We start from the raw sequence: 57671 nt of genomic DNA, 5'->3' as shown, positions 1-57671 counted from the left end.
TCAAGTCCTTTCTCCGGCACCATTTTCCGAGCCATTAGCTCAGTTGGTAGAGCATCTGACTTTTAATCAGAGGGTCGAAGGTTCGAGTCCTTCATGGCTCATTCACTTTTGTGAAATAAATATGCGGGTGTGGCGGAACTGGCAGACGCACTAGACTTAGGATCTAGCGCCGCAAGGCGTGGGGGTTCGACTCCCTTCACCCGCACCATTTAACTTAATAACCGAGCGGAAGTAGTTCAGTGGTAGAACACCACCTTGCCAAGGTGGGGGTCGCGAGTTCGAACCTCGTCTTCCGCTCCAAATTAAGGCGGCATAGCCAAGTGGTAAGGCACAGGTCTGCAACACCTTTATCACCGGTTCAAATCCGGTTGCCGCCTCCAATTTTAAAAAAGTATTTACTGCCTTCAATATGCCGGTGTGGCGGAATTGGCAGACGCGCGGGACTCAAAATCCCGTATCTTCGGATGTGTCGGTTCGACCCCGACCACCGGTATCATATTCGTGACTTAACGTCATACATATCAAGATCTCTAACAACTATGTTAGAGGTCTTTTTTGTTGTTTCCTAAAAGGGCGTAATCCCATGTATAAGAGTAATGAATGTCTAGATAAAGTAATTGTTAATCACCAAAAGAGTTCAGGCTGTTATTAACGAAAATAATCATTGCATTAGAAGGCTCTTAAGAATCGTTTCCATGTCTTTTTGTCCTTTAGTAATAAATACGTACATTCCCATGCATACTACGTCTTAATTGATGAAATAAAAGGGTATCTATATTTTCGTTTTCATATTAGTTACTTTGTATATTTTTAAACTGGATGGACACGAGAGACAGAGAGGAAAAGACGCATGTTTTCTACGATACTAATGGGATTGACGATCTTATTTTTGGTAACAACCTTATACTATTTCTTTTCAGGTCATAAATATAAGAAAAGCTATTTTCAGTCAACTTTATTCCAAAAGCTATTTTTCGCTATGCTTGGCATTACTTTTGGATTTGCTGTTCTTTATTACTTATTGTCTATGGAAGGAGATGTAGTAAGAGTCAGCACTGAAGAGGGGAAAAATGGAGGAGAAAATTTTTTAGATTATCTCTATTTCAGTGGAGTCACCATTTTATCAGTAGGCTATGGTGACTTGGTGCCTGTAGGAAAGGCGCGGTTCTTTGCGCTTATACAATCAGCGATCGGTCTTCTGCTGCCAACCGCATTTTTTGTTAGTGCTTTGAGTGAAAAGGGAGGTAGCAGTGGAGAAGATGCAAAAAACGAAAATGAAAGTGAGCAAAGCAGTGACAATGATGGGCAAACAGGTAGTTGATGTGTCTTTCCTATAAAGTAAAACAACTGGTGAAGATGTCATCTGAAAAGAATATCTTTTATCATTAAATAAGCATGTATTCATTTGGAAATCACCATACTAACACTATGAATGGAAGATAGGTGACTATAAGTGAAGAAAACAGTACTGATCATATTAGTTATAATGCTTGTTGTATGTGGAGGACTTATATTAGCTATTTCAATATCTCCAACTAAAAAGTTTAATGAAGTAAAGATCGAAGCTACTAAAAAGCCGGTAGTTCTTATTGTAGTCGATTCATTAATGGCAGAACCATTGCAGCAGACGATAAAAGAGGGAAAGGCACCTGCATTTTCCTTTTTAATAAATAATGGGGATTTTTATCCAGAATTTATTAGCTCTTACCCAACTATGTCCGTGACAATAGATAGTACCTTGTTGACTGGAACATATGCAAATCAGCATAAAATTCCAGGCTTGATTTGGTTTAAAAAAGATGAGGAACGCATGGTCAGTTATGGAAGTGGAATCAGGGAGATATGGGACAATGGAGTTAAAAATGTAGTGGCTGATAGTGTTATCCATCTGAATGAAACACATTTAAGTAAGGAAGTTCTAACGATTCACGAAGAATTGGCAAATGCTCAAATTCAGACTGCTTCTGTTAATGGATTATTATACCGGGGTAGCTTTAAGCAGGATTTACATGTACCTAAGCTACTTTCTATTACAGATCTCTTGCCAAAAGAGATAAAAGTGAAAGGGCCAATGCTTTTTTCGCTCGGTGGCTTATCTCAATATAATCCAGAGAACGACAGATATAAATACGTCTGGAAGCGGATGGGGGTAAATAATGAGTTTACTTCTAATGAACTGACTTATCTAATTGGACAAGGGAAGCTTCCCGCCTTTACTCTAGCCTATTTCCCAGATGCGGATGCTTCCATACATAAAAATGGTCCTGGTGATAGATCTGGGATTGAGAAGGCTGACCAAGCACTGCAAGAGCTGTTGAATAGTTTTGGCTCTTGGGAAGATGCAGTAGAGGAGGTAACATGGGTAGTCCTGGGTGATAGTGGTCAATCTGCAGTTAAGGAAGAAAAGGAAACGGCTTTGATTGATTTAAATGAATTGTTAAAGGGTTACACCTTCTTAGAAAGAGGAAAAGAAAATGCACAGCTAGCCATCGCAGTGAATGAACGAATGGCCTACATCTATTTAAATGATAAAAAAATCTCTTTTTCTGATGTAGTAGAAAGCTTAAAAAAGGATGAACGAATTGGTTTTATTGCATGGAGCGATGAACAAACGAATCATGTTATAAGCACAAACGACAAAGAACTCACCTTCTCACCAAATGGATCTTATATAGATGAATACAAGCAGTCATGGCAATTAGAGGGAGATTTGGCTACTCTAGATATAAAAGATGAGCAAGGAACTTTACGCTATCACACATATCCTGATGCGCTAGCTCGGCTCTACGGCGCACTCCACTCCCAAACCGGAAAAGTTATCATAGTAGATGCAAAGCCTTCTTACGAATTTATTGAAAAACATAGTCATGATCATGCTGGTGGCGGTGCACATGGCTCCCTCCATCGGGTAGATTCCGTTGTTCCCCTAATCGTTTCGGGTGAGACAGAAAGACCACCATCCAACCGACTTGTGGATGTGAAGGAGTGGGTAATAGGGTTGTTGGGTGGCTCATAAAGGAGAGCCACTTTTTTTATGTAAGCACAGTAATTATAGACTTTTTATTGTTCCAATAAATATTTGTAATTTCCATTATTAAGAAGTTTTATTTTTCTACAATAGGGAATAACATAATTAGAATCAAAAAAAGAAAGGCGAGGAATTAAAATGATTAAAACATATAACTTTATTATCGAAGGAAAAATTATTGAGGTACACGCAACTTCTAAAACAGAAGCGCAAAGCAAGGCAAACCATATATATGAAGAACTTAAAAGTGAACAGTATCAGCAACAGCAATAAAAGACTCTCAACGAGACGTTAAGAGTCTTTTATTTTATTTCATTTCTTCATTTAAATTCAAAAATAATTGTTCTAGTTGTTCTTTTGGAATTTCTAGATAAGAATCTCCAATACTAATTTCAATTTGACATTTATCCCCATCCTGCTCACTTAAATAGCTAGATATCCCTATGCGGTTATCAAGCTGGGCTTTGCTAAGAATAGCTGCCATTTCCTCTGGGGAACGATTAAAATGGACATGAAACATATTAGAAACGGGTATTTCTGGTACAGTGTAAATATCCTTACAATCATTAAATAGCTGTGCTAGCTCTACAGAATTTTGGTAGTATTGCTCCATTTTGTGTGCTCGCTTATCAAAATAATAATCTGCTGATAGAATATAAGGGTACAAGCTTATAAGTGTTCCACCATAACGCTTTCTCCAAACTTTAGATTTCTCTATGAAATCCTCGTCACCGGCTAGAATAGCTCCCGCAATACCGCCAATTCCTTTATAAAAAGATATATAAACACTATCAAATAGGTCGCAAACCTCAGTGGCTGTTTTATTATAGTATGGTAATACTTCTAAAAGTCGTGCTCCGTCTAAATGAAGCTTTATACCTTTTTCACGACAATAGGCTGAAATCTGTTCTAACGTTTCAAAGCTAGGAAGCCGACCACCAATTTCTCTTTGGGGTAGCTCCAATAGAAGACATGCTATGTCCTCTTTAAGGTTTTTTACGTCTTCTAGCTCAATTACTCGATCCTTGTCTGCAAGCAGGATCGTTTTAATCTGGTGTATTTCCTTTAATCCATCCATTTCGTGTATTTCTAGATGGCTTAAAGGGTGATAGGCAACCTGGTTGAGCTGCTTCTCATCGCACCAAATACGTAATGCAATTTGCTGAGCCATTGTTCCACTAGGGAAAAATGCAGAAGTTCCCTTACCTAAAAGTTTAGCCATCTTCTTCTGAAAATCTTCTATAATAGGCCCGTTTCCATAGATATCGCTAAATTGGTCCTCAGAAACATCCTTCAATGCATCCTTTAAGACGGAGATATCTCGATTTCTATGACCGGATAAATAATATGTACATTCGTTAAAGGAACTTTTTAAATCATTCATGTAATCTTCCCCTATCTTGTTTTGTCTTTACCATAATATAAGTATAATGTATTTTTATTCTGATTGTTTAAATTAATTGGTATGAAAGAAGTACGTTGTATTAATACGTTCCTTTTGGTATATTATTAGTAATATACAATCTACGATGTGATCAAGTAAATAAGAATTGTGAAACAGAAAATATAGCGTTTGCTGAGAGCTATATCACCCCTTCTTGTTGAAACCTACCACGGAGATGTTATGCAAACATAACCGATTCGTTATCGTTATCAAACGTTTAGAGGGCTTAAAACTTATTTTAAGCTAAACTAAGGTGGTACCACGTCTATTCAAGCACAAGGACGTCCTTTTCGAAGGACAGCTTTGTGCTTTTTTATATTTTAAGGAGGAAAAGTAATGACTAACCAACAACAAAACGATTTTACTAAATGGTATATCGACACAATCCAAAAAGCTGATTTAATGGATTATACACCAGTACGTGGATGTATTGCATTTAAACCGGACGGCTACGAAATCTGGGAGCATATCCAAGCAGAGATGAACCAACGCTTTAAAGAGACAGGACACCGTAACGCTTATTTTCCAATGCTAATTCCTGAATCATTTTTCCAAAAGGAAAAGGATCATATTGAAGGCTTCTCACCAGAGCTTCCATGGGTTACAGAGGCTGCAGGTGAAAAACTAGAGGAGCGTTTAGCGCTTCGTCCAACCTCTGAAACGATGATTGGTCATCTGTATTCTGATTGGATTAAAAGCTATCGTGACCTACCTGTACTGATCAACCAATGGGCTAACGTATTCCGTTGGGAAAAGAAAACACTTCCTTTCATTCGTACCTCTGAGTTTTTATGGCAAGAGGGTCATACAGCTCATGTGGATGAAGAGGAAGCTCGTCAAGAAACAATGCAAATGCTAAATATTTATAAAGAGGTAGTAGAGGGACTTTTAGCTATTCCTGTATATGACGGTCAAAAAACTCCATCTGAACGCTTTGCAGGGGCAGTAGATACTTATTCCATCGAAGCTATGATGAAGGATGGAAAAGCGGTTCAGGCTGGAACTTCTCATTACCTTGGAACTAAATTCGCTGAAGCATTCGATATCAAATATTTGAATAAAGAAAACAAGCACCAGCATGTGCATACGACTTCTTGGGGAACTTCTACTCGATTAATCGGATCTGTGATCATGGTTCATGGTGATGAGCAAGGTCTTGTGCTGCCACCACGTATTGCACCGACACAAGTTGTTTTAATACCAGTCGGGCCATGGAAAAAGAACCCAGCAATAATGGAAAAACTAGATGAAATCTTTGCTGCATTAAAAGCAAAAGGTATCCGAGTTCGTTTAGACGATTCTGATCAATCACCTGGCTATAAATTTAATGAGTGGGAGCTTAAAGGTGTGCCAGTTCGCGTTGAATTAGGACCACGTGATTTAGAAAACAATCAAGTGCTTATGAAGGCTCGCGATTTAGATGAGAAAGAATCAGTTGATATAAATGTTATTGTGGAGCGTGTGGAAGAAGAGCTAAACACAATGCAAACTCGTCTATTAGAAAAAGCGCGTGCATTCCGTGATGCAAACTCTCATACCCATGTCGATTCCATGGATCAGCTGAAACAGCATTTAGAGGACTCTTCGGAAAAAGGAGAAATCCCTGGATGGATCCTTGCTGGATGGTGTGGAGACGATGCTTGTGAGGAGCATGTTAAAGAAGAAACAAAATTCACAACACGTAATATTCCATTCAATCCACCAGCTGAAAAATCAACTTGTATTAATTGTGGAAAAGAATCGAAACACACGGTATGGTTTGCAAGATCATACTAATTAAATATGGAACACATAAATCAGTCATTGTTTCTACAATGGCTGATTTTTTTATTTTCAAAAGTCTTGTAAGATTAAGGAAAGTAAAACGTCTAATGAAGTAGTAGGGAGATAGGGGGGATCACTTGGAAAGGGATTTAATCGAGGAGTGGTTTGAGTTATATGAGCGGGATGTGACCAGCTTCCTCATTTACTATACGGGCTCTATGGATGTTCAGGACCTGGTGCAGGAAACTTTTCTTCGTGGATTGAAGAAGATTGCCTACTTTAAGGAAGGGGCACATCCAAAAACATGGTTAATAACCATCGCAAAGAATATAGTGGTTGATCGCGCTAGAAAGAATAATATTTGGAATCGAATAAAATACGTTTTGCGAGATGAAAAACAGATAGAGGGATTAGATCATACTGTTTTACTTGGTGAGATGAATCAAGAATTATATCTAGCTATAAATAAATTGCCAGCTAAAAACAAAGAGGTAATTATTTTAAAGGCAATATTAGAAATGACTTCTAAACAAGTAGCCGAGATTCTAGAATCCAATGAAAACCACGTGAATGTTCTTTATCACCGTTCGCTAAAGAAGCTGAAGAGCATTTTGGAAAAGGAGGGATTTGAGTATGAAGCGAGAACACGATGATTTGGAGGAACGGTTGCGCAATCTTCCGAAGCATTCTCTTGATAAAGAAGAAAAGAGAAAAGTGATTTACAGCATTCGAAATGCTCCAAAATCAAACAGATTAAGGTTTCTAAACCCTCTATCTGTTTTTGTTGCAGCGGCCTGCCTTTTAATGGTTGCTTATTTAGCAAGCCCCATGTACAACCCAGATTTAACGAAAGAAACAGAAGTAGGCATGGGCTCGTTGACGGAGCAGGAATTTATAAAAAGCCTCGATCTTCAAATAGATGATATTAAAAGCACGGAGATTTCAATGAATGCATCAGGGGAGAAGCTCCATGCAGTTAGGACGGAGTTATCTTTAACGTCTAAAGAGCTTATACCAATAGATGTTTGGCATTCTATGGAGTTTCGAGCGGAAAATAAATACCTTTTCTTAAAGGACAGTTACGGTATTGGAAATAGGGCAAGCTATAATTCAAATCCGAATAAGGGTAGATATGATTACACAATTACATTTGAATCTTTATATGCAAATTATTCCGAAGCAGAACTACAAAAATTATTAGAGGCAAGCAAAGATATCAAGTTTTCGGTGGCTTATAAGGGAAAAACGTATGATTTAAATAATGAGTTACCACAAACCGTTACACTAGACGCTCCATTTGCAGCATCCTTTCCTTTACCAGATTCGCCTCAAAGTGTAACAGGATTGGAAGGGAAAATTGGTATATTAGGGCCTGAGAATTTTGTGGCAGAGGATACTCGTCGAGGTGCAAAACTTATGCTCTACTATTGGAGTGATCCTGAATCTTTAGTTGGAAAGGAATATAAGGTAGAGGCGATAAACAGTTATGGAGAGAAGCTTTTATTGTCAGAGGGAGTATTAGCCGCCGGTTTATATAGTGAGGACGCTCATATTTTAACAAGCTTTCCAGCCTTTACTACAGAGGGAGAGTGGCAGCTTTCCTTTTATGTGGAAGAAGAATTGTTTGAGGCATTTAGGATAGAGGTTCTTCCACCTTTTCCAAAGTCCGAACATTACGTGCTGCTAGATTCACCTAAGGAGGTTCAAATTGGTGAAACTACTAATGTACTTATAGAAAGCTCTATTGGGGAAAAGGAAAGTATAGAGGTTCATTTAGTAAATTCAAATGGAGATGAAATTGTACAGAGGAGTAACTTCCAAAAAGACAAAAATCATGTAATTGATGCAACTACTTATGAGAAATTATACCATTACGAGGGGGAAATTAATTTCCCTAAAGAAGGTTCCTGGAAACTTGTCATTGACGGAGAACAAACACAGGTCTTTGAAAATTAACTAAGCAAAAACGCTCCTTCCCTAAAATGGAAAGGAGCGTTTTTCATAGTAGGAAGTCCGGTCGTACACTAATTGGAGGTCGATTGCAGTTGCAATGGTTAGTCATTAGTTATTAGTCACAAAGTAAATGGTAAATGGTCATTGGTTTGCCACCAGTTAAATTGTAATGACCTCCTACTATGCCTTGGCAAGGAGTCTCACCTTACCAAGGATACATATTAAGCATATTTTTCATCATCAAAGGCAATAGTAACGGCATAGTTTTTCGCGTTAATCAGCCCAGATAGCTTATTGGCATCCTTTTCAAAGTCTAATGCTTTTTTTCGGTATTCCTCTGGCTCATATAAGGCAACTTCTACATAAGTGGTTCCTTCGCCGTAGCCGCTGAACTGGATTCTTTGCTTTTCATGGCTTCCTAGCTGTTTATATACTCTTGCCTGGGCCCGTAGCTGAGTAGCTAGTTCAATTGCTTCCACAATGGTGAGGTCAGCTTCTTTATATGTAACTGTATTGTTTAAGTTAGCCTCGTATATAAGTCGATCAAGCTTTCTAATATCCGAGCGAATATCATTCATTTCTAAATCGATTGCGCTCACAGTTCGTATAGGGGGAGCAGGAGTAGTCCCCTTCTCGATAACAGTGAAACCGACACGCATCATTTCTATCTCCAACTCTTGAACTCTCTTCAATAAAATACTCTTAAGCTTTACTGCCTCTGCAAGAAGTATTGGTGCCATAATTTATATCCTCCATTCTATTTGGTTACTGTCTAATACAACACTTGCGGCTTCTCCGCCGTGTACTTGCGTGAACATTTGTCCCATGGATTCTAATAATTTTACCGCTTCTTCCTGACTCATAGAAGGTCGTAGATATACTACTTGTATAGCACTCGTTGTGCTTTCAGTAACTGCAGTTCGTTTAGAATCGACAAATGGACTTCCGAATGCACCTATTTCATCTTGAAGTGTTAAAATCCCGTGTAAATTATTTTCTCTACCATTCAATCCAAGATAGTTTGCTTCTACATTGCCTACAGTGATAAAGATATCCTCTTTAATCTCATCCAAATCATAAATTCCAAGAGGAATCTCATAGCGCATAGAGAAGAAGTTATTTAAATCTACAGCAGAATGCATAGGTGTGATATAATTTTGTTTTGCAATCCTTCTGTACATTGCTTCCATAGAAGGACGATAACGGTTAGGGTCTGCTCCAAGCTTTTTCCAAAGACCTCGCCATTCCTTTATCCCATCAAAATCATTAACTGCTTTTTCCTCTAATTCGAAAAAAAGCTGTTCTTGAAATAATTGGAGGCGTCCCTTAAGCATTTGAGGGGAAGATGATACAATAATTTTGTTATAATAAATAAGGCCAATTTTAAAAGTAGGCTCTATTTGTAATAGAGAAGTATCTAATTTTACAAACATTTTAAACCATCCTTGTATATATTTTCTTCATTGTACCATACAGAAAGGAGAACTCTAGTGAATATAAACCAGTTTCAACAGAACCTCATAGAATACGCTGCATCCATTGGAATTGATAAAATTGGTTTTACCACTGTTTCTCCATTTCATGAATTGAAAAATCATCTGATTCGCCAGCAGGAGCTAGGATATGCTTCCGGCTTCGAGGAGCCGGACATTGATAAAAGGACCAATCCTCAGCTTTTAATGGAGGAGGCACAGAGCATTATATCTATAGCTATTGCGTATCCGTCTAAAATGAAGGATGCACCACAAAGTGTAAAGGGAGCGAGACGTGGAATATTTGCTCGAGCCTCATGGGGGATGGATTACCATACCGTTTTAAGAGAAAAGCTCGCTCAGTTAGAATTATATATTTTAACGCACATACCAGAAGCTAGGCTGCGCTCAATGGTCGATACTGGTGAACTGTCAGACCGTGCTGTTGCCGAACGTTCTGGGATTGGGTGGAGCGCCAAAAATTGTTCTATCATCACCCCTGAATTTGGATCTTATGTTTACTTGGGAGAAATGATCACCTCTATTCCTTTTGCTCCAAGTGAACAGATGGAAGATCAGTGTGGAGACTGCAGGCTTTGCTTAGACGTCTGCCCTACTGGTGCTTTAATAGAAGGTGGTCAGCTGAATGCACAACGATGTATCGCCTTTATCACACAAACAAAAACGATGGTGCCAGATGAGTTCCGAGCGAAGATAGGGAATCGGATATATGGCTGTGATACATGCCAAACCGTCTGTCCAAAAAATAAAGGCAAGGCTAATCTTCATCAGGAATCATTCAAGCCTGACCCAGAGCTAGTGAAGCCTTTATTGTTACCGTTACTAGGCATGACGAATCGGACCTTTAAGGAAACGTATGGTCATATGTCTGGTTCATGGAGAGGGAAAAATCCAATTCAAAGGAATGCAATCATTGCATTGGCACATTTTAAAGAAGAGGGAGCCGTTCCCACGCTGATCGAACTAATGCTAAATGATGCAAGACCTGTAATAAGAGGGACAGCAGCATGGGCATTAGGCAAAATTAATACAGAGGAAGGCTTGCTTGCATTAAAGGAAGCAGAAACAACAGAACAAGAAGAGCAGGTTTTAGAAGAGATTCGCAAGGGTCTTGCGTTTTATACTATTGAAAATTAGGAAGTGGAATCATTGAGTATTAATGTCGTTTTATATCAACCAGAAATTCCTGCAAACACAGGAAATATTGCTAGAACGTGTGCAGGTACAGGCGCAAAGCTTCATCTTATCCGGCCATTAGGCTTTTCTACAGACGATAAAATGCTAAAGCGTGCAGGATTAGATTATTGGGAGCATGTGGACATCACCTATTATGATGGGTTAGATGAGTTTTTCGCTGCTCACCCTGAAGCTGAATATTACCTCATCACTAAATTTGGCGCGAAGCCACATACTACTTTTGATTTTAGTGATTCAGAGAAGGATCATTTCTTTATATTTGGACGTGAGACGAAGGGACTTCCACGTGAGTTTATCGATGCACATCCAGACCGTGCGCTTAGAATACCGATGAATGACAATATTCGTTCATTGAATCTCTCGAATACTGCAGCAATTCTTATTTATGAGGCTTTGCGTCAACAGGATTATCCAAACTTACATTAATAAAAAAACGGACGATGTCTTATGCAGACTCGTCCGTTTTTATGTTGAATAATTATTATTTCTCAGATGCACCTGGTTTGTCGTCGTATCCTGCAGTGAAAATTGCAGTAAGAAACGCAACACAAACGCCAAGAATAAGGATTAGTTTCATACTTAAGCGCCTCCTCTATATATTCTAAATCTTAGTATAACCTAATTTGTAAAAAAATGAAACGATACAATAAAACGAAATTATGTCTGAAATAGAAAGTGTCAAAGTTGCATGTAACGTGTGATTCTACTAGGATAGATAAAAAGGAGTGATTTTTTAAATGGATAATTTGAAAAATGGTCCAGAGAACGGCTCAATGGCAACAAATATGGACGAGGTAAAAACATTAGGCAAGCAAATGGAGCGCATGAGAGATAACCAAGAGCTAGAAGAAGATAACCGTGTATCAGACCCTGCTCAATCAGATAGTGCTACAATTATGAAGAAGAGGAAAGACGACTGATTCTTCAGTCGTTTTTTTCTTGAGTTTGCCCCTTATAAGTTCAAATGGATAAAAGCAGTGGTGGCTGAGGAACTGCCTCCTCGTATTTCCCCATTTGCCTGTCGGGGCAGAACCAGGCGATTACGCTTTTATAAATATATGGGAAGGATGAGATTGATGGAATTACTTGAGGATTCAACAAAGAGATTGGCTAATGGAGTTGAGATGCCGCGTCTTGGGTTAGGGGTATATAAGATGACCGAGCCTGAGGTTGCTCTAGAGGCAATTACATATGCTTTGGAATCTGGCTACCGCCATATCGATACAGCGTCATTATATGCAAATGAAAGAGAAGTTGGTGAAGCAATACGAACTTCTGGAATCTCACGCAAAGAGATTTTTGTAACTACTAAGGTTTGGAATACCGATCAAGGCTACGATCAGACGTTAAGAGCCTTTGAAAAGTCTTTAGAGCTATTAGGTATGGATTATGTAGATCTATACTTAACTCATTGGCCAGTTGCTGAGAGTTATATAGATACATATCGTGCAATTGAACGTCTTTACGAGGAGAAGCTTATTCGAGCGACAGGCGTATCTAATCATAATCAGCACCATTTAGAGGCAATAGCCGCTAAAGCTAATATAAAGCCTATGGTCAATCAGATAGAGTGCCATCCTAGACTGACGCAGTATGATCTTAGAGAGTACTGTGCCTCCGAGGACATTGCAGTTACGTCTTGGTCACCGCTAGCTAGAGGTAGATTATTAGAGGAGCCTACGTTGGCTCGTATCAGTGCTAAGTATGGGAAATCTACCGCACAGGTGATTATCCGCTGGCATTTACAGCATGATTTAATTGTTATTCCAAAGTCTATTACTCCGGAAAGAATCCATGAAAATTTTGATGTATTTGACTTTGAATTATCATTTGAAGATGTAAAAAATATTGATGCACTCAATTTAAATGAGCGAACTGGAGCAGATCCAGATAATTTTAGCTTTTAATAAATGAAAAAAAATGGTCGTTACTGAGGGGATTTCAGTAACGACCATTTTTTATTCGCTGTTATAACATGTATGAACTTTTCCCTGTGAAAGAATAGGAAGTAAAAGGGATACAGCGTCAATAAAGGGGGTTTATTCTAATATTACCCATTAGTGAACAATTTATTCATATGAACTGAAGGATGTTTAGTTAAAACAATTTTATTTTTGGATTATTAATTGGGATTAAGTTAAACGGGATAAAACCATTCCAAATAGAGCTACTAGAACTCTAACAGCGTGTTAGCTACCATCATTCAATTGTCCTGCTGTCTCATAGTAGAATGGATATGTCCAGAAGGAGAATGAGAAGCTATTATCGAAGTTAGGTTACAGGGTATTAATCACTTAAAGTAACATTTTAGAAAAGAGGTATTTTAATGGCAAAAGAGAGAATTTTACCGAAACCAGATAGGTATGCTGTTTGTTCCCCTGAGGGTATACCTATTAAGAAATTTTATGAGGGAGTATTTGAAGAAGTATATATCTTTTTTCATCCTTTTATTAAACCAAAAACAATTAAATATGAACTCTTTGAGCCAGACACATATACAAGTAGAGATGACATTATAAAACATTGTGAGATGCTTACTTGGAATCAGTTTTTAGAAATCTCTGGAATTGATAACTATCAACAATTAGATATTGGACTAAGAACTTCTATTTCTGGGCTAAACCAAACCTATAAAAATGAAAAATTAGCAAAGGTTATTTTAGATGTATGTGAGCAAGAAGAAATTATTGCTCCAACAGAAGGATGTTTTCCAGAGACTTTAATAACAGGTATATTGGAGAATATAAAAAAACAGGGACATGATTGGATTTGGTATGGAGATGAATTTGGTACAGAACGAAAATTAGAGTATGTTGACGATTTAGTTACCAATTGCGACACTTTTCCTATCCATCCTATAAACCTCTTTACTCACGATCATAGTATATTGTTGACCACCCATTGGGATAGTCATTTCTCTATGCTATGTTCAGATAAAAATACAATAAATGAAATAGTCAAATCCTGTAATCTAGAAGGTTTTTATTGCGAAGAAAGCACCATGATCTATTGGAGTATAAGGTGATTTTATAATGTACAGAGTTACATTAAGTACACATATTTTGATAAAAGAAAGCTCTCGAAATTGTAATTTCGAGAGCAGCTTGTTATTAGTTTCTTTATTCAAATCTAGAATATTATCGCTTATCCTCAGCGATAATTACTTCTCCAGTAATCGGATGCTTGAATTGAACTTTAAAGGCATGTAATTCATATGTTTTAGTAGGTGATCTTTTTGCTCCATACAAATCATCTCCAACAATTGGGTGACCTAAATGTGCTAAATGTACTCGAATTTGATGCGTACGACCCGTTTCTAAAATAGCATGCACCTTTGTAAATTGGTCATGTCGGCCGACTACCTCATAATGGGTAATTGCCAGCTGTCCAGAAGGAGATACACGTCTTCTAGTAGGATGGTGTCGGTCGCTTCCAATAGCTGCACGAACGGTACCATGATTACTCTTCATTTGACCTTCTACAATCGCTTCATACGTACGGACAATTTCTTTTTGTTCAATCATTCGGTCTAGCATGCCTTTTACGATTGGATTCTTCGCTACTACTACTAGCCCTTTTGTGCCTTCGTCGATGCGATGGATATGCTCGCCGTAGGAATGTCCCTTGCTCTGCAAGTAATGGGTAACTGTATTCATCAATGTATGGTTTTGACCTTGCTCGTTAGGGTGAGTCGCTACTCCGCGTGGCTTAGAGGCGATGAGTAAATACTCGTCCTCATAGGCAATATATAAAGGGATTCGGTCAGATGGTAAATAGCTGGAGGATTCTCCTTCCCATTTGAAAGTCAAAACGTTGCCCTTCTGCTGTGGTAATTTCCATTGTAATAGTTCCCCGTCTTGATCGGTCACAGCTTTTTGCATTCGGAGCTCATGTATAAGTTTCTTGCCGAGCTTCCATTTAGTTTGGAGCAGCTGGTCGATTGTCAGATCATCCTCTTGAATCGTATAAGTAAGTATATGTTGCATAATCTCTCTCCTTTAAAAAAAGTCATGTCAATGAGACATGACCTTTTTCTTTATTTTAATACAACTTGATCAAAAAATGCTTGAATATTTTCATTTGGCTGTGCATTAGGCATACGAGCCACTTCTTTACCATTTTCAAAATGGATTAAGGTAGGTGTACCTTCGATTTGAAAATCATCCCATCCTTGTTCATACTCTAAAACATTATATTTTAAAATCTCTACATTGTTTTCCTCGGCAAGTGGCGTCAATCTTGGTGTCATTTCCTTACAATGTGAGCATTCAGGACTGAAGAAATAAACTGTAAAGGTTTCCCCTTTTTTAATTTTATTATCTAGATCCTTTGGTAAAATAATATTTTGGTAATTTGGATCATCAAGTAAGTCAATAGTGGATTGCTTTAGATTATCTGTATCATAAGGATTATTCTCTAAAGCATTTTTATTTTTTTGACTGTTTAATACAAAAATTAATACAAAAACTAATATTATTACTCCGCCGATTATGGCAACTTTCTTCATGTTACTTGTCCTCCTTGAGACTCTTCAAAATAACTAAGCTACTAATTGCGATTAAAAGAAACGCTATTAAAGCTAAGAATGGGATAGTGATAAATCCGAATACATTTATATATTCACCAGTACAAGGAACTCTACCGCAAGCAGGGGCTACGTCCTGTAAAAAAGCCAGCTTTTGTAGACTATAATGATAAATAGAGAAGCATAGTCCTATTGTAGAAAATATAAGGGTAGTAACAGCTATCTTTGCATTTTTTTGTGCTATAGCTATCCCAAGTATGATCACAAGAGGATACATGAGAATGCGCTGATACCAGCATAACTCGCATGGCTCGTATTGCCGTATCTCAGAGAAATACAAGGAACCCAGAGTCGCTACAAATGCAACGGACCACATGAATAACATAATATTTTCGATTTTCTTAGTCATAGTTATGCTCCTTTAAAATGCTTTGAACTCAAATAGAATTATAAGCGTTAAAAGAGGGCATGTAAAATATTTTATATGTGAACAAAAGAGTTATATAATGAAAGTTAGTACTAAAAAGAGGAGCGGTATAATGTCAGAAGAATTTGATTTATCACAGTTTGAAAAAAGTATGATTATTAGAGAAATGACTTTCTCAGATATAGATTCGATTTTAGAAATTTCACGTTTATGTTTCCCAGGTATGGACCCTTGGAAGGTTGAACAATTAAAAAGTCACTTGACCATATTTCCAGAGGGACAATTGGTTGCCGAATTAGACGGCAAGGTAATTGGCTCCTGTTCAAGTCTTATTATTAACTTTGATGAGTACGATGATCGCCATTCTTGGTCTGACGTAACTGATAAAGGGTATATCACCAATCATAATCCTGATGGATATAATCTATACGGGATTGAAGTTATGGTACATCCTAAATATCGACGAATGAAAGTTGGACAAAGACTTTACGAAGGTAGAAAGGACATTGCACGCCAATTCAATTTAAAATCAATTATTATTGGTGGACGTGTACCTAATTATCACAAACATGCCGATGAAATGTCACCACGTGAATACGTAACTGCAGTATCTCGACATAAAATATATGATCCAGTTCTAACATTCCAGCTTATGAATGGCTTTACGCTAATGCGTATTAATCCAAATTATTTACCAGATGACGTTGCCTCTGCAAAATATGCAACATTAATGGAATGGAATAACGTCGATTATATTCCATTGTCTAAGCGACACTTTAAAACAAGCTACCCGGTACGAATTTGTGCAGTTCAATATATGATGCGAAAGATTAATTCTTTTGAGGAATTTGCTAACCAATGTGAGTACTTTGTAGACGTTGCTTCAGACGCGCAATCAGACTTTGTGGTATTCCCAGAAATTTTTACAACACAGCTTATGTCATTTTTAGATGAACAATCTCCAAGCCAGGCTGTACGTAAGCTAACAGAGTACACTCCTCAATATATGGAGCTATTCTCTGATCTAGCCGTACGATATAACATTAACATTATTGCGGGTTCCCATTTCGTAGAGGAAGAAAATGAGGAAATATATAATATCGCTTACTTGTTCCATCGTGATGGATCTATTGATAAGCAATATAAAATTCATATAACTCCTAATGAAAGAAAATGGTGGGGGATTAGCGCAGGAGACTCCGTTAAAGTTTTTGATACAGACTGTGGGAAAATTGCCATCCAAATATGCTATGACATCGAATTTCCAGAGCTTGCAAGAATTGCAACAGATATGGGAGCAAATATTATTTTCACTCCATTTTGTACAGAAGATCGCCAAGGCTATTTAAGAGTTCGATATTGTGCCCAAGCTCGCGCTGTCGAAAATCAAATCTATACGGTAATATCTGGGACTGTAGGGAATTTACCTCAAACTGAGAATATGGATATCCAGTATGCTCAATCAGCAATCTTTGCCCCTTCTGATTTTGAATTTGCTCGTGACGGAATCGTTGGAGAAACAGAGCCTAACGTGGAAATGGTATTAATCGGAGATGTGGATTTAGAAATTTTAAGAAGACAGCGTCAAGATGGTACAGTTAAGCATTTAAAAGACCGTCGACATGATGTATACAGTATAGATTATAAAAAATGATGGATGGAGTAGAGATATATGTCCTATAAAAAACTCTTCGAACAATGGAATAGCGTAAATGATATGGAAGCTGTATGGAAAGACGACCTTAAGCTTTTAGCCGCCGATGAAAAAAGACAAGAGGATGCCTTTTACAGAGATTTGGAATTTGGAACTGGTGGTATGCGAGGAGAAATAGGAGCTGGCACGAACCGTATAAACAATTATACGGTTCGCAAAGCAACGACGGGTCTAGCAGAATATATCAAGGCTGCTGGTAAGGACGCGATGCATCGTGGTGTAGTTATTGCTTATGATAGTCGAAGGTTTTCTCCAGAGTTTGCACAGGAGGCAGCGAACACGCTAGCTGCTGCTGGTATTAAAGCTTATATTTACCGTGAGCCTAGAACAACTCCACAGCTTTCTTTTTCAGTGAGAAGGCTTAATGCATATATGGGGATTGTTATTACAGCCAGTCATAACCCACCTGAATACAATGGTTATAAAGTATACGGGCAAGACGGCGCCCAGTTAAATTTACAGGATGCAGATACTGTTATTGAATATGTTAAAAAAGCGGGAGACGCACTATCTATTAAAAATAATGAAATTAATGAGGATCTAATCGTTTATTTAGATGAGAGCATGGATTCCTCATATATAGATGCGTTAAAAACAGTTCAAGAAAATCCCGAACTAGCATTAAAAACAGATTTAAAAGTAGTATTTACCCCATTACACGGAGCTTCAGGTAAAACTACAAAGCGTATTTTGACCGAAGCAGGCTATCAGCATATCTTTTACGTGGACGAGCAAATGGAGCCAAATGGAGAGTTTCCAACGGTTGCGTCTCCTAACCCAGAAGAGGAAAGTGCCTTTGAATATGCTATCCGATATGGTGAGCAGTATGAAGCTGATATTTTAATAGCTGTAGATCCAGATGGTGACCGTGTAGGAGCAGCAGTTAAGACAAAAAATGGCTATAAACTCCTGACTGGCAATCAAACCGGGGCTATTTTAATAGAGTACTTATTAATGATGCGTAAGGAAAAAGGGACGATGCCAGCAAAAGGCCGAGTGTTTAAAACAATTGTCACGTCTGATTTAGGCAGAGTAATAGCAGAATACCACGGCGCAAGTACGGAGGACGTGCTAACAGGTTTTAAATTTATCGGTGAGAAAATTAAACACTACGAGGAAACAAATGAATATGAGTTTCTTTTTGGTTATGAGGAAAGCTATGGCTATTTAGTAAAGGACTTTGCAAGAGATAAGGATGCAATTCAAAGTGTTTTGGCATTAGTCGAAGCAGCTGCCTACTATAAACAGAAGGGGCTGACATTAGTAGATGTCTTGAACAGTCTATATGAAAGACATGGCTATTATCTAGAAGGCTTAGTGTCCGTTACGAAAAAAGGCGTTAGTGGAGCAAAGGCGATTGCTAACCTGCTGGAGCAAATCAGAGTGAATCCTATAACAGAAGTTGCAGGTATCGAAGTGCTTTCACAGGAAGATTATTTATCATCTGTACGAACATTTACGGATGGCAGAGAGCAAGAGAAGATATTGTTGCCTTCTTCCAATGTATTAAAATACTTCTTGGCAGATGGTTCTTGGGTATGTGTACGACCTAGTGGAACAGAGCCAAAAATCAAATATTATTTTGGAGTAACAAGTGATTCAGCAGAAGAAAGCCAGAAAAAGCTGGAAGCGATCAAAGAATCCTTTACGGGCAATTTAAATCAATATTTAGAATAGAGAAGAGGCGCTGAAATTTTTTCAGCGTCTTTCATAATATAAAGAAGGATTTAAAAAGAGCATGGTCTATGGATTATTTTAGTTGTATTTAAGGTAATATTATAATCAGTAATTTAAAGTAATAATTGTATATTATTGGTATAATATAAGTGCAAAGACGGTTTAGCTGAAATTTTGTTTTGGCTTATTATGTATAATGTCAAATTTGGCTATAGGAGTGTTGTTCAAATGTTAATTTCTTTGTTCGTGTTGGCGCTAGTTATTGGGATACTAACTTTCATTCTTACTTTTAAACGATCTTGGACATTTAACTTAATAATATGGGGCATTTATTTAGCGGTTATATTTGCACCAATATTTACTGTTGTTTATGCATTTATGTATGAGAACATATTCGAAAGTGGATTGGCAGGAAGAGCATTCGTCCTGTTCGAAATGATTGCAATTCTAATGCTCATAGTTGGTTGTATAGGAATTATTAGAAAGAAAAAGATGAAATCTGATGTTCAATTATAAATCGACTTTTCACTAGAGTGTAGAATAGAATTTTCTATATGAATGTTAAATATGATAAAAGTTTAATCGTATTCAAGGAAATTCTTGACTTTTTTTATTAAGGCTATGTTAAAGGTTAAGGTTGATTTTAGATACACATAAAAAAGAGCTAGGATATTTCTCCCGGCCCATGTTAATTTAATATTTGCTAAAGCACCTCGTGAGCATAACCGGGGATTTTTTAATCTTCACTATTATGTTCTTTATAGTAGTCACTTTCCGTAAATTTATCATAATTTCCATCATGTTCTCTTTTGACTAGAACAACTTTACTATCTTCGTTCGAGGAGTATATTTTTTCTCCAACCTCTAGAAAATTGGATGATAGATTGTCCTTTGGCATTACTTCTTTATCAACTTTTTTATTAACTTCTCCAATTTTATCCGCGACTGTGAATTCATTATTTTCAATATCACCTTGCCAAGTGTACTCTTTCCCATCAATTATCAAATATGCACCATAAGAACTTTCCGAACTTCCACTATTACAACCAGACAACACAACTAAAACAAAAAGATGTATTAGTAATGATAGAATGCTTTTTCTAAGCATATTAACTCCCCCTTCACAGAAAATAGACAAGTGAGTTCTACAATGGTTTCAAAAATAAAGCACATGTTCAACTAAATTGCTGCTTTAGTTTAATAAGAAAAAGACTTTACTCCTTTTTGAAGTAAAGCACCCGTTAGTTGAAGAAGAAAGAGCAGTTTATTCCCTCATCGTGCCCGATTGGTGAACAATGACTATGACTTTAATTCTTATTTGAATACATCAAAAACTTTGTTTTCGCTATCTTCATACTGGCAAATAACGATTTGTAGGTTTTTCATATTCCAGTCTTTAGAGCGTAGATAGATAAACGTATTATCCAATTCTACAATTTTGTCAGCCGTAAGATAATTTAAATCGAAATATTTATCGTACTCCTCGTTGTAACCAGGTGTCTCGATAGTTATAGGACTAAATAAGCTTGAAGGCTGTTGTATTGTTTTTTTGATTACTCTCGAACTAATATTGTATTGATAGGTATAAATAAATTCATTGTACATATCATCATTCCCAATAAAGATGGTTGTACCATCTTGTGATACAGATGCCAACATCATTGGAAGGTCATATGACTTAATTTGTTCATATGAAATTCGATTTGTAACTATAGAGTCTTGCATATTATATACGACTACTCCAAATGTACCTTGCATAATCGCAATGTTGTTATCGGCATATAAAAGTTTGGGCATTTCGGAACCTATATTCATTTGTTCAATGTCAGACGTGTCTACAGCTAATTCTTCACCCTCGGGTAAGGTGTTATCAGAACCGAGTATAGGATGTTCGTTGTCTTGACCCACCAGTGTAATTGCATCGGAATCATTTGCTTGGCAAGCCGCTAATAATAGGAACAGTGATATAAAAGTGAAAAGTAATTTCTTCAAAAAGTCGCCTCCTTAAATTGTTAGACGTGAAGATAGTGGATATGTTTCAAATCATTTCTTGTTCATACAGATAGGTAAGCTTTTGAAGTTATCGCCAGCTTTTCCCCCTGTTCACACCGTACGTGCGACTTTCACCGCATACGGCGTTCCAACTAATCCGATTTATTCTTTCTATGTATAAGCAGACGAGTGCTAATTTTCCGAAGTTAGATTATTTCATTGTTACATTTCAGTCGTAAATTATTTACTTTTTCTATTTGTTTTTTTGAAAGCTTTACAGCTTTTAAGAACTTTTCAATTTTTACTTTGTCTTTCAAATGTATAAGTTGATGTATAGCTTTGTTCAAAATTATTAAGTTCGAGTAGCTATCATCTTTTGAAATGTGAAAAGGATTAATATGATGACAATGACAATCATTAGTTCCTAAATCTTCTCCTAAAATGGCACATTTACCATATTGGGCGATAAACTTACTGATTCTGTTGTCGTTATATTCAATAGATCTGTTTGGAATGTAGTTTTTCATGAGAGACGTGAGCGTATTATTATCGATAGCCTTTAGGCTATTATGAATTTTTGCTCTACCTTCGGTAGTAAAGTTACATATCACTTGGGAGAAACCAAGTGTCTTTCTCCAACGTTGTGCATGGATGGGGACAAAGACCATATTTTGTATCTTAAAAAATTTGGACTTGTAACCCTTGTACCTCTTCTGTAAAGTCTTCGTCATCTCATCGAAACTTGCCTCTGTTCGGATATTCTTTAGTTGATTGTATAACGTCTTGCGTAGATGTAGATTTAACTCATTCAAATTAATGGTGATTTGAGTTGCAGCTGAGTAATAGTTTTGGATTCCCATTACAACGGTATTAAAGTTCCAAACAGTCTGAATGCAAGGCTTTCTCTTGATTACTTTAATCGCTTCTTTAATTTTTTGAAAAGCATTTGCTTTAGCCTTTTTTGACATACCTGACTTTGCTACGAAACCAAATCTAGTTTTTCCTTTTCTTATGGCTTTTATGGAAAACCCTAGAAACTCGGAAGAGTTTTTCTTTAAGTTCACAACCTTAGATTTTTCTTCACTCGTTTCCAAGTGTAATCTCTTATTCAAGAAGTCTTTTAATGCATAATTCATTTTTATAGCTTGTGACCTTGTTCGGCACATCACCTTAAAATCGTCCGCATAACGGACGATAAAACACTCTTTCAAACTCGATTTCTTTAATTGCTGATACTTGCTACCATTGGTCGAATACGTGTAGTTACTTTCTAATGTTTCCCATTGGTCACTAACCCACCAATCCAATTCATTTAACACAATGTTAGATAATAAAGGTGAAAGAATACCACCTTGCGGTGTTCCTTTTATAGGAATACCTTCTCCTACAATTTCTGCTTTTAATAACCTAGATATAATAGAAAGAAGGGACTTATCCCTAATGCCCAGCGACCACATTTGTTTTAACAGTTTGCTATGATTTACATTATCAAAGAAACCTTTAATATCTACGTCAACACAATGATGTAGACCAGATTGGTTAATCAGAAATTCGAGTCTAGCTTTTGCATGATGAGTGTTTCGATTCGGTCTAAAACCATAACTATGTTTATGGAATTTAGCTTCACAAATTGGCTCTAAAATTTGCAGTACGCATTGTTGAAAAATTCTATCCCAAATAGTTGGTATCCCTAGAGGTCTAGTTTTGTCTATTCCTTTTGGAATTAAAACTCGCCTAATAGGCTGTGGTTGATACCATTTGAACATGGCTTGAACTTTTGTTATTACGTCTTCTACCGTTAAATGAAGTATATCCTTGATTGTTAAATTATCTGTTCCCGCAGTTTTGCTACCTGTATTTCTTTTGATATTTCGGTAGGCAAGACGTATATTGTCTTCAGAACTCATTAAGTCTGTTAAGTCATAGAAGTGATGACCACTAACACTTTGAGCATACAGTGTATCGAAACATTCTTGCATACTATAATACTCATTGTGTCTCAGTTTCTTCCGTTTCAATAAGTCGGTGACTCCTTTCGGAGTTAAACCTCTATTAGTCTCACAAGAACCTTATTAATCGATAAAGAACTGCCTTACTTGGTTGAATAAATCTTTATTAGTCTAGTGGCTATCCCTCCATGTGGATTAGACATTTCATTGGTACTATGCCACCACTTTCACTGATATAAAGGCAAGTTATACAGTAACTAATATCATTATTGCTTTCCCTGCCAACGTTTCTTAGGGAGTAAGCCCTCCACGTTATCAGCTTACAACGTTGAATTATATCTATTAATAGAATGAACTTAGGTGCATCCTCTAAGCCTGTTAGCGTTCATACGCCTGTAACGTATCATGGATTTTCATATTAGCTAGTCTTACTAATCCACATCTAACCTCACAATTTGGTGATATACACATTTCTATGTATCGCAGTTCTAGACCAGTACATTCAGATATTCGTCAGCTTAACCTTTTGTTGTAGGTTTATTCGCATTCTCACCATATTCATTCAACTCAAGCATCATGAACTACACCACTCCATCGAGTAGGCTTTCGTCAGCCGAACTGGTACGGTAGATTCTCATGCCTTTTCACCGAGCTTATAACACGGTCATTCTTACTAAATCCAGTGCTACTCGACTAAGAGAGAACCCTTCAGAGCGTTACTTCATCATTTGATTCTTCGATATAATCCTTCAGTTCCGAAAGGAACTGCCTAGCCTTTACCAGAGAGATGTAACCATCCTCTATTTGAACTAGGAACATTTCGCACAACTAAACTGCCCCGTTAATTTAAGTGTAACATTTCACAATGCAAAACCAATCCTACTCTTTAACATACCCTAAATTTATTACAAGTAGGGTTCGAATTCTATACTGTCAGTCAAAAGTATGATGCTTCTGATATTTATATGTAGACCTTATACATGATAAGATGAATATAACAGGTAGGTTAGATGGAGGAGTTATAATGCAATCGAAGGAACTTTCCAATATAGAGCTATTGAAAGAAATAGCAGAGCTAATCAACGAGGAAACAGATATGGAACAAATGCTACAGGGAGCGCTTCGTAAGCTTTTAGAAGGGACTATTTTTGAGACGGGATGGATTTTTTTCATTAATGAAAAAGGGAAGCAGGAGCTAATTGCGCATGAAAACCTTCCCAAGTCACTTGAAAAAAATGATTGCCGACACCTTCAAAAGGGTGGTTGTTGGTGCGTGTCTCGATATAGAAATGGAGAATTACAAAAGGCTTCTAACATAATAGAATGTCAGCGAATAGAAAATGCTCATAAAAAAGATGTAAATGATGAGGGAATCACACATCATGCAACAGTACCTTTACAGTCTGGGCAGGAACGCTTTGGTTTGTTAAATGTCGCTACAGCGAATACTGTCCGTTTTGAGGAAGGTGAGTTAGCCTTATTAGAATCTGTAGCATTTCAAATTGGATCAGCGATTAAACGAATATTATTGACTAAGCAAGAGCAACAGGTGGCGCTTGTTCAAGAAAGAAATAGACTTGCTCGAGATTTGCATGATTCTGTAAATCAGTTGCTTTTTTCAGTTACCTTGACTGCTCGAGGCGGCGTTGAAATGACAGACCAAGTCGAAGTAAAGAATACCTTTAAAGAGATTCAATATTTAACTCAGGAAGCACTAACCGAGATGAGAGCACTTATTTGGCAACTGCGCCCTAAGGGTCTAGAAACTGGAATTATAGAAGGGTTAAAGGGATACGGAGATATTCTCGGATTATCCCTAAGCATAAAGGTAAAAGGAGTAATCCAACTTCCGGCAAAGGTAGAAGAGACTTTGTTCCGCATAACGCAAGAGGCACTAAACAATATACGCAAACATTCTGGAGTGCTTAAGGCAGAAATTTATATGACAGTCACAACAACCGATGTGCTTTTAGTTGTAAAAGATGAGGGCTGTGGTTTTCACATGAAGGATTTAAAATCACTTCCTTCAATAGGTCTGCAAAGCATGAAGGATCGAGCAAACTCGATTGGTGGTACAGTGGACTGGGTGACAGAAGTCAACAAAGGGACAGAGATATTAGTAAGATTACCTTACTAGGGGGGATTGAAATGATAAGAGTATTAATAGCTGATGATCACCATGTTGTTCGCAGAGGTTTAATGTTTTTTTTGAAAACACAGAAGGATATGGATATCGTCGGAGAAGCAACTAATGGAAAAGAAGCTGTAGAACTGACCGAGGCTTTAAAGCCAGACATTATTTTAATGGATTTAGTTATGCCAGAGATGGATGGAATACAAGCAACCAAAAGGATAAAAGCAGAATATCCTGATATTCAAATTCTGATGCTAACAAGCTTCTCAGATCGGGATCATGTAATCCCAGCTTTAAAGGCGGGAGCAGCAGGGTATCAGCTAAAGGATATCGAACCAGACGACTTAGCGGACTGTATAAGAAAAATTATGCGTGGAGAAAACACTATCCATCCTGAGGCAACTAGTCAGATGGAAAAAGAAAATGAACCGAAAGAAATTCTTCCTCATGAGGAATATCCATTAACCCCTAGGGAGCAGGATGTACTGGCAGAGCTTACAAAAGGCAAAAGTAACAGAGAGATAGCATCCTCATTATTTGTCACAGAAAAGACCGTAAAAACTCATATTTCGAATATATTTGGTAAGCTACACGTCCAGGATCGAACTCAAGCTGCACTATACGCAGTAAAGCATGGTTTAACGGAATCGAGTGGGCAATAATCGTCCACTAATTTTTGGGAGAAAATAGAAGGAGGAGTACTGCCATTTAGGTACTCCTCTTTTAAGCAGCATTAGATTAAAAAAACAAAAGAACATTTTCAAAAGGCTACAAAATGTTCTTTTGTTTTATGTGTGTTTCCTAAGAGTCAATTTGACCAAGGGTCAGTATTTTATTTCTTTTAATTATAGCCTCAATTACTCCATCCGAAATTTCCTTCTGTGTTAACCACCTTGAATGGTTACCTTCTATGAAAAATCCCAATTGAACTTGATGATAGGAACAATTTTTAGGCAGTATAGCTTCTCGTTTAACTTTTTTTAAATCCGAGCTACTCCCTAAAATATGAATTAAATCCCACCTACTTTTACTAATGGAAACCTCCGCTGCAATTATTTTAAGTGCCTCTGGAGCAGTCGAGTGTATCCAAGCTACCACAATATCAATCCCACCGTTTTCACTAATTGTTGTATGCACCTTCTTTTGTAATTCAGCATTATTGTTATAGTTAAGAAGAAGTGGGGTTATATGATTATTTAAGTCTGTTTGTTCTATTAAATCTTTCATGCGTTTGGGATTCCTAGCGATAATCGAAACATGATACCCCTGATCTAATAACCAGAGGGAGACTCTGGATAGCATCCCAGTTCCACCGACTACTAAAGCATGTTTCATGATATTTTCTCCTCCTTACTATACAATTGTTCGATAGAAAAACGTTTCTGCCCGATGCAAAAACGTCTCATTTCAGTTGCACTATGAATTAAATAAGGTTCCATGTAGTGCTTCCATATAACGGGTGGCAGATCTTAGTACATTTTGCTTGGCCTCTTCTTTAATGACACGATGAAAGGCATCATATAAACGCGCAAACTTCAATTCTTTTATCCTAGTGGAAATCCTTTCTACAGTCGTTTCTGGAAGGGGGATAAAGTTTGGATAACTGTACATAAAGCTTACCCATGAAAGGTCAGCTACGACACGAATGATATCCCCAGTCATTAAAATCCCGCTTTGGTTATCTCCATTTTTCCATTCTAAAACTGTTCCACCTTTAAAATGGCCACCAATTCTATGAAGGATGATTCCTTCTTTTAATTCAAGTGACTCACCAGACCAAAAAACTATTCGCTCACTTGGTCTCATAACCCATTCTTGGTCATCTTCATGAATGTAAATTGGAGCGTTAAAGGCTTCAGCCCATTCTACTTGGCTAGAGTAGTAATGTGGATGAGATAAAGCTATTGCATCAATTCCACCTAAGTCTTCTATTTTGCTAATCGTTTTTTCATCAATATAAGAAATACAATCCCACAATAAATTAAAATTTTTGTCTTGTATCAAATAGGCTGTTTGACCAATTCCAAAACTGGGACAAGTGTTTATGCTGTATAGTCCTTCTTCTTCAATATTAATAGTATTTTTGTATTGGCCTTCTTTAATCATAGATTCTAATGTAGTCCAATTTTGTCCCTTAGAACTAATAAATTGTCTTTCTTCACTGCAAATTATACATTCATTTGGTTTCTCTAAAGAATTTTCATACTGAACTCCGCATGCCTTACAAACATATTTATCCAAAATAATCCCTCTTCTCTTAAAAAATATTATTTATTTTGCTTGTTCTGATATATCTTGTAATTGAATTGTATCACTATAAATAATGTGCTACTCTCATGCTTTTGATTGAAAATTCAACCATTGTCGACAGATTTAAGAGAAGATCGGGAGTATATTGTTTCAGAGAAATTTAACTAATTGCAAAAAAACGACCCTCTAAAAAGAGAGTCGTTTTCTATATCGATTATATTTAAGTATGATGTATTAATTATTCATCTATGGATTCTTCTAGTTCCTCATCCTCTTGATCTTCCGGAACTTTGACAACTTCTAGATATTGAATGTGATGACCGTCGATTTCTTTGACAGTAAATTCGTAACCTTGTTCTAGGAGCTTTTCACCACTGACCACATCGTAGCTTTTTGTCATAAACCACCCACCAATAGTATCGATATCTTCTTCATCAATATTAATATTTAGTAAGTCATTTAAGCTTTCGATTAACATCTTAGCGTCAATAATATAATGGTTTTCAGCAACCTTTTGAACCTCAGGCAGCTCATCTGTGTCAAACTCGTCGCGGATATCGCCTACGATTTCCTCGATGATATCTTCAATCGTGACAAGACCAGAAGTTCCTCCGTATTCATCCATTAAGATGGCCATGTGAATACGTTCACGTTGAATTTTAAGTAATAAATCAGCGATAGGCATGTTTTCAATTACTCGAATAATTGGCTGCATGTAGTCAGCTACCGGAGTAGTGGCGTTTGCAGGATCTCGTATAAAGGCTGTTAAAAGGTTTTTCATATTAACAAGTCCGATAATATGGTCTTTATCTCCATCAGTTACAGGATATCTTGTAAACTGTTCGACACCTACGACTTCAAAAACCTCACTAAGGGTTAAATCCTTATCGATGGAAGTAATTTCAGTTCTAGGAACCATAATTTCTTTTGCGATACGATCATCAAATTCGAAAATTTTGTTTACATACTTATACTCTGCTTGATTGATTTCTCCACCCTTAAAACTGTCCGAAAGAATCATTCGTAATTCTTCCTCGGAATGGGCTACTTCTGATTCTGAAACAGGCTCTAATCCAAACACCTTGGTCGCTAAGAAACGTGCCGATCCATTCATACCATGGATTACCGGATACATAATTTTGTCAAATATGACTAGTGGCTTAGCAACTGCCAATGTAATCTGTTCAGATCGTTGAATAGCAAATGTTTTAGGGGTTAATTCTCCAACTACTACATGTATATATGTTACTAATGAGAACGCAATGATAAATGAAAGTAAAGAAGAAACACTTTCTGGAAGCTCAAAATACTCAAATGCTGGATGTAAGATTCTTTCTATAGTTGGTTCTCCCAACCACCCTAATCCTAAAGCGGTGATTGTAATACCTAACTGACAGGCAGATAGATATTCGTCCAAATTGGAAACAACCTTCTTAGCATTAATAGCTTTTTTGTTTCCTTCAGCTAAAAGCTGATCGATTCTTGTTGTTCTTACTTTTACTATTGCAAATTCACTTGCAACAAAAAATGCAGTGAAAGCGATTAAGACAGCAAAAGCTGTCAACCGTATGGCTATGTCCAAATAATTACTTTGTCCCTAACCCAAATGGGGGGTAGAACAAAGTGTACACCTCCTGTTTTCTAAAAAAATAGTTTCTAGGTTTAATAATAAAATATATAAAAAGAAATTACAAATCTTTATTCTTTAGGTTGCGACTTCATATTTCCCCCTGTAATCTTGAGATATAGTTTTCCTATTTGTTAGATAATTTTAATGAACTAGGGGGTATGGAAAAATAGTGAAAAAATATATTGAAATAGCAAGTGCTTCAACGAAATTAGGGTTAACTTCTTTTGGTGGACCCGCTGCTCATTTGGCTTATTTCCGAGAAGAGTATGTGCAGAAAAGAAAATGGCTAGACGAAAAGTTATATGCTGACATAGTGGCTATTTGTCAATTCCTCCCGGGGCCAGCCTCATCTCAAGTGGGCATTGCCATCGGCATACTAAGAGGAGGAATAATTGGAGGGGTCATATCATTTTTAGGGTTTACCCTTCCTTCCATTATACTGCTTGTATTGTTTTCAGCATTTTTGATATCTACCAACTCATTTGACAGTGGGTGGCTACAGGGATTGAAAATCGTTGCAGTTGCCATTGTTGCTCATGCTTTATTGGGAATGCAAAAGACACTTGCACCAGATCGTATACGTATTTCTGTTGCAATAGCTTGTGCCATTTTAACATTGCTTATTCCATCAATTGCTGGTCAATTTAGCATATTGATTGCAGCTGGATTGTTTGGATTTATATATTTTCGTTCCGATGAAAATGAACCTGCTCCAAATATTAGGCTTCCTTTTGGAAAAACAACAAGTATTATTGCTTGGATCTTGTTTTTTGGACTTCTTATTTTTTTACCGTTATTGAAGCCATTTATAAATTCAACCTACTACTTAATTTTTGATATTTATTATCGTGTCGGTTCTTTAGTTTTTGGAGGAGGACATGTTGTACTGCCCATGCTTCAGCGAGAGGTAGCACTTTCCCCTGATGTATTTTTAGCTGGGTATGGTGCTGCTCAAGCGGTCCCAGGTCCATTGTTTACGTTAGCTAGTTTCTTGGGCCATGCAACAGCTGGTATTCCAGGAGCTTTAATAGCTACATTTGCCATATTTTTGCCCTCCTTTCTAATGGTAATTGGAATACTACCATTTTGGTCAGCTATACGATCGAAAAAAGGAGTTCAGAATGCCTTAAAGGGAGTTAATGCAGGTGTAGTAGGAATCCTTCTCGCTGCGTTATATGACCCGGTTTTTACTAGTTCAGTTAAAGAATCATCGGATTTCATCATCGTTTTAATTACTTTCACGGTATTATTTGTTTTCAAATGGGCTCCTTACAAGGTTGTACTGGTAAGTGCAGTATTAGGTTATCTTTTTCAGTTAATTTAATTTTAAAATAGTAATGTACGTTTTAAACTCGAAAAGCTACAAGTTATTGATTGTAGCGCCAGGAGGCGACTCCAGCATGATAAGTTAGACAGATAAGATGTCACAACCGCGCGCGTAAGCGACGGGTGATGGCTTATCACTCACCCCGCGAAAAAGCGTCCGACTAGAGTGAAGAGCATCTGAACTTCATTTCCATCTACTAACTGTTCGTCCTTAAATGTAAAAGCACGAATTTTCGGAATAATTTAATTGTCTATTTCTTCAAAATGTATTGACAACTAAACTTTTATTGAGATAATATTAAGTGACACTAAATAATTTAGAAATGGAGGTATGAATAATGATTCGTTTAAAAATTATCGCAAATAATTTAATAGCTCGTTCATACCTACCGTTAGACGCTAAATGACTGTTTAATAGCATAAGAATTACTATGTCTATTTTAAAGTGCATTACCGTATCATGGGTAATGCACTTTTTTGCGTTCTATTATTTCCAAATTTTGGTGAAAAAAATAAAGGAGGAGAGTTGGGTATGATTATTCAACGAGCTAAGCAAATTTTAATAAAGGAATCTCTTGAAGGCGGATAGTTGGTAAATGTAAAGGAAAGAAAAGAGGGACAATGAAATGTTTTCAGTATTATTTAAGTTAAAGTGGTTTTTTAAGGATCATTGGAAAAGGTACACTGTTGCAGTTGGTGTATTAATTATTGCAAGTGCATTTGAGATCTTTCCTCCATGGCTAGTAGGAAGGGCGATCGATACAATTACGCTAGGAAATATGAATAGCGACCTATTAATGGAGTATGTATTATATTTTGTAGGAATTATTGTAGTGGGATATATTTTAAATTTTATTTGGCAATATCAATTATTCGGTGGGTCTATTTCTATTGAGCGCATTTTACGCACGAAGCTGAATCGAAAATTTTTAAGTATGACACCGACTTTTTACGAGAAAAATCGTACTGGTGACTTAATGGCTCGTGCAACAAATGATTTGAATGCAGTTGCAACTACTGCTGGCTTTGGGATTATGACCTTAATAGATTCGACTATGTATATGTTAGCCTTGATTCTGGCAATGGGTTTTCTTATTTCATGGAAGCTTACTTTTTTTGCACTGTTACCTATACCAGTTCTCGCAATTATAATGCAATATTTAGGTAAAATCATTCATGAAAAGTATATGGTAGCCCAAGATGCATTTGGGGATTTAAATGATCGTGTTTTAGAATCTATAGCTGGTGTAAGAGTAATTCGTGCGTACGTTCAGGAACGTGCTGATGAGAAGAACTTTGCAGATATGAGTGAAGAGGTTTATCAAAAAAACATGGTTGTAGAACGAATTGACGCCTTGTTTGGTCCTATCACAAAAATAGGAACAGGTATTAGTTATGTCGTGGCACTTGGTTATGGAGCTTTTTTAGTTTCTAAGGGTGAGATGACGGTAGGAAACCTAATTACATTTAACGTTTATCTAGGTATGGCTATTTGGCCAATGTTCGCTATTGGGGAACTGATCAACGTTATGCAACGCGGGAATGCTTCGCTTGACCGTGTACAGGAAACGCTAGAGTACGATGCAGATGTGAAGGATCCGACTGCTCCAGTGAATTTGAAGGATGTAATGTCCATCGGTTTTGATGATGTTGGATTTCAATATCCTTTATCACAAGTGAAGAATTTAGAAAATATCCGAGTAAACCTACAAAAAGGGCAGACACTTGGCATTGTAGGTAAAACCGGGTCTGGAAAAACGACCTTTATTAAGCAGCTGTTAAAGGAGTATCCAATTGGAGCAGGTCAACTGACGATTGGAGATATCCCAATATCAGAGCAAACAAAGGACCAAGTATTAGAATGGATTGGGTATGTGCCTCAGGATCATGTATTGTTTTCTAGAACCATACGCCAAAATATTCTTCTAGGAAAAGAAAATGCTACAGAAGAAGAATTAGAGGAAGCACTTCGTTTAGCACATTTTCAACAGGATTTAATGAATCTACCAATGGGATTAGAAACGTTAGTAGGGGAGAAAGGGGTTTCCCTATCTGGGGGGCAGAAGCAAAGGGTATCGATTGCTCGAGCGCTTATCAAAAATCCAGAAATTCTTCTTTTAGATGACTCCCTTTCTGCGGTAGATGCTAAAACAGAGGCAAAAATTATCGAAAATATACAAAACGAACGCAGTGGGAAGACAACAATTATTACGACGCATCGCTTGTCAGGCATTCAGCATGCCGACCAAATCATCGTTTTAGATGAAGGAATCATTGTAGAACAAGGTACGCATGAGGAACTTCTAAAGCAAAATGGCTGGTACAAGGAACAATATGATCGTCAACAGCTTGAGGGGGTGTCGTCATGAGTACTGGAAAACGACTCTACCATTATGCGTTATTTTATAAAAAGCCAATTATTCTTGGTCTAATCTTTTTAACGATTGCTGTAATTGCCGATTTGACAGGACCATTTATCGCAAAACAAATTCTTGATGAACACATTACAGATGGTGCCATTGATCTGGAGCCGATATTAATGCTCCTTGCAGTATTCTTTGGTCTAAGTATTGTAACAGCAGTTTTTAGATATTTTATGTTTATAAACCTACAGGTTGGAGCAAATCGTGTTGTTCAGAAGCTCCGAAATGATGTTTTTCAGCATATACAAACTTTGCCTATACAGTATTTTGACAACCTGCCTGCCGGTAAGGTAGTTGCTCGTGTGACAAATGATACGGAAGCAATCCGTAATCTATATGTTCAAGTACTTTCACAGTTTGCAACCAGTATCATTTCTATTACTGGGGTCTATATAGCAATGTTTATTTTAGACGTTAAAATGGCAGCAATCGCTTTATTCGTCATTCCGATCGTATATATATGGATGCTAGCTTATCGAAAATATGCATCTCAATATAATCATATTGTGCGAACAAAGATTGCAGATATGAACGCCATGTTAAACGAATCAATTCAAGGAATGTCAATCATTCAAGCGTTTAAACGGGAAAAACAAATGGACCAAGAATTTGAGGAGATGAATGAAGAGCATTACAGTTATCAGCGTAAGCTTTTAAAATTAGATTCTGCTACCTCCTTTAACTTAGTACAGGTGCTAAGATCCATCATGTTTGCTCTATTTATTTTAGTGTTTGGTAGTCAGTCCATGGAACCGGGAGCAATCGTCTCTGCTGGTTTGCTTTACGCCTTTGTGGATTATACGACGAGATTGTTCAATCCAATTACGGGGATAGTTAATCAGTTCTCTCAGCTAGAACGCTCATTGGTAGCTGGAAGTAGAGTATTTGAATTGTTGAATGAAAAAGGGGAACAGGTAGAAGACAAACGAATGGAAAGATACGAAGGAAACGTGGAGTTTAAAGACGTGTCGTTTGCCTACAAAGGTGATGACTTTGTCTTGAAGAACTTAAACTTTGTTGCAAATAAAGGAGAAACGGTTGCCCTAGTGGGGCATACAGGCTCTGGGAAAAGCTCTATCATGAACTTGTTATTCCGATTCTATGACCCAACGAAGGGGAAGATTTTAATAGATGGAATAGATATCACGTCCCTTCCAAGGCAAACCATTCGTAATCATATGGGAATTGTATTGCAGGATCCATATCTTTTCTCTGGAACCATTGAAACAAATGTTAGTTTAAATGATTCTAGAATTTCACGGGAAAAAGTAGAGGCCGCATTAGAAGCGGTAGGTGGAGAACGTGTACTAAAAAACCTTGAAAAAGGATTAGATGAACCAGTAATTGAAAAGGGAAGCACCCTCTCTTCTGGTCAAAGACAGCTAGTATCCTTTGCAAGAGCGCTTGCCTTCGACCCGGCCATTCTTATATTGGATGAAGCGACATCTAATATAGATACCGAAACAGAAGAAATTATCCAGCATGCGATGGATGTATTAAAGAAAGGTAGAACAACCTTCATCATTGCACATAGACTTTCTACTATTAAAAATGCAGACCGTATCCTAGTTTTAGACCGGGGTGAGATTGTAGAGAGTGGCACACATGACGAGTTGCTGCAGCTACAAGGTCGCTACGAACAAATGTATAAGCTACAAGCCGGAGTTTCCCCTAATGCATAAGCATAAGGGGATTTTCCCTTTTCTAGAGACAAAAGATAGATAATTTCCTTCATAAACGAGTTGGTGTGTGCATTTCTCCACACATCTGTTAACAGACTCAACTAATTTACAAAATAAAGGAAGGATATTTTTGAAATAGATAGAATGTAGAGGAAAGGAGATGAGATAGTGAAAATAAAAGCATTCATTGCTATTTTTACGGCGGCCATCCTTTTAGGGGTTGGAAGTTACTTTATATTAGATAAAGAATCGAAAATAGGTGTAGTAGAACCAGAAGTTAAAGCAGAGGAAAAACCATCTGCAAAAAAAGTAAAAGAGGTATCTGATTCCGTACTTCCAGGTTCAAGGGGGAATTATAAAATAGATATTCGCCAGGCGGAGGATTTACGTTTTCACATATCTGCGGAGATTGAAGTTACGAATGAATCCAAAAGTGTATGGGAGGATATCGGTTTTTATTTTATCCCGAACGTTACGACGCTAGAGAACAAATACTTTATGCTTTCTTCTATAGGAGAAGCAGAGATTACTTCTATTAGAAGCAAAGATGGCGAAGAATTATCTTATAAATTGAATGATACCATGCTATATGTTACTCCAAAATCTGATGTTCAACCAGGTGAAAAAACGATATTAACAGTAGAATATTTCTTAAAGCCGCCAGTTAAAGGGCAACGACTGTCGAGAATACACAACAATATCTATTTAGCATTATGGTATCCAATGCTAGGTAGGTATACGAACAAATGGGATTTACATCCTTATTACCATGTGGGTGAATTCTATGATACAGGGTATGGAGACTATGAGATTACTTATGAGTTAGCTAGAGAATACTTAGTTGCTAGCTCAGGAGAAGATGGTGAACCTAAGCCTACCATTAGTGGTAAGACACAAGGAGCAAATATTAAAGATTTTTATATAGCATTTTTAGATCCGGAAGAATGGATTAGTGAGACACTTAAAGCAAATGATACAACGATCAGATACTTTTATCCCTATGATGTTCCAGATACTTTACACCTAATGATTATGGATGCTCAAAGAGCGTTTTTATTTATGGAAAAAAATATTGGGGATAACCCGACTAAAGAGTTAGATGTTGTTGCAAACGATTCAGGAATGGAATACCCAAATATTGTAGAAGTATGGGCTGATCCAGGGAGACATGAAAGAGTATTAATTCATGAAATTGCGCATCAATGGTTTTATTTCATGGTTTCCAGTGATCCTTATGAAGAATCCTGGTTAGATGAGAGTTTAACGGCACTATTGGAGGGGACATACCGTACATTAAGATATGATTCCAGTGAATTGGGCGAACAATTAGGATTTAATGAAATAAATATTTTTGCTGAAAGAAATACTCAGCAGGAAATTGCTAATATTCCAGTTACGGAGTTTGGTACGGATCTTGGTCCAGTGCTATATGGGAAAATTCCTGCAATTTTACGAGATTTCTTTAAAGAGAGAGGCGGACACGAAGAAACAATTAAATTTTTATCCGCTTATTTTAATGAATTTAAATATCAATATGTGGATACTGAGACCTTTGTAGAATTCTTCAATGAGTACCATCAAGAAGATCATACTGAGTTTTTCAAAGAGTGGCTTCTATTAGAATAAGACTAACGGATGGGCTCTATGGCACCATAGTTGATCGACCTTCCTCTCCCAACCGTAGTATGCTATACCCGTTCTATAAACATTTTCATCCTCTGTGGTGTAGCGCTGATTTTGAATACATGGATGGCTAACAAGAGCTTTAATAAAAAGGAAATCAAATTTAAATGAGCCTGGAGAAAAATCCTAGCTCATTTTTTGTTTCTTAAAACAACCTTTAGCTGTGAACACAGCTAATAGAAAGAGTTCATTTTGTAAATTCTTTCTTCTATAAAAATTTGGAAAAATTTAATTTAAGCAATTGTAATTTTCTGTCGGAACTCGTATATTTAGTGTAACGAAGTAAATGGAAGAGGTTGTATATGATCCCTTGGTTTGTAGAGTGGAAAAAGAAAGTAGTTTCCTTTAATCGTAATATTCGTATGTTTATGCTGGCTAATGTTCTTATTCAAATAGGCATGGGTGTTTTTTCTGTAATGTACAATTTATACATTAAGGAGCTTGGATTTCCCGAAACGTTAAACGGTAAAATAATCGCGATGACCTCCTTGGCTTCTGCAATCATGTTAGTGCCTGCCGGGTTTCTTAGTGACCGTTTTGGAAGAAAGAAAATTATTATGATAGGGGCAGCTGTCGCAGCAGGTACATTATTTTATAGAAGTTTGATGGTTAGCGAGCAGTCTTTAGTGTATGCTGCTTTTTTTACGGGCCTCTTTATGGCGCTTGTTCAAGTATCGGGAATACCTTTTTTAGCTGAGAATTCAACTGCCAGTGAACGGATGCATCTATTTAGTATTCATTTTTCACTTATGACTCTAGCCGGGGTAGTAGGGAGTCTAGGGGGCGGGGTCTTAGCTGATTTACTGCATGCATTAGGTGGTCTATCTGTAGAGGACGCCATCAAGTACGTGTTAATCATTGGAGCCACGATATTTACACTTGGTCTCCTGCCACTTACTAAATTAAATCCGGTAGGAACTAGAGCTACATCATTGGATGATCAAGATGATAAAAAAATACCTGAGCCAAGCAGCTTCAGAAAAAATGTGAAGATCATCATTCTATTTGGCTTTGCAAATTTATTAATAGGTACTGGCTCTGGGCTAGTAATTCCTTATTTAAACTTATATTTTTCTAATCGTTTTGATGCTTCGAATTCATATGTAGGACTTATTTTATCACTTGGATCGGCTATGACAGCGGTGGCGATGTTATTAGGTCCGGCTTTAGTTAAGCGAGTAGGAAAGGTGAAGGCGCTCGTTATTTTTCAGCTGTTATCTATCCCGTTCCTTTTTATAACTGGCTATACGAACTCTCTTGTAATTGCATCCATTGCCTTCCTAATGCGACAGGCGCTGATGAATGCGGGTAATCCAATTCAGAGTGCCATAGCCATGGAGTTAGTTCAGGATAAATATAAAGGGCTTGCGAATTCGGTCAATCAGATGGTGTTTAATGTGGGATGGGCAAGTACAGGAGCTATATCTACCGGTCTTGTAATGACCTTTGGGTTCTATTGGGGCTATGCTTATACATTTACAATTACAGGAGTATTGTACTTGATTGCCTCTACGTATTTCTTTTTGGTCTTTGGTAGGAAAAAGCTAGTTAATACGTAGAATAAAAGCAACCTTTGATAATAAACAAAGGTTGCTTTAAATATCATTTCTTTTTAACTTTTATTCGATAAGATAAGCAGTTTTCTAAGCTAGCAACCTGCTGATAGGTCCATGTGTTATAGTCCATTGCCCCCCCAGGGAAGTAGCCTACTACTTGTAAGCCTGCTTGATGACACAACTTATCTCTTTGTGCGGGTGCATAACATACTAGTATTTGTGTGTATTTTTTTTTTGCGTCCTCTACACTCCACCATGTATCAGTCATAGATTGGGTGTCCTTGATATACCCGTATTGCCGCCGAACTGTTGGATCACTTGTAGGCTGCATTTCTATTCCATTTACATTCTTCCAATATAAAGGCTGATAAATATCTATTAATGCAATTCCATCGATATCCAACCAGTCGTATATGCGTTTAAGTATGTGGACTTGGTCTTGATCAGATCCAACACCGAAACCATCTATAGAGAACACAATATCAAATTTCTTTTTCAACCTGACAGTATAAAAATCAGCACAGATAGCTTCTACGCTAGGGTGTGCGTTTTGAAGTGCATACTTGACTATTTTGTCAGCTAACTCAATCGTAGTAACATTTTTGCCTAACGCTGCAAGAGCATTTGCTAAATTTCCATAGCCTGCCCCTAATTCTAAAACAGCTTTAAACGGTTTCCCAGCTTGTTCTTGAATAGTGGCTGCTTCCTGTTGATAAAATAAAAAATCATTGTAGTTATGATCGTTTATAAAATCAAATTGTTTTTCATAAAATTTCTGTTGCCAATTGGAATGCATCTTTTTCCTCCTGTAATTTTATTTCTTACAGGTTGTACTTTAAATTTCGAATACCCATGAAGAAGAGCACCTCCTACTGACCTCAATTTTATCATAATTAGAATATTTCAAAAACAAATTTATAAATTTGTTTCGCTGAACGATATATAAATATAATATTTTTTCAATTCTGTATTGAATGTTAATTTTGTTTATAGTAAAGTTTGTTAAAAGTATTAGACTATATATTCTTAATTGTCTATAACTTTAGAAAGTACTCATATAGAGAGAGGATGAAAAAAGAAGTTTATTGAGGGGACTAATTTATGTAAAGTAAAGGAGAAAGCTAGAATGACAACAGTATTGAAGGAAGCATCAGCAAAAAAGAAAAAGTTAAGAGAAGCGCCACATCCATTCGTAATTTTATTTACGGTTGTCATCATTATGGCTGTGTTAACTTATATTATTCCAGCCGGACAATATGATCGTATAGAGAATGAAGACGGTCGTACGATTGTAGTCGACGGCTCCTATCAAACCATCGACTCTAGTCCTGCAGGCTTCTTAGATATTTTTAATGCTATACATAAAGGAATGGTCGAAGCTGCTCCAATTATTTTCTTTATTTTTATGGTAGCCGGTTCATTCAATCTATTTAGAGAGTCAAAGGCGATAGAAGGTGCATTTGGTTCCTTATCCACTAAGATGAAAGGAAAAGAAATGCTCATTATTCCAGTAGTAATGATGTTTTTTGGAGTGGCAGGAGCAGCAGTAGGAATGTTTGAAGAAGCACTACCTTTCATCATGATTTTAGTGCCGATTGCCATAGTTATGGGATTTGATTCCATCGTAGGGGCCGCCATGGTTATTGTTGGGGTTTCAGCTGGATTTACAGCAGCCTTTATGAATCCATTTACGATTGGAGTTGCCCAAGGAATCGCGGAGGTTCCGATTTTTTCAGGCATGGGTCCACGCATTGGCTTTTGGATTGCTTTCATGGCAATATCTATTGCATATGTCATGATTTATGCCAATAAAATAAGGAAAGACCCAACCAAAAGTATTATGTATGAGGAAGATAAAAATCGAAATATTGATATCGAAGCGATGAAACAGGACACTATTACAAAAACTCAAGGAGTTATTATAGGGATCCTGGTAGTCACAATGGTTGGAATGGCATTTGGGGTATTGAAATTTGGATGGTTTATAACAGAGATTTCAGCATTATTTTTAATCATGGCAATCGTTATTGGGTTGGTTAATCGACTGAAATTTAATGAGATTACAAAATCCTTTGTTCGAGGCTGTGAAGAAATAGTTGTAGGGGCATTAGTAGTTGGCTTTGCCTATGGGGCATTAGTTATTTTAAACGATAGTAATACAATTGATACGATACTTTACGGTATTACTAATTTAGTAGAGCAATTCCCTTCTAGCTTAACGGCGATCGGTATGTATGTTATGCAAACATTGCTTAATCTTATTGTTACATCAGGCAGTGGTCAGGCAGCTTTAACTATGCCTATTATGGCTCCTTTATCTGATTTGTTAGGAGTAAGCAGACAAACGGCAGTATTGGCTTATCAAATGGGAGACGGAATCACAAATATTATCGCACCAACAAGTGGGCTAATATTAGCAGCTCTTGCTATGGCTAAAATCTCTTATGGAAAATGGGTTCGTTGGTTGTGGCCATTAATTTTGATACAATTTATAATGGGAGCAGTTTTTGTGACGATTGCTCATCTATTCTTTTGGCCAGCATGATACAGTTGTGTTATTTAGGAGGATTACAATGGAAAAGTTATTTAATAGATTAGAAGAGATTTACCCCGAGTTAGTCGATTTCCGAAGAGATTTGCATATGTATCCCGAGCTTTCTCATCACGAGGTGGAGACGCCTAAAAAAATTGCTGCTTACTTAAGGAACTTAGGATTAGAGGTTCGAACGGAAGTTGGAGGGAGAGGTGTTTTAGGTTACCTAAAGGGTGGGAAACCAGGGAAAACCATCGCACTTCGAGCAGACTTTGATGCACTTCCTATTCAGGATGAGAAGGAAGTAGCATACAAATCAAAAGTTCCAGGAGTTATGCATGCATGTGGGCACGATTTACATACGTCTGCACTTTTAGGGGTGGCAAAGGTATTAAGTGAGCACAAGGACGAGGTACCAGGAACTGTAGTGTTCATCCATCAATTCGCCGAGGAGACCACTCCAGGTGGTGCTGAATATATGATTAAGGACGGTTGCTTAGATGGTGTGGACGTTATCTATGGTTCACATGTGATGTCTCTTCAGCCCTATGGGACATTTAGTGTGATAGAAGGCTATGCTTCCTCTGCACAGGATGATTTTTATATAACAATCCATGGTAAAGGGGGGCACGGGGCATCTCCTCATGAAACGATTGATGCTTTAGTGACGGGAAGCCAGGTTGTATTAAATCTACAGCAAATTGTTAGCAGAAGAGTAGATCCACTAAAGGCTGCGGTAATTACGGTTGGTTCTTTTCAAAGTGGAAGCACTACTAATGTGATACCTGACACTGCCTATATAAAAGGGACAGTGAGAACCTATGACGAGGATGTGCGCACACTAATCGAGCAGAAGCTAGAACAAGTAGTTAAAAGCACTTGCGAAGCTGCTGACGCTACGTTTGAGTTAAAATATGTGAAGGACTGTCCATCTATCTTTAACGACCCTATTGAAACAAAGCGTGTAGAGAAGGTGGCTAGTCAGGTTCTAGGGGCTGATAACATTATCCCAGGGAAACCGATGAACGGAAGCGAGGACTATGCGTATTATCAACGCGAGATCCCGGGAGCTTATTTTATCATTGGTGGAGGGAACGAGGAACTAAAAGCTACCTACCCACATCATCATCCTAAATTCGACATCGACGAACGCGCAATAAAGGATATTGGTAAAATGTTTATTGGGACTGTTTTTGAACAGCTAGAAAATTGATGGCAAGGTATTGGGAAAAGAGCTTGGAGAACCAAGCTCTTTTTCTATCTAGATTAAACATTCCATGTATGTACTCTTTGTCTTTAATATCTCTGCTCAATATATTCATTTAATTGACCTTGGGTTTAGTTATCCTTGCTTTCTAATCAATTAACATTCTTGAATTATTTCATATAACGATCAACTAACTCATAGCATCTTTCTTCCGTAAGATTAGCGAGAACAGCTACATATTCTAAATGCTCCTGCGTACCACCTTTAAATTTTAGAGAAGCTTCTAATGCTTGGTCATCTCTATCTTTTAACCATTGTAGTTGATTTTCTCTCAATAGGTCCATTTCTTCTGGAGACAATTGCTCCTTTAATTCACCATATATTTCATTCAACAGTTTATCCCATAGTTCCCATCTATCATCTTCCACTTTTTTTAGCGCATAAGTCGAAGAATCAGTTGCCTGCAATTTTTCTGCCTCTAATTTAGTGTTGTTTAATTTTATGGAGTACTCTTCTTTTAAGGTAGAATCCTTAGGCACTGGATTTTCTTGAGTGTCATTTGATGTACTTTTGTTTTCATCCAAGACTGATTTTTTGTCTTGAGATACTTCACTATTTTGGGACTGGTTGTCCAGCTCAGTACTAGTTTCTGGTGAGTCTTCACAAGCAGCTAATAAAGCTGCTAGCACTAATGTGACTATTGGTATTATATATTTTTTATTCATAAACTAAGCGTTCACCTTTCTTGTTTAGTCGTACACATGGAAGAGCATAAGCTCATGAATCATTTTTTTGACTGCTTCCTCGTCTGACGGAGTTTCTCCGATCCACTTAATCGTGCCATCCGGCTCGTATTCCGCAGCAAATCTTTGTTGCTTGTAAAAGAAAGAAACTGACCAGCCGGGCAGCTGTTTGTTGTCATAGAGTGACTTAAAGCTGAAATGTTGTAGCAATATAATCATACCTTTCATGTGAGTGAATTTGCTCGCATATACTAGTATAAATGACTAGCGAAGGAGCATCTAATTGTTTATTGAAAAGCTGGAACAAGCAATTAAAAATGAGTACGCCGATTACCATCATTATATGGATATGTATAAGCTGACGGACGACCCATACTGGCAAGAATTCATCGAGCACGTGTACGAGGACGAAAAAAGCCATTATGAAATGTTTCAACAACTCTATTATATGCTTACAGGAAGTTTTGTTCAAAACTTACAGAAAGTTTCCCCGTGTGAAGATTTAAAATCCTGTGTCAAGCAGTCAGTCAAGGATGAATTGGAAACTGCAGAAGTATACAAGGAAATGCTACTCCAAATACCGATTCAACAGGCATATGCACCACTTTTTTGCGCGATGCATGATGAAACCGAGCATGCCATTCGTTTTTCGATGATGTACAATGCACTCTAATTGTTTTTGTGTTTCTCTCTCCTCTGCTATAATAATCTAGAAGCTAGAGGAAAAAGGTGAGAACGATGGGTTTTTTATGGACAATCATATTCATGGCAGTCGTCGGAGCAGCAATTGGAGCGGTTACAAATCACCTCGCCATTAAAATGCTATTTAGACCTCATGAAGCAAAGTATATAGGATCATGGAGAGTGCCGTTCACTCCAGGTTTAATACCTAAGCGTCGGGATGAGCTTGCCAAACAATTAGGAATAACTGTTATCAAGCATTTATTGACTCCGGATATTTTCAAAAAGAAGTACTTTAATGATGCGATGAAGAGTAAGGCTAATGACTTTGTGGTAAAGCAGCTAAATAAAAATATATTACAATCAGATAAAACAGTACATGATTGGTTGAAGCTTGCAGGAATAGAATCTGTGCCATCTCTTGTGAATGCAAAAATAGATGAACAGGTTGATATACAGTTTAATCGTATATTAACAAAGTTAGAGAATGAAACAATTCGTCAAATTGCTCCACTAGATTGGCAAGAAAAGGCCAATAGCAAGGTTGGGGATATTGTTTCTTATATTCTTCAAAAGGGTGAGGAATTTTTCCAATCAGAAGAAGGTAAAAGTACAGTTAAGAAGCTGATTGATGATTTCCTTTCTACTAAAGGAACACTCGGTAATATGATTCAAATGTTTATGGGAGATTCCAACTCACTTGTGGGCAAGGTACAGCCTGAAATTTTAAAGTTTCTACGGGCACCTGGAACAAAAGTGATGCTCGAAAACATTGTCCAAAACGAGTGGGAGAAGCTAAAGGATCGACCATTGGTTGAGATGATGGAGGGCTTTGATTTTGATCCATTAGTAGTCAATGTGAAAGCATATTTAAGAGAGCAGCTTGCAATTGAAGATAGATTAAATTATAGTTTAAACCATTACTTCCCTGGTGCCTCTGAATGGATCGAGACCCAAATGGTACCGAAAATAACTAATTTTGCTTTTGTTGAGGCAGAGTCTAAATTAGAGGAAGTATTGCGTAAAATGAAGCTAGAGGAAATGGTTAAAGAGCAGGTTGACTCATTCCCAGTTGCACGATTAGAGGATATCGTACTTGGAATCTCTAAAAGAGAATTCAAAATGATTACTGTTCTCGGTGGTGTATTAGGGGGACTTATAGGAATTATACAAGGTCTAATCGTATTCCTAACTAGCTAATAAAAGGCGTGTTCGATGCCTAAAAAAGGAGCATACAAAACATGATTAACATTTATGACGACATTAACAAACTAGAGGCATCACTACGCCAAACAGATGAATTCGCAAACGTGAAAGCAGCAGTAGAATCAGTAAAATCAGATCAAGAGGCACTTGCATTATTCCAAAGCTTCCGCAAAATTCAGCTTGCCTTACAAGAAAAGCAAATGAAGGGCGAAGAAATCTCTGGGGAAGAGATTGAATACGCACAAAAAACGGCACAACTTGCGCAAACAAACGAGAAAATCTTTCACATGCTACAATCTGAAATGGCACTTAGCCAAATGATTGAAGAAATCAATCGTGTGTTGCTAAAACCAGTTCAAGAATTGTATGAAGGAATTTAAGATGGATTTAAAGCTCTAGGCTTCTTGCTTAGAGCTTTTTTTTATTGGCTAAAAAGAAGGATTAAAGTAATTAATGACGAATTATAAAAATGAATGACTATTCACAAAGGGGATTTTATGATGTACAAAACTTTACTATTTGAACAAGAGGGTCGTATCGCCACACTAACGTTAAACAGACCAAATGCAATGAACGCTATGGATGAAACGATGATGGAGGAATTAGCCAATGTTCTAGAAGGATTAAAAGAGAATAAAACAATACAGGTGCTAATTATTAAAGGGGAGGGGCGTGCTTTTTCAGCTGGCGGAGATATTAAAGCGATGCTCAGCGATGACAAGCCACTCGATATAGAAGCAGCCATGGAGTATTTAACTCGTATCGCAACCAACTTGTATACATTGCCCCAAATTACGATTGCCTCCGTACATGGAGCGGCAGCTGGCCTTGGCTTTAGTATGGTATTAGGCTGCGATATTATTATCGCCGAGGAAAATAGTAAGCTAGCGATGAACTTCATCGGAATTGGCTTGATACCTGATGGAGGGGGTCACTTCTTCTTAAAGGAAAGAGTCGGGATACCTAAGGCAAAGCAGCTTATGTGGAGCGGGCAATTATTTAACGGCAAGGAAGCACAGAAATTAGGACTAGTAGACGAGGTAGCGCCAGATGGAGCAGGACATACAACAGCAGCAGCCTATGCCCAAAAGCTGTTAGCATCACCTGTAGCAGCCATGATCACCTCTAAGGAAATACTACATTTATCTAAGATTAATGAACTCCAAGCCATTTTAAGAGGCGAAGCAAAAGGTCAAACAGCAATGCGTAAAACTGCGGATCACCAAGAAGGCATACAAGCATTCGTGCAAAAGCGTAAACCTGCCTTTAAAGGGGAGTAATGATAGTGAGAGCCGAGGTAGTTGTATGCCTCGGCTCTTTTTTGTCGTCGGATAAAGATTTGTGAAGTGCCTGTAAAAGGAGGATGTAAAATGGAATCTGCACGTAAAGGTGGGGAAAGTGTCACATAAGGAGAGGGGAAGTGCACGTAAATGGGTGGTTTAGTGAATGTAAAAGCGAAATCCGCACCTAAATCTTGGTAGTGAGCACGTAAAGGGAGTAGAAGTGTCACATAAGGAGAGGGAAAGTGCACGTAAATGGGTGTGAAGTGCACGTAAAAAGGCAATCCGCACCTTATACTTGATTAGGCGCACCTAAAGGGAGTAGAAATGTCACATAAGGAGAGAAAAAGTGCACCTAAATGGGTGTGAAGTGCACGTAAAAAGGCAATCCGCACCTTAAACTTGATTAGGCGCACCTAAAGGGAGTAGAGATGTCACATAAGGAGAGAAAAAGTGCACCAAAATCGGTATAAAGTGCACGTAAAGTCATATCCCCCTTCCAGAGATTGATAAGCGCCCATAACCTCATGCAAAGTGTCCCATAACCGACAGGGAAACGCCCGTAAATCAATAGAACGCGCCCATAAACCCCGAAAAAGCCCATAACTTCATCTAAAGTGTCCATAAAGGGAAGGAGAGTGTCCCATAAGCACCAGAAAAGAGCCCATAAATTAATCAAAAGCTCCCGTAAACTTGCCTGGCGCCCATAAAACATCCTAAAACGCCCATAAACCAACAATAGCTCCCCATAATTTAACACCCCCTATTACTCCTCCTATATATTTTCCCAAAAATTTAATTTAGACTGTAACAATATAGAGATCCAAACGTTTTAGGTTAGAAGGGAGGCAGAGTAGTGAAGAAGCAAAGGCAAGATGATTTAGAAACAGTCTATTTGGTGTATGCGAAGCCTCTCTACTTTTATTTACTTAAACTAACCGGTTCGGAATCCGTGGCAGAAGAACTTGTACAGGAGACCTTTTATAGAGCAGCACTCTCCCTTGATTTATATGAGGGGGGACAGGTGAAAAGCTGGCTATATAAGGTAGCTAGAAATACATATATGGATGAATGGCGAAAGCGAAAGAGGTGGAGGTGGGTTCCCCTCTATGACTACCTCTCCAATTCAGAGGAATATATAAGTCCTTATGGGATACCGGAGGACGATTTATTAACTCAGGAAAGTTCCCATGAGATCAAGGATGTATCCCTGCTACTCCCAGAAAATTACCGAACCATTTTGTATTTAAGAGAATTTGAGGAATTTTCCTATGAGGAGATTGCAGATACGCTAGAGATTACGTTAGACCAAGTCAAAGTAACGATACATAGGGCACGACAACGATTTAAACAATTGGCAGATCGACTTGGTAAGGATTTTGATAGGAGTGGAAAAGATGGAATGGAATGATGATAAAGCAAAAGCAATTGTACAAAAACATAAAAAACGTTTTTCATGGAAGTTATCTTTCAATGTGATTCGTGTACTTTTAGGAATTGTTCTTGTATATGCCGTGTATATGATAAGCGTTTCAATTATTTATGATGCTACCAATGTAGGTAAGCGTAATGAATTTTATCAGAAACTAGCTGTTGATTGGACTTATCCAGGTTATACCTCCAGTATTTCAGTCGATAGCACGAATGAAATTAACCCACTTTTAACCCAAAAGATTGAATTTCCTTTAATAAAAATAATAGGTAAAGAGGAGTTTGCTATTACAAAAGTTAGCTTAAATAAACCACTTATAGACTCTTATAGCACCACTACTGTTAATGAGTATTTTCCCTATAGTAGTCACAAGGAATTTACTTTTTCTTTACCCTATAATCCTGTAACGAATGTAAAACTAAACGAAACGGAGACGCCGGATGTTTGGAACCAATTAGAGCACGTCCATGAAGGAAATGTTGCTCAGCTAGCTTTTTCCATTAACGATTACTCCTCACCAGAAGAACTTTTAGATTTAGTTTCTTCTTATCAAGTAGATGTTCTTTGGATGCCGGTTTATATGGGGGAGTTAAAGAACTTCACTGAAGGTGGCTGGAGTGGCAGTGAAAACGATATAACATTAGCAAAACCTTGGGGGTTAGCAGGATTTAAACATGTAGATGAAGACTTTAACATCACATATTCTACCACTAATTTAAACACCGAAACAGTCAAAGAAAGCCAAGAAATCATGCTTAAAAATATGGAAAGAATGCTCAAAGAAGATAAAAATCTAGCGGAAACATTGCTAGGAACAGACTATCTTCAACAACGATATGACTATCTTCAAAAAGAAGGATTTCAAGTGTACGGAGCGGTAGTGACAGGTCCAGTGAAACAATTACTGAAGCTTAAAGAGGTAGGTGGTGTTCACAACGCAAAACTTGGAGAGATCAAACCGTGGAATTGGATTGAACAATAAAAAAGGACTTAGCCCGTTAATTATAGCGGTGCTAAGTCCCTTTTTATATTACACATGAAACAATATTAGTTTGCCTGAGCTATTTACAAGGCGATGTGTTTTATTACCATAGCCCTTTTCGTTAATTGCTTCTTCACCTTGTTTTTTTGCTGCTTCGTCGTTTTCGTAATTCCATGTTTCCTCAATGATCAGTTCCCCAGTTGGTTCAAATGCTGTGAATTTATATGCTTTCATATATCATACACCCCTTATGTATTCTTAAAATTCATTATACAACAAAAATTAAAAAATAAAAGTAAAGTCAGCTTGACATTGCTTTGGAAAGTAAAGTATACTTTACGTAAAGTTAGCTTTACAAAAGGGAGGGTACTGGTGAAAAATTATGTTCGAGATAAGCGAATGGAACTAGGATTGACGCAGGATGAATTATCAGAAAAACTGGAGGTGTCTCGGCAAACTATCATTTCTTTAGAAAAAGGAAAGTATAATCCATCTATTCAATTGGCGTTTAAGCTTTCCAGGTTATTCAAATGTTATATAGAAGACATTTTCATTTACGAGGGGGACGATTAAATGAATGGAGAATTTGATTGGTTCACGTTTTTAATTGGGTTACCAACGGCGATAGCAATTATGGGGATTACTTTTTTTGTTTTTCGTAGAATCGGAAAGAAAAAAAGACTGTTTGATGAAAGGTACAATCAAGTACATTCAACAGCAAGATCTTATTCCTGGAAAGTCACAACTGCTGCAATATTAGTAGCATGGATGATTATTATCATTGTGGAGGGACCAGGACTTGCATTCTTCATAATGACCGGTCTTTGGGTTGTACACATAGTCTCTTATGGGGTAGGGGCTGCAGTAGCAGATAAAAATAACTAAAAGGAGGAATAAATCATGACCAAGGCTAAATGGGCACTAGTGGCATCCTTATTTGCTTTAATCGGAATGCCATTAATTTTTTTAGGAATTTCGATATATACAGGACAGTGGTATTACTTTCTCTTTAGCCTGCCGGCGGGGTTAACGGCAGGGATAACTGGTTTAGTGTCATCTCTTGTACAAATACAATTGGAAAAGAAATAAAAACAAGGCTATCACACATTTATTTGTGTATAGCCTTTTCTATATGATAAAATAAGAACAAATATTCTATTTTTAGTGAGGTGTAGTACGATGGCAGCTATTCGTTTTTTACATGTGGCAGATTTACATTTGGACAGTCCCTTTAAAGGTCTTTCATCTATCCCTAAAAATAGATGGCAGGAAATCAGAGAAAGCACATTTCATGCCTTTGAAAATATGATTCAGTATGCAGTTACGACTAAGCCAGACTTTGTCCTTATAGCCGGAGATATATACGATGGTGAAAATCGGAGCTTGCGAGCCCAGCATTTATTTCAAAGGGGAATGGAAGCTCTTCGAGAAGTCGGGGTACCGGTTTTCATTTGTCATGGGAATCATGATCATTTGAGTGGCAACTGGGTGCGTTTCCAGTTACCTGACAATGTACAGGTCTTCGGTCAGGATGTAGAGACTAAAACGATTGCTGTCCAAGGAAATCAAGTCCATATTTCTGGCTTTAGCTATAAGGAGCGTCATATCCGAGATGCGATGCATTCCTATTATCCGAATGCCAGTGGTCAGGGCTATCATATCGGAATGCTACATGGGAGCTTAGAGGGAGACAAAGAGCATGATGTGTATGCTCCGTTTCGTCAAAGTGATTTAATCGGGAAGGGGTATGACTACTGGGCGCTTGGACATATACATAAGCGACAGGTGTTACATATGGATCCTGCTATTGTTTATCCAGGTAATATTCAAAGCCGCCATCGAAATGAAAGAGGCAAGAAAGGGTTCTATGATGTAACTCTAACCAAAGATAAAACAGAGCTACAATTTGTTCCATGTAGCATGTTTATATACGATCAGTTAGAGGTTTCCTGCAAGCATATCATCCATGCCAATGAATTGATAAGCCTTGTGGAGCAGGAGCTAAAGGATTATGTGGAACAAAACGGAAACGCCATAGTAGAACTTACGCTTTCCGATATTTCAGAGGAAACTTTTGAAATGCTTGATGCCTCATCGAGGGAGGAGTGGCTAGCTATTTTTCAGGAATCTCTAGACAAGCATAATCCATTTATTCTCCTCAAGGATTTAACTATTAACCTACCAACTAGTCAGTTAAACGAAGCACTTATACTTTCAGAAATATGGGAAGGGTGGGATTCCGCCGCATGGAAGCTTGCTGTAAAAGAATTGTATCAGCATCCAAAAGGTAGTCGATATCTACCAAGCATTGACGAGCATTTCATTGAAGAGGTCAAAAAAGAATCAAAACAATTACTGAACAAGGCTGTATCGAGGGGAGTGTAGAGGGTATGAAAATAGAAAAGCTCCACATATATGGCTTTGGAAAACATGAAAATCTAGAGGTTAATGTACATGATGGGATTAACGTATTCTATGGAGAAAATGAAGCCGGGAAGTCCACGATTCAGCAATTTATACTTCACATCCTTTTTGGCTTCCCGCAACGAAATTCACAGCTGCTAAGATATGAGCCTAGAAGTAATGCCACCTATGGAGGTAAAATACAAATTCTAATGGACGATGGCAGTAGAGTTTTCATCGAGAGAGTAAAAGGGAAGGCAAGTGGAGATGTAACCTTATATTTTGAGGATGGTACTCGAGGAGGAGAAAAGGAGCTTGCGGCAATATTGAATGCTTATAGTCGAGCAGATTATGAGGCAATCTTTTCATTTTCTCTACTTCAGCTGCAAGGATTTGAAAAAATGACGGAGGAAGAGCTGACACGTACTTTACTTTCTTCTGGAACTACAGGAATGGACACGTTATCTAGTGTTGAAATGCAGTTTGCAAAAGAAATGGGAGAGCTATATAAGCCTACTGGACGAAAGCCCCTCATCAATCAAAAAATGGAGGAGATAAGACAACTTGAAACAGCTTGGAAGGCAGAAATGGACCAAGTGGAAAAGTACGAGCCCTCCATCCAGCGTTTAAATGAGATTGAAAGCATCTTAAAAGAATCGGTAGAACGTGAGAAAGAGCTAGGGGACCAACTTCAGGATTATTCCCATTGGAAGCAATTAAAACCGTTAAAAATAGCGGAAAATGAGCTGTTAGAGAAAGTGGATAAGCTACCAAGTCATTCATTTCCTCCGGAAGGTCTTCGACGATATGAGGCTATTAAGGACAAGCAGACCAATACTCAAATAGCTGTAGAACAATTAAAGCAGGAGCTGCAGTCAATGGTTCATAGTAGTGAAGCAATAGCTCCAGAAACTCTAGAGGAAATCCAAGATTTTTTAAGCCAGGAATCTCAATGGCATCAATTACGTGCAAAACGAGTTCAGTTAGAAGAGGAGCATAGTAAAATTCTCCAGCAGCAAATGCAAGAGCTTAGCCTAGTTGGAATTGATTGGGAAAGCAGCTTAAATGATATTGTGGCGGCTGATGTATCGATCCAGCAGGAGGACCGACTGGTGACGATGCTTAACCAACAAGAGCAGCTTAATCAACAATTTCAACAAGAAGAACGTTTGCTAAACCTGAAAATGCAGGATGTCGAGCAGCTAGAAAAACGGCTTCGTGAATCTAAACGTTCACATAATTCATCTAAGGGTCAGAGTAACACAAAAGGTATTCTATTTTCACTAGTAGGATTTGTAATGATGATTGGGTTAATCTTTAGTTTTCTTGCATCCAATTGGCTAATTGCGCTCCTTACTGTAATTATAAGTGCTGGGATATACGGCGGGTTTACCTTGCTTATCAAAGGTCTTCAAAAAGAGAATGAGGCTCATCAATATACAGATTTATTAGAGGAAGAATTAAGGAGTCTAAAGGATCAAATTGTGCATCTTGAAGGTGTAGTTTCAGAAGTTGAACATCAAAAGAAGGAATGCAAGCATAAAATTTATGCTTTTTTAAGAAATTATCAAATTGATGAAGAATTATCCCCAAGCTTACTGCCTAAGCTATTTAACCGGTTGAGACTGATTCAAAATCAACAAATCCAACTTGACCAGATGGAAGGTAAGCTCGAGGAAGTCAGTAGAAATTTAAGGGGCTTGGAACGCAGAGCACAGTCCTTCGTGAAATCCCAGTTAGTAGATGATCTTTTATTCCATCAGCTCCGGGAAATTTATTTGAAAGAAAAGAAAAAGCTAGAAGAAGAGCAGACTACTCTTAGTAAAATAACAAAGCTTCAAGAAAAGTTGAACGAGCTAGATTTGTTATTAAACGCTCAGGAACAGCAGATTACTATGCTATTTAAGGAAGCGGGAGTTTCAACAGAAAGTGATTTTTACCAAGCGCATGTAGTTTCTCAAGCTAGAGCGGCACTAGAAAAAGAATTAGAGCATGTGAGAATGCAATTAGGCGATCGGAAAATAAACTTACATGATTTTGAAGAAACCTTTGAAGTAACAGCAAGAGAAACTCTAGAGGCGATGAAAGAAAAAAGTCAAACTCTTTTAGAAGAAAAAGCTACCTTACTTTATGAAACGAGTCGCTTACTCGAGAATGAGGAACAAAGTCAAAAGCTACAGCAATTAGAAGAGAAAAAATCAGAGCTGTATGAATTAGTAAAAAAATGGGCTGCTTATAAAACGGTAACAGAAGCGATCAAGCAGACAGTATTGCAGTTAAAAGAAGAACGACTGCCAGACGTACTAGAAAAAGCCAAAAGCTATTTTAGGGTCTTAACGAACGAATCCTACGAGCTGCTAGAGTTTACACAAGAGGGATTATTCGAGGCAGTTAAACCTAGTGGAGAACGATTTCGAATAGCAGAGCTAAGTCAGGCAACGAAGGAGCAGGCGTATATTGCATTAAGGTTTGCATTAGCCGTTTCCTTAAAGAATAGGGTAGCTTTTCCTATTATTCTAGATGATCCATTTGTACATTTCGATCGAAACCGCTTAAAACAAGTGGTACAATTAATGAAAGAGCTACAAAATGAACATCAACTACTATATTTTACGTGTCATGAGCATATGCGTCTTAGTTGGAATGAGGCTCATATAATAGATGTAGCGACATTACAAGTTGGAAGTGGAGGGGTTTTGAGATGAAGGGAATTACACAGCTACGAGTAGGAGATCCTGTCGATCATTTCTTACTGATAAAACAATCAACTAAAGGTATCACTACCGTTGGAAAACCGTTTATGTCACTAATATTGCAAGATAAAAGTGGAGATATTGAAGCGAAGCTATGGGATACGAACGAGGAGCATGAAAAGCAATACGCAGCTAGTCAAATAGTGCGTGTCGGGGGCGAAATCCAAGACTATCGCGGGAAATTCCAGCTACGAGTAAAAAGTATCCGACCTGTGAAATCAGACGAGACGATATCTATTAATGACTTAGTCCCATCAGCAGAAAAGTCAAAAGAAGAATTGATGGAGGAGTTACTACAATTTTTCTTTGAGATGAAAAATCCTTTGATACAACGTGTAACACGCCATTTAATGAAAAAGCATCAAACTGCGTTTATGACATATCCGGCAGCCACTAAAAATCACCATGATTACGCGTCTGGTTTAATCGATCATGTTGTTTCTATGCTTAAGCTAGGGAAATCGCTTTGCGAGCTGTATCCGACTTTAAACAAGGATCTTTTGTATGCCGGGATCATCTTACATGATATCGGAAAGGTTCTAGAGCTTTCAGGTCCTGTCGCTACTACGTATACAATTGAAGGTAACCTTTTAGGGCATATTACGATAATGGTAAATGAAATATCAAAGGCAGCGGAAGAGCTTCAAATTGAAGGCGAAGAAATAATGCTCCTTCAGCATATGGTGCTTTCTCATCATGGTAAAGAAGAGTGGGGCAGTCCTAAGCGTCCAATGGTGCGTGAAGCAGAGATCTTACACTATATTGACAATATCGATGCCAAGATGAATATGCTTAATCGTGCTTTAGCAAAAACAAACCCAGGTGAATTCACTGAGCGTCTATTCCCATTAGAAAATCGTTCCTTCTATAAACCTACTTTTGAATAGCTAGAAAAAACGTAAAGGTCAAATAGACCTTTACGTTTTTTATATGGCTAGCTAAAAGATAAAAAGAGACCGCAACTTTATAGTTACGGTCTCTTTAGTCAAAACGATATCTAATTATTTTTCAGTTTCTTCAGTCGTTGCATCTTCTTCAGTTACCGGTTGCTCTGTAGAACCTGCAGCGTCTCCTGCAGCTAAAAATTCATCAAGTGCTTTTTCTAAATCTTTATCTTTGATGTCAACTTTTGCATCTTTCAACAATTTAGAAATTTTAGGTAGTAATGCAGCTTGATCTGCTTTTTCAAGTTTTAAGTTTTTCTCTAACTCTGCTTTTTTGTCATCATATGACTCTTTAACTTCACGCTTGTCCGTAACTTCGATAACGTGGAATCCAAAGCTAGATTGAACTGGCTCACTGATTACGTTAGGCTCTAAGGCAAATGCAGCTTCTTCAAATTCTGCAGCCATTGCACCTTTACCAAACCAACCTAATTCTCCACCACTTTGTTGTGCAGCTGGTTCTGTAGAATAAGCTTTTGCCACTTCCGCAAAATCTTTTCCGGATTCTAATTCAGCTTTAACTTTCTTAGCCGTTTCTTCATCCTCTACAAGCACGTGGCGTGCATTAATTTCATTTTTCGTATTTTCATATTCAGCCTTAATTTCATCTTCTGAAACTTCTACATCTTCAATAAGAGCAGCTTCTTGTAGAAGGTTAAGACGTAAATACTTTTTGTAGGATTCTTCTGTGTATCCTTGTTGTGCAAGCAATGTTTCAAAGTTTTCCCCAAGTTGTTCTTTATCTGCTTTTAGCTGAGCATCTACTTGTTTGTCGGTAACATCGTACTTAGAGTCTAATACTTTTTCAATCATAAGAAGTTGAAAAGCTTGATCTCCAATAGAAGCCTTCATTTCTTCATATAAATCATTTTGTGTGATGTCGCCTACTTTAGAGGATGCAATTACTTTGCTGCTATCTGCAGATTCATTGTCATTACAAGCCCCTAATGCAAGAACAGATGCTGCTAACGTTAATGATAAAACTGTTTTTTTCATAAAAATCTCTCCTAACTTCATCTTGCTGCAACTGTAACTATACCATAAACGAAATAAAAACAAAAATGGTTCCCGTGCATTTGCCCACCATATTTGGAAACCACCGCATAAGATAAATTAGAAAGAGGAGGTGTTCTAAATGGGTGGACAATACAACTACGGCGGTGGCTCTGGTGCTGGTTCAGGTTTTGCTTTATTGGTAGTTCTGTTTATTCTTTTGATTATCGTTGGCGCTGCTTTCATCTACTAACGTAATCAATGACTAAGAACACTTAGGTGTTCTTAGTCACTGTATGGCTAATAAAAGAAATGACCCAATCATATAAATGATTTGGGTCAATTTTTCTATTAAACTGCGTAAACTAACTCAACATAGAAAGATACAAGAAGAATCGTAATTAATATATTAATGGTTCTAAAAATCTTAGGATGTTTTTCTTCTGGGATTTCTTTTGACATCACAAGTGCATATGTCATTCGATTAATTTGTAGCAAGTAAAATGCTGAGAATAGAACTAAAGTAAATATGATCATGTCTAAACTCCCTTCATGTACACTAAGCATATCAAATTAGGGGTATTAGTTACAAGTGTAACATATTACTAATGATGGGAAGCGACGATTAAAATTTGATAACCAGCGTCTGTTTCTTCGACAAAAGCACTTCTAGGTGATTTACTTAAATTCTTTACATAGATCAGATCTATCAGGCACATACCGCAATGATAGGCTAATAGCATAATGAAATAATGAGCAAAATGTGGCGCCGCAAGAGCACCTATTAGAATAGCAGCGTTTATAAAAATAAAAGGTGAAAGCAACGAAAATATAAACTGATATTTATTTATTGGTTCACAGACTTTTATGGAAACTATCGGAAGAAAACCATAACGTCTGTTGATAGTTACTTTTATATGGTCACGAATCGTAAATAACGGAAGAAAATGAAACAACTTGTGAAGCGGATATACCATTATCATACCAATCGCAAATAGCCAAAAGAAGTCATCAGATTTATGTGAGTCATTAATAGTTCCTTGTAAAGCATAGACAATTGAAAAAACGGACATAACTAGTATGGAAGATAGGAAAAATAGCCGTTCCATACCATATTGTTTTTTGACATTAATAGTTTTCCAACAATGCAAGATTGATGCATCTCCTATATAGTAAAATATATTTCAGATACATACAATACGATGTTTCTATATAAAATACAAGCTTATTAATTGTAAAGATTTATAGAACGCTTACATTGCTGATATGACGCTATTCTGCCTTTGTGAAAGACTCATCAATATTTTGAATAGAACGCTCGAATATTTCCATGAAGTCGTCACCATAAATATTGCGAATAACTGCCATAACATCCATGAAGTCTGGAAACCTGCCGTACAAATCTTTCATTGGACGAGACCCTTCAATAACAGAATGAGGAGTTTGGTGGTAATTCTCATACATTTCCTCTAAAAGTAGTTGACCTTTTTCCGTAACGTCTACATAAGTGTTGCGCTTGTCTGTGTCTCGTTTAGAGAAAGAAAGCAATCCACGCTCCTCGAGTTTCTTAGAGAAATTAAAGGCTGTAGAAACATGCATAACTCCAAATTTAGCTACATCTGAAATGGTCGCACCTTTTAAATGATAGGATATCCATAAAATATGGTGTTCATTAATATTAAGGTCATAGGGCTTAATCCATGTTTGCCAATCTTTTTCTACTGCCTTCCAAAGAGCCTTGGAAAGTTGAGCGATTCGCTGACTATATAGCATTGCTTCCTTCATCGTATAAAATTGATCAGTCATCTCGTATGCCTTCTTTCTGGTATATAATCTTAACACATTATAGCAATAAAGTAAGAAAATTGAAATAAAATATTTGAAAATATTATTAATTTTATAATAATTTATTTTATTTCAACATTAGTCCAGTTAGACATAATTTCCTATAACGATAAGTATAGACACCTATAGTTAGTCTAGCAAGCTATTCATATAGATATATTTTAGAATAATTGAAACATTCAAAAAATCTATAGGTTTAAAAAAAGTATGCCTTTAATCTAAAAGACTAAACGCATACTGTTGGTTAGTTAGTAACTATAACTTCTTTTTTCTTAGGAAGTGCTTGTTCAAGCTCATCAATAGCTGTTTGAATGGATGAAATCTCATTTTGTAATTGTTGTTGGAGAGGGGCTGTGTCGCTTTGCCACTTTTCAACGCTTTCTTTCACGTCTTTGACTGTTCGTGGAATCATAACCTGTGATTCTGCCTTTAAGCTTTGTATCGATACCTTCACTTTTCGTAGCTGATCATTAATATCGGAAAGCTTGTCTTTGTAGTCAGCAGATACCGCTTTAATATTTTCCCTAACTTCTGGACCACTTTTAGGGGTGGATAAAAGTACAGTAGTCGCACCTGTTAATGCTCCAAGAGCTACACCAATTAATAATTGTGATACTTTCATGCAAATCACTCCTTATATGTATATATTATTCCTTTCCTTTCCATTATTAAAACATAATATTCAATACAAAAAAAGCTTTCCTCATAAAAGGAAAGCTTTTTCAGTGTTTAGGAATTATATAAATATAGACATGTGGATAAATTAATGTCTAGCTCCACCGCCTTGCCCCTCGGGGTCAAATGGGAAAATACTGCTCCTGC

The 57671-nt window shown here is 37.4% G+C and carries 57 protein-coding genes, 6 tRNA genes and 1 other annotated feature (1 of these 64 running past the window's edge); of the genes, 42 read left to right on the top strand and 21 right to left on the bottom strand.

Going from position 1 to position 57671, the window contains the following annotated elements; all coding sequences use genetic code 11:
- The 9 genes from Q0371_RS18415 to Q0371_RS18375 form a co-directional block, all read left to right on the top strand.
- Positions 1-22, top strand: a tRNA-Thr gene (locus Q0371_RS18415) (it extends 54 nt beyond the left edge of the window).
- A 6-nt stretch (positions 23-28) separates the two neighbouring features.
- Positions 29-101: transfer RNA gene (locus Q0371_RS18410), tRNA-Lys, on the top strand.
- Positions 102-123: 22 nt separating this feature from the next.
- Positions 124-208: transfer RNA gene (locus Q0371_RS18405), tRNA-Leu, on the top strand.
- A gap of 17 nt (positions 209-225) precedes the next feature.
- Positions 226-300 (top strand) — tRNA-Gly (locus Q0371_RS18400).
- A 6-nt stretch (positions 301-306) separates the two neighbouring features.
- Positions 307-380, top strand: a tRNA-Cys gene (locus tag Q0371_RS18395).
- A 31-nt stretch (positions 381-411) separates the two neighbouring features.
- A tRNA-Leu gene (locus tag Q0371_RS18390) sits at positions 412-493 on the top strand.
- 357 nt (positions 494-850) lie between these two features.
- The gene (locus Q0371_RS18385) at positions 851-1321 is read left to right on the top strand and encodes a potassium channel family protein (protein ID WP_251556713.1); all 471 of its coding nucleotides are present in this window, start codon (positions 851-853) and stop codon (positions 1319-1321) included.
- Between the two features lie 132 nt (positions 1322-1453).
- Positions 1454-3016 carry an alkaline phosphatase family protein gene (locus Q0371_RS18380; protein WP_298473957.1) on the top strand — a complete coding sequence of 521 codons (1563 nt, stop codon included), beginning with the start codon at positions 1454-1456 and terminating at the stop codon, positions 3014-3016.
- Between the two features lie 150 nt (positions 3017-3166).
- The gene (locus Q0371_RS18375) at positions 3167-3301 is read left to right on the top strand and encodes a hypothetical protein (protein ID WP_277347124.1); all 135 of its coding nucleotides are present in this window, start codon (positions 3167-3169) and stop codon (positions 3299-3301) included.
- Between the two features lie 34 nt (positions 3302-3335).
- On the opposite strand, the gene Q0371_RS18370 is transcribed toward Q0371_RS18375, so the two are convergent.
- A complete protein-coding gene (locus Q0371_RS18370; RefSeq protein WP_298473952.1) occupies positions 3336-4412 on the bottom strand; it encodes an aminotransferase class I/II-fold pyridoxal phosphate-dependent enzyme in 1077 nt (358 codons plus the stop codon).
- Between the two features lie 133 nt (positions 4413-4545).
- Positions 4546-4764: a binding site (T-box leader), on the top strand.
- Positions 4765-4808: 44 nt separating this feature from the next.
- Here Q0371_RS18370 and proS point away from each other — a divergent pair.
- From proS to Q0371_RS18355, 3 genes are all read left to right on the top strand, one after another.
- The gene (gene proS / locus Q0371_RS18365; protein ID WP_298473949.1) at positions 4809-6248 is read left to right on the top strand and encodes a proline--tRNA ligase; all 1440 of its coding nucleotides are present in this window, start codon (positions 4809-4811) and stop codon (positions 6246-6248) included.
- 125 nt (positions 6249-6373) lie between these two features.
- Complete coding sequence (locus Q0371_RS18360; protein WP_298473946.1) at positions 6374-6889, top strand: RNA polymerase sigma factor; 516 nt, start codon at positions 6374-6376, stop codon at positions 6887-6889.
- On the top strand, positions 6870-8192 hold the full coding sequence (locus Q0371_RS18355) for a hypothetical protein (protein WP_298473944.1): 1323 nt from the start codon (positions 6870-6872) through the stop codon (positions 8190-8192). Before Q0371_RS18360 ends, Q0371_RS18355 begins: the two co-directional genes overlap by 20 nt.
- Positions 8193-8410: 218 nt before the next feature.
- On the opposite strand, the gene Q0371_RS18350 is transcribed toward Q0371_RS18355, so the two are convergent.
- Together Q0371_RS18350 and Q0371_RS18345 are read right to left on the bottom strand one after the other, a co-directional pair.
- The gene (locus Q0371_RS18350) at positions 8411-8929 is read right to left on the bottom strand and encodes a hypothetical protein (protein WP_298473941.1); all 519 of its coding nucleotides are present in this window, start codon (positions 8927-8929) and stop codon (positions 8411-8413) included.
- 3 nt (positions 8930-8932) lie between these two features.
- Positions 8933-9622 carry a phenylalanine--tRNA ligase beta subunit-related protein gene (locus Q0371_RS18345; protein WP_298473938.1) on the bottom strand — a complete coding sequence of 230 codons (690 nt, stop codon included), beginning with the start codon at positions 9620-9622 and terminating at the stop codon, positions 8933-8935.
- Between the two features lie 57 nt (positions 9623-9679).
- On the opposite strand from Q0371_RS18345, the gene queG reads away from it, so the two are divergent.
- From queG to Q0371_RS18320, 5 genes are all read left to right on the top strand, one after another.
- On the top strand, positions 9680-10819 hold the full coding sequence (gene queG / locus Q0371_RS18340) for a tRNA epoxyqueuosine(34) reductase QueG (protein WP_298473935.1): 1140 nt from the start codon (positions 9680-9682) through the stop codon (positions 10817-10819).
- 12 nt (positions 10820-10831) lie between these two features.
- The gene (gene trmL, locus Q0371_RS18335) at positions 10832-11305 is read left to right on the top strand and encodes a tRNA (uridine(34)/cytosine(34)/5-carboxymethylaminomethyluridine(34)-2'-O)-methyltransferase TrmL (RefSeq protein ID WP_251556701.1); all 474 of its coding nucleotides are present in this window, start codon (positions 10832-10834) and stop codon (positions 11303-11305) included.
- A 311-nt stretch (positions 11306-11616) separates the two neighbouring features.
- Complete coding sequence (locus Q0371_RS18330) at positions 11617-11799, top strand: hypothetical protein (RefSeq protein ID WP_144541921.1); 183 nt, start codon at positions 11617-11619, stop codon at positions 11797-11799.
- Between the two features lie 156 nt (positions 11800-11955).
- Entirely contained in the window at positions 11956-12786 is an 831-nt protein-coding gene (locus Q0371_RS18325) for an aldo/keto reductase (RefSeq protein ID WP_251556699.1), read from the top strand.
- Positions 12787-13205: 419 nt separating this feature from the next.
- A complete protein-coding gene (locus Q0371_RS18320; RefSeq protein ID WP_298473928.1) occupies positions 13206-13904 on the top strand; it encodes a DUF2711 family protein in 699 nt (232 codons plus the stop codon).
- 112 nt (positions 13905-14016) lie between these two features.
- Here the strand turns inward: Q0371_RS18320 and Q0371_RS18315 are convergent, their stop codons facing one another.
- Genes Q0371_RS18315 through Q0371_RS18305 form a run of 3 tightly spaced genes read right to left on the bottom strand, consistent with a single transcriptional unit; the run spans position 14017 to position 15813 of the window.
- A complete protein-coding gene (locus Q0371_RS18315; RefSeq protein ID WP_366518629.1) occupies positions 14017-14865 on the bottom strand; it encodes an RluA family pseudouridine synthase in 849 nt (282 codons plus the stop codon).
- A gap of 50 nt (positions 14866-14915) precedes the next feature.
- On the bottom strand, positions 14916-15386 hold the full coding sequence (locus tag Q0371_RS18310) for a thioredoxin family protein (protein ID WP_251556696.1): 471 nt from the start codon (positions 15384-15386) through the stop codon (positions 14916-14918).
- 1 nt (position 15387) lies between these two features.
- The gene (locus tag Q0371_RS18305; protein ID WP_251556695.1) at positions 15388-15813 is read right to left on the bottom strand and encodes a disulfide oxidoreductase; all 426 of its coding nucleotides are present in this window, start codon (positions 15811-15813) and stop codon (positions 15388-15390) included.
- A 130-nt stretch (positions 15814-15943) separates the two neighbouring features.
- Between Q0371_RS18305 and Q0371_RS18300 the strand changes: the two genes are divergently transcribed.
- The 3 genes from Q0371_RS18300 to Q0371_RS18290 all read left to right on the top strand — a co-directional run bounded on the left by Q0371_RS18300 (position 15944) and on the right by Q0371_RS18290 (position 19738).
- Positions 15944-17485, top strand: coding sequence for a carbon-nitrogen hydrolase family protein (locus tag Q0371_RS18300; RefSeq protein WP_169360642.1), 1542 nt, complete (start codon positions 15944-15946; stop codon positions 17483-17485).
- Positions 17486-17503: 18 nt separating this feature from the next.
- Positions 17504-19222 (top strand): phospho-sugar mutase, encoded by a 1719-nt coding sequence (locus Q0371_RS18295; protein WP_298473922.1) that lies wholly within the window; start codon positions 17504-17506, stop codon positions 19220-19222.
- 228 nt (positions 19223-19450) lie between these two features.
- Positions 19451-19738 carry a hypothetical protein gene (locus Q0371_RS18290; protein WP_298473919.1) on the top strand — a complete coding sequence of 96 codons (288 nt, stop codon included), beginning with the start codon at positions 19451-19453 and terminating at the stop codon, positions 19736-19738.
- A gap of 220 nt (positions 19739-19958) precedes the next feature.
- Here Q0371_RS18290 and Q0371_RS18285 read toward each other — a convergent pair whose 3' ends face one another.
- From Q0371_RS18285 to ltrA, 3 genes are all read right to left on the bottom strand, one after another.
- Positions 19959-20330: a hypothetical protein gene (locus Q0371_RS18285; protein ID WP_298473916.1), complete on the bottom strand. Its 372-nt coding sequence runs from the start codon at positions 20328-20330 to the stop codon at positions 19959-19961.
- A 206-nt stretch (positions 20331-20536) separates the two neighbouring features.
- On the bottom strand, positions 20537-21214 hold the full coding sequence (locus Q0371_RS18280) for a hypothetical protein (protein WP_298473913.1): 678 nt from the start codon (positions 21212-21214) through the stop codon (positions 20537-20539).
- Positions 21215-21420: 206 nt separating this feature from the next.
- Complete coding sequence (gene ltrA, locus Q0371_RS18275) at positions 21421-23193, bottom strand: group II intron reverse transcriptase/maturase (protein ID WP_298473968.1); 1773 nt, start codon at positions 23191-23193, stop codon at positions 21421-21423.
- A 994-nt stretch (positions 23194-24187) separates the two neighbouring features.
- Between ltrA and Q0371_RS18270 the strand changes: the two genes are divergently transcribed.
- Both Q0371_RS18270 and Q0371_RS18265 read left to right on the top strand, forming a co-directional pair.
- Entirely contained in the window at positions 24188-25300 is a 1113-nt protein-coding gene (locus Q0371_RS18270; RefSeq protein ID WP_298473910.1) for a GAF domain-containing sensor histidine kinase, read from the top strand.
- 11 nt (positions 25301-25311) lie between these two features.
- Positions 25312-25959 carry a response regulator transcription factor gene (locus tag Q0371_RS18265; protein ID WP_298473907.1) on the top strand — a complete coding sequence of 216 codons (648 nt, stop codon included), beginning with the start codon at positions 25312-25314 and terminating at the stop codon, positions 25957-25959.
- A 139-nt stretch (positions 25960-26098) separates the two neighbouring features.
- Here Q0371_RS18265 and Q0371_RS18260 read toward each other — a convergent pair whose 3' ends face one another.
- The 3 genes from Q0371_RS18260 to Q0371_RS18250 all read right to left on the bottom strand — a co-directional run bounded on the left by Q0371_RS18260 (position 26099) and on the right by Q0371_RS18250 (position 29129).
- Positions 26099-26632 (bottom strand): short-chain dehydrogenase, encoded by a 534-nt coding sequence (locus Q0371_RS18260; RefSeq protein ID WP_298473905.1) that lies wholly within the window; start codon positions 26630-26632, stop codon positions 26099-26101.
- A gap of 81 nt (positions 26633-26713) precedes the next feature.
- Positions 26714-27541 carry a hypothetical protein gene (locus tag Q0371_RS18255; protein ID WP_298473964.1) on the bottom strand — a complete coding sequence of 276 codons (828 nt, stop codon included), beginning with the start codon at positions 27539-27541 and terminating at the stop codon, positions 26714-26716.
- Between the two features lie 244 nt (positions 27542-27785).
- Positions 27786-29129: a hemolysin family protein gene (locus tag Q0371_RS18250; RefSeq protein ID WP_298473903.1), complete on the bottom strand. Its 1344-nt coding sequence runs from the start codon at positions 29127-29129 to the stop codon at positions 27786-27788.
- A gap of 214 nt (positions 29130-29343) precedes the next feature.
- On the opposite strand from Q0371_RS18250, the gene chrA reads away from it, so the two are divergent.
- From chrA to Q0371_RS18225, 5 genes are all read left to right on the top strand, one after another.
- Positions 29344-30501, top strand: coding sequence for a chromate efflux transporter (gene chrA, locus Q0371_RS18245; protein WP_298473961.1), 1158 nt, complete (start codon positions 29344-29346; stop codon positions 30499-30501).
- 628 nt (positions 30502-31129) lie between these two features.
- Complete coding sequence (locus Q0371_RS18240; RefSeq protein WP_298473901.1) at positions 31130-32872, top strand: ABC transporter ATP-binding protein; 1743 nt, start codon at positions 31130-31132, stop codon at positions 32870-32872.
- Positions 32869-34608, top strand: a complete 1740-nt coding sequence (locus Q0371_RS18235) for an ABC transporter ATP-binding protein (protein WP_298473899.1) — start codon at positions 32869-32871, stop codon at positions 34606-34608. The genes Q0371_RS18240 and Q0371_RS18235 overlap by 4 nt, the downstream gene beginning before the upstream one ends.
- 168 nt (positions 34609-34776) lie before the next feature.
- Complete coding sequence (locus Q0371_RS18230) at positions 34777-36234, top strand: M1 family aminopeptidase (protein WP_298473896.1); 1458 nt, start codon at positions 34777-34779, stop codon at positions 36232-36234.
- 359 nt (positions 36235-36593) lie between these two features.
- Complete coding sequence (locus Q0371_RS18225) at positions 36594-37850, top strand: MFS transporter (RefSeq protein ID WP_298473893.1); 1257 nt, start codon at positions 36594-36596, stop codon at positions 37848-37850.
- A 43-nt stretch (positions 37851-37893) separates the two neighbouring features.
- Here Q0371_RS18225 and Q0371_RS18220 read toward each other — a convergent pair whose 3' ends face one another.
- The gene (locus tag Q0371_RS18220) at positions 37894-38643 is read right to left on the bottom strand and encodes a class I SAM-dependent methyltransferase (protein WP_298473890.1); all 750 of its coding nucleotides are present in this window, start codon (positions 38641-38643) and stop codon (positions 37894-37896) included.
- A gap of 330 nt (positions 38644-38973) precedes the next feature.
- Here Q0371_RS18220 and Q0371_RS18215 point away from each other — a divergent pair, with 330 nt between their 5' ends.
- Together Q0371_RS18215 and Q0371_RS18210 are read left to right on the top strand one after the other, a co-directional pair.
- Positions 38974-40392: an AbgT family transporter gene (locus Q0371_RS18215; RefSeq protein WP_298473887.1), complete on the top strand. Its 1419-nt coding sequence runs from the start codon at positions 38974-38976 to the stop codon at positions 40390-40392.
- A 28-nt stretch (positions 40393-40420) separates the two neighbouring features.
- Entirely contained in the window at positions 40421-41593 is a 1173-nt protein-coding gene (locus tag Q0371_RS18210) for a M20 family metallopeptidase (protein WP_298473885.1), read from the top strand.
- A 164-nt stretch (positions 41594-41757) separates the two neighbouring features.
- On the opposite strand, the gene Q0371_RS18205 is transcribed toward Q0371_RS18210, so the two are convergent.
- Together Q0371_RS18205 and Q0371_RS18200 are read right to left on the bottom strand one after the other, a co-directional pair.
- Complete coding sequence (locus Q0371_RS18205; protein ID WP_298473883.1) at positions 41758-42312, bottom strand: lysozyme inhibitor LprI family protein; 555 nt, start codon at positions 42310-42312, stop codon at positions 41758-41760.
- Between the two features lie 24 nt (positions 42313-42336).
- A complete protein-coding gene (locus tag Q0371_RS18200) occupies positions 42337-42540 on the bottom strand; it encodes a YheE family protein (protein WP_298473880.1) in 204 nt (67 codons plus the stop codon).
- 73 nt (positions 42541-42613) lie between these two features.
- Between Q0371_RS18200 and Q0371_RS18195 the strand changes: the two genes are divergently transcribed.
- From Q0371_RS18195 to Q0371_RS18170, 6 genes are all read left to right on the top strand, one after another.
- Entirely contained in the window at positions 42614-43003 is a 390-nt protein-coding gene (locus tag Q0371_RS18195; protein WP_298473878.1) for a ferritin-like domain-containing protein, read from the top strand.
- Positions 43004-43068: 65 nt separating this feature from the next.
- Positions 43069-44211, top strand: a complete 1143-nt coding sequence (locus Q0371_RS18190; RefSeq protein ID WP_298473875.1) for a DUF445 family protein — start codon at positions 43069-43071, stop codon at positions 44209-44211.
- 41 nt (positions 44212-44252) lie between these two features.
- Positions 44253-44597, top strand: a complete 345-nt coding sequence (locus tag Q0371_RS18185) for a YlbF family regulator (protein WP_298473872.1) — start codon at positions 44253-44255, stop codon at positions 44595-44597.
- 117 nt (positions 44598-44714) lie between these two features.
- Positions 44715-45497 (top strand): enoyl-CoA hydratase, encoded by a 783-nt coding sequence (locus tag Q0371_RS18180; RefSeq protein ID WP_298473869.1) that lies wholly within the window; start codon positions 44715-44717, stop codon positions 45495-45497.
- 856 nt (positions 45498-46353) lie between these two features.
- Positions 46354-46908 (top strand): sigma-70 family RNA polymerase sigma factor, encoded by a 555-nt coding sequence (locus Q0371_RS18175; RefSeq protein WP_298473866.1) that lies wholly within the window; start codon positions 46354-46356, stop codon positions 46906-46908.
- Positions 46895-47911 (top strand): anti-sigma factor, encoded by a 1017-nt coding sequence (locus tag Q0371_RS18170; RefSeq protein WP_298473863.1) that lies wholly within the window; start codon positions 46895-46897, stop codon positions 47909-47911. The genes Q0371_RS18175 and Q0371_RS18170 overlap by 14 nt, the downstream gene beginning before the upstream one ends.
- Positions 47912-47959: 48 nt before the next feature.
- On the opposite strand, the gene Q0371_RS18165 is transcribed toward Q0371_RS18170, so the two are convergent.
- A complete protein-coding gene (locus Q0371_RS18165) occupies positions 47960-48145 on the bottom strand; it encodes a YhzD family protein (RefSeq protein ID WP_251556665.1) in 186 nt (61 codons plus the stop codon).
- 138 nt (positions 48146-48283) lie between these two features.
- Between Q0371_RS18165 and Q0371_RS18160 the strand changes: the two genes are divergently transcribed.
- The 6 genes from Q0371_RS18160 (at position 48284) to yhaM (ending at position 53954) form a co-directional block, all read left to right on the top strand.
- A complete protein-coding gene (locus tag Q0371_RS18160) occupies positions 48284-48484 on the top strand; it encodes a helix-turn-helix transcriptional regulator (protein ID WP_169361391.1) in 201 nt (66 codons plus the stop codon).
- Positions 48485-48796 carry a hypothetical protein gene (locus Q0371_RS18155; protein WP_298473855.1) on the top strand — a complete coding sequence of 104 codons (312 nt, stop codon included), beginning with the start codon at positions 48485-48487 and terminating at the stop codon, positions 48794-48796.
- A gap of 15 nt (positions 48797-48811) precedes the next feature.
- Positions 48812-49000, top strand: a complete 189-nt coding sequence (locus Q0371_RS18150) for a hypothetical protein (protein ID WP_298473853.1) — start codon at positions 48812-48814, stop codon at positions 48998-49000.
- 90 nt (positions 49001-49090) lie between these two features.
- Positions 49091-50296, top strand: a complete 1206-nt coding sequence (locus Q0371_RS18145; protein WP_298473850.1) for a DNA repair exonuclease — start codon at positions 49091-49093, stop codon at positions 50294-50296.
- A gap of 5 nt (positions 50297-50301) precedes the next feature.
- Entirely contained in the window at positions 50302-53019 is a 2718-nt protein-coding gene (locus tag Q0371_RS18140) for an AAA family ATPase (RefSeq protein WP_298473847.1), read from the top strand.
- A complete protein-coding gene (yhaM, locus tag Q0371_RS18135; protein ID WP_169361387.1) occupies positions 53016-53954 on the top strand; it encodes a 3'-5' exoribonuclease YhaM in 939 nt (312 codons plus the stop codon). Before Q0371_RS18140 ends, yhaM begins: the two co-directional genes overlap by 4 nt.
- Positions 53955-54068: 114 nt before the next feature.
- On the opposite strand, the gene Q0371_RS18130 is transcribed toward yhaM, so the two are convergent.
- Positions 54069-55007 (bottom strand): peptidylprolyl isomerase, encoded by a 939-nt coding sequence (locus Q0371_RS18130; RefSeq protein WP_298473842.1) that lies wholly within the window; start codon positions 55005-55007, stop codon positions 54069-54071.
- Between the two features lie 139 nt (positions 55008-55146).
- Between Q0371_RS18130 and Q0371_RS18125 the strand changes: the two genes are divergently transcribed.
- Positions 55147-55257 (top strand): YjcZ family sporulation protein, encoded by a 111-nt coding sequence (locus Q0371_RS18125; RefSeq protein WP_298473839.1) that lies wholly within the window; start codon positions 55147-55149, stop codon positions 55255-55257.
- A gap of 98 nt (positions 55258-55355) precedes the next feature.
- Here the strand turns inward: Q0371_RS18125 and Q0371_RS18120 are convergent, their stop codons facing one another.
- The 4 genes from Q0371_RS18120 to Q0371_RS18105 form a co-directional block, all read right to left on the bottom strand.
- Entirely contained in the window at positions 55356-55541 is a 186-nt protein-coding gene (locus tag Q0371_RS18120; protein ID WP_090570160.1) for a hypothetical protein, read from the bottom strand.
- 68 nt (positions 55542-55609) lie between these two features.
- Complete coding sequence (locus Q0371_RS18115) at positions 55610-56155, bottom strand: DUF3267 domain-containing protein (RefSeq protein ID WP_298473819.1); 546 nt, start codon at positions 56153-56155, stop codon at positions 55610-55612.
- A gap of 121 nt (positions 56156-56276) precedes the next feature.
- Positions 56277-56810, bottom strand: a complete 534-nt coding sequence (locus Q0371_RS18110; RefSeq protein ID WP_169361383.1) for an HTH-type transcriptional regulator Hpr — start codon at positions 56808-56810, stop codon at positions 56277-56279.
- A 283-nt stretch (positions 56811-57093) separates the two neighbouring features.
- Positions 57094-57471, bottom strand: a complete 378-nt coding sequence (locus tag Q0371_RS18105) for a YtxH domain-containing protein (RefSeq protein WP_169361382.1) — start codon at positions 57469-57471, stop codon at positions 57094-57096.
- Positions 57472-57671: the final 200 nt, after the last annotated feature.

The sequence above is a fragment of the uncultured Psychrobacillus sp. genome (assembly GCF_938022135.1).
Taxonomy (GTDB): Bacteria; Bacillota; Bacilli; order Bacillales_A; family Planococcaceae; genus Psychrobacillus.
The sequence above is the reverse complement of the archived record's forward strand: the minus strand, read 5'-3'. Positions and strand labels throughout refer to the sequence as shown.

Bases quoted from the DNA above. Each gene is read 5' to 3' on its own strand.
- Q0371_RS18150 (WP_298473853.1), top strand. From the start codon at position 48,812: ATGACCAAGGCTAAATGGGCACTAGTGGCATCCTTATTTGCTTTAATC.
- Q0371_RS18260 (WP_298473905.1), bottom strand. From the start codon at position 26,632: ATGAAACATGCTTTAGTAGTCGGTGGAACTGGGATGCTATCCAGAGTC.
- Q0371_RS18155 (WP_298473855.1), top strand. From the start codon at position 48,485: ATGAATGGAGAATTTGATTGGTTCACGTTTTTAATTGGGTTACCAACG.
- Q0371_RS18285 (WP_298473916.1), bottom strand. From the start codon at position 20,330: ATGCTTAGAAAAAGCATTCTATCATTACTAATACATCTTTTTGTTTTA.
- Q0371_RS18220 (WP_298473890.1), bottom strand. From the start codon at position 38,643: ATGCATTCCAATTGGCAACAGAAATTTTATGAAAAACAATTTGATTTT.
- Q0371_RS18375 (WP_277347124.1), top strand. From the start codon at position 3,167: ATGATTAAAACATATAACTTTATTATCGAAGGAAAAATTATTGAGGTA.
- proS (WP_298473949.1), top strand. From the start codon at position 4,809: ATGACTAACCAACAACAAAACGATTTTACTAAATGGTATATCGACACA.
- Q0371_RS18300 (WP_169360642.1), top strand. From the start codon at position 15,944: ATGTCAGAAGAATTTGATTTATCACAGTTTGAAAAAAGTATGATTATT.
- Q0371_RS18190 (WP_298473875.1), top strand. From the start codon at position 43,069: ATGGGTTTTTTATGGACAATCATATTCATGGCAGTCGTCGGAGCAGCA.
- Q0371_RS18215 (WP_298473887.1), top strand. From the start codon at position 38,974: ATGACAACAGTATTGAAGGAAGCATCAGCAAAAAAGAAAAAGTTAAGA.
- Q0371_RS18180 (WP_298473869.1), top strand. From the start codon at position 44,715: ATGATGTACAAAACTTTACTATTTGAACAAGAGGGTCGTATCGCCACA.
- Q0371_RS18210 (WP_298473885.1), top strand. From the start codon at position 40,421: ATGGAAAAGTTATTTAATAGATTAGAAGAGATTTACCCCGAGTTAGTC.
- Q0371_RS18350 (WP_298473941.1), bottom strand. From the start codon at position 8,929: ATGGCACCAATACTTCTTGCAGAGGCAGTAAAGCTTAAGAGTATTTTA.
- Q0371_RS18235 (WP_298473899.1), top strand. From the start codon at position 32,869: ATGAGTACTGGAAAACGACTCTACCATTATGCGTTATTTTATAAAAAG.
- yhaM (WP_169361387.1), top strand. From the start codon at position 53,016: ATGAAGGGAATTACACAGCTACGAGTAGGAGATCCTGTCGATCATTTC.
- Q0371_RS18315 (WP_366518629.1), bottom strand. From the start codon at position 14,865: ATGCAACATATACTTACTTATACGATTCAAGAGGATGATCTGACAATC.
- Q0371_RS18110 (WP_169361383.1), bottom strand. From the start codon at position 56,810: ATGACTGATCAATTTTATACGATGAAGGAAGCAATGCTATATAGTCAG.
- Q0371_RS18385 (WP_251556713.1), top strand. From the start codon at position 851: ATGTTTTCTACGATACTAATGGGATTGACGATCTTATTTTTGGTAACA.
- Q0371_RS18330 (WP_144541921.1), top strand. From the start codon at position 11,617: ATGGATAATTTGAAAAATGGTCCAGAGAACGGCTCAATGGCAACAAAT.
- Q0371_RS18170 (WP_298473863.1), top strand. From the start codon at position 46,895: ATGGAATGGAATGATGATAAAGCAAAAGCAATTGTACAAAAACATAAA.
- Q0371_RS18225 (WP_298473893.1), top strand. From the start codon at position 36,594: ATGATCCCTTGGTTTGTAGAGTGGAAAAAGAAAGTAGTTTCCTTTAAT.
- ltrA (WP_298473968.1), bottom strand. From the start codon at position 23,193: ATGCAAGAATGTTTCGATACACTGTATGCTCAAAGTGTTAGTGGTCAT.
- Q0371_RS18240 (WP_298473901.1), top strand. From the start codon at position 31,130: ATGTTTTCAGTATTATTTAAGTTAAAGTGGTTTTTTAAGGATCATTGG.
- Q0371_RS18185 (WP_298473872.1), top strand. From the start codon at position 44,253: ATGATTAACATTTATGACGACATTAACAAACTAGAGGCATCACTACGC.
- Q0371_RS18265 (WP_298473907.1), top strand. From the start codon at position 25,312: ATGATAAGAGTATTAATAGCTGATGATCACCATGTTGTTCGCAGAGGT.
- Q0371_RS18310 (WP_251556696.1), bottom strand. From the start codon at position 15,386: ATGAAGAAAGTTGCCATAATCGGCGGAGTAATAATATTAGTTTTTGTA.
- Q0371_RS18120 (WP_090570160.1), bottom strand. From the start codon at position 55,541: ATGATCATATTTACTTTAGTTCTATTCTCAGCATTTTACTTGCTACAA.
- Q0371_RS18165 (WP_251556665.1), bottom strand. From the start codon at position 48,145: ATGAAAGCATATAAATTCACAGCATTTGAACCAACTGGGGAACTGATC.
- Q0371_RS18145 (WP_298473850.1), top strand. From the start codon at position 49,091: ATGGCAGCTATTCGTTTTTTACATGTGGCAGATTTACATTTGGACAGT.
- Q0371_RS18105 (WP_169361382.1), bottom strand. From the start codon at position 57,471: ATGAAAGTATCACAATTATTAATTGGTGTAGCTCTTGGAGCATTAACA.
- Q0371_RS18295 (WP_298473922.1), top strand. From the start codon at position 17,504: ATGTCCTATAAAAAACTCTTCGAACAATGGAATAGCGTAAATGATATG.
- Q0371_RS18305 (WP_251556695.1), bottom strand. From the start codon at position 15,813: ATGACTAAGAAAATCGAAAATATTATGTTATTCATGTGGTCCGTTGCA.
- Q0371_RS18290 (WP_298473919.1), top strand. From the start codon at position 19,451: ATGTTAATTTCTTTGTTCGTGTTGGCGCTAGTTATTGGGATACTAACT.
- Q0371_RS18140 (WP_298473847.1), top strand. From the start codon at position 50,302: ATGAAAATAGAAAAGCTCCACATATATGGCTTTGGAAAACATGAAAAT.
- Q0371_RS18205 (WP_298473883.1), bottom strand. From the start codon at position 42,312: ATGAATAAAAAATATATAATACCAATAGTCACATTAGTGCTAGCAGCT.
- Q0371_RS18355 (WP_298473944.1), top strand. From the start codon at position 6,870: ATGAAGCGAGAACACGATGATTTGGAGGAACGGTTGCGCAATCTTCCG.
- Q0371_RS18270 (WP_298473910.1), top strand. From the start codon at position 24,188: ATGCAATCGAAGGAACTTTCCAATATAGAGCTATTGAAAGAAATAGCA.
- Q0371_RS18130 (WP_298473842.1), bottom strand. From the start codon at position 55,007: ATGAAAAAAACAGTTTTATCATTAACGTTAGCAGCATCTGTTCTTGCA.
- Q0371_RS18325 (WP_251556699.1), top strand. From the start codon at position 11,956: ATGGAATTACTTGAGGATTCAACAAAGAGATTGGCTAATGGAGTTGAG.
- Q0371_RS18320 (WP_298473928.1), top strand. From the start codon at position 13,206: ATGGCAAAAGAGAGAATTTTACCGAAACCAGATAGGTATGCTGTTTGT.
- Q0371_RS18345 (WP_298473938.1), bottom strand. From the start codon at position 9,622: ATGTTTGTAAAATTAGATACTTCTCTATTACAAATAGAGCCTACTTTT.
- Q0371_RS18125 (WP_298473839.1), top strand. From the start codon at position 55,147: ATGGGTGGACAATACAACTACGGCGGTGGCTCTGGTGCTGGTTCAGGT.
- Q0371_RS18370 (WP_298473952.1), bottom strand. From the start codon at position 4,412: ATGAATGATTTAAAAAGTTCCTTTAACGAATGTACATATTATTTATCC.